The organism is Shimia aestuarii, from assembly GCF_022814865.1.
GTDB lineage: Bacteria > Pseudomonadota > Alphaproteobacteria > Rhodobacterales > Rhodobacteraceae > Shimia > Shimia aestuarii_A.
Window position 1 is genome coordinate 114836 of sequence record NZ_JAKVRD010000002.1, and the last position, 56450, is coordinate 171285.

Below are 56450 nucleotides of genomic sequence, written 5' to 3' on the forward strand. Positions count from 1 at the left end.
CGTGTGCCCTTGATCTCGGTGGTGACAATGCTGCCTTCGGTTTGGGCCGTGTCAAAGTGCACCTCGGTGAATTGTTCGGTGCGGCCCATGTGTGGGTTTTCCATCAGGATATGATGCGTCTTGCCGATCTGCGCGGCGAGATGCTTGGCGACCTGTGCCTCACCCGCGGCGCGCAGGCGGGCGGCGCGCGCCTTGATGGTGTTGCCGTTGATCTGGGACGGGATCTTGGCGGCGGGGGTGCCTTCGCGCTTTGAGTAGGGGAAGACGTGCAGCCAAGTCAGGTCGCAATCCGTCACGAGGCGGAGCGAGTTCTCGAAATGCGCCTCGGTTTCGGTCGGGAAGCCCGCGATGATGTCGGCGCCGAAGGTCATGTCGGGGCGCAGGCGGCGAGCCTCTTCGCAAAAGGCGATGGCGTCGTCGCGCAGGTGGCGCCGGGCCATGCGCTTGAGGATCAGGTCATCGCCATGTTGAAGCGAGAGATGCAGATGCGGCATGAGACGCGGCTCGGTCGCGATGGCCTGCATGAGCGCGTCATCGGCCTCGATCGAGTCGATGGAGGAAATGCGCAGGCGTGGCAGGTCTGGCACCAGCTTGAGGATACGCATGACAAGATCGCCAAGGCGTGGCGTCATCGGCAGGTCGGCGCCCCAGCTCGTCAGGTCAACCCCGGTCAGCACGACCTCGTTGAAGCCCTTGTCGACGAGGCGCTTGATCTGATCCACCACGACGCCAGCTGGCACCGAGCGGGAATTGCCGCGGCCGTAGGGGATGATGCAGAAGGTGCAGCGATGATCGCAGCCGTTCTGAACCTGCACATAGGCGCGGGAGCGGGTGCCGAAGCCGTCAATCAGGTGTCCGGCGGTTTCCGTCACTGACATGATGTCATCAACCATGACCTTCTCGGTCTCGCCGACGAAATCGGCGGCCATGGCTTTCCATGTCTCGGGTTGCATCTTTTCGGTATTGCCGATGACCGTATCGACCTCGTCCATCTTGGCGAAGGTCTCGGGCTCGGTCTGGGCGGCGCAGCCGGTGACGATGATGCGCGCCTCGGGGTTTTCGCGGCGCAGCTTGCGGATTTCCTGCCGCGCCTTGCGGACGGCCTCGGCGGTCACAGCGCAGGTGTTGACGATCACGGCATCGCCCAAGCCCGCCTCTGCAGAAAGCGCTTTCATCGCTTCGGTCTCATAGGCGTTCAGACGACAGCCAAGAGTCGTGAACTTGGGCGGGGTGCTCATTGCGCGTCCTCGAGGAAAGCCTTGGTGAAGGAGCCGGAGAAGACATGCGCTGTCGGACCGGTCATCCAGACGCCATCTTCGGCCCAGCGGACCTGAAGCGTGCCGCCGTCGAGGTCAATGCGGACGTTGCGACCGGTGAGGCCGCGCCGCGCGGCGGCCACGGCGGTGGCGCAGGAGGACGACCCGGAGGCCAGTGTGATACCGACGCCCCGTTCCCAGACGCGCATGCGGATGTGATCGGGGGCGATCAGGCTCGCCACCTGGACATTGGTGCGCTCGGGGTAGAGCGGATGATGTTCATGCGCCGCGCCAAAGGCGGCGAGATCGACAGATTCGGCGTCCTCGACAAAGAAGGTACAATGCGGGTTGCCCATGCCCGTTGCGACCGGCGCGCCCTCGATCGGAAGCTCGAGCGTATCAAGCGGTTCGGCGAGGGGAATCTCTTGCCAGTCGAGCTGGGGCTGACCCATGTTAACCGAGGTCAGCCCATCGCCCGCATCCCGGGCCAGGAGCGTGCCGCGATCCGTGGTCAAACGCAGGCTTGTAAGCCCCGTCTCGTCCATGATTTGCCGCGCAATACAACGGGTTGCATTCCCACAGGCGGCCGAGGTCGACCCGTCGCTATTGTAGAAGGTCAGGTGCGCATCATGGGCGCCCTTGGAGATCACTGCGAGCTGATCAAAGCCAACGCCGCGATGGCGATCAGCAATGGCCCGCACGAGCGAGTCCGTCAGCGCCAGATCGCGCCCACGCGCATCCAGCACGACAAAGTCATTGCCGAGCCCATGCATCTTTTCAAAGGGCATTTGCCCCGGTTTTTCACGCGTAGTCATGGGCGGCATATACGCCCCTTGGAAAAAGGTTTCCAGTCATCTGCATTTTTCTCACAGATTCGGCTTGACCGCCTGCGATAGCCGTCATAGTAAGCGCGCCACAGTGTGGGCCGTTAGCTCAGTTGGTAGAGCAACTGACTTTTAATCAGTGGGTCGTAGGTTCGAATCCTACACGGCTCACCACTGAAATCCTTTTCCTTCAAATCGTTAGAGTCTTGATCGACGCTTTGGCGTGTGACGCCCCGTCATTCGTGGCTTTTTCATTCTCCTACGCTGGATGGCCGTATTAGGCTGTGCATCAGCGCAGCGGGAGGAGACCTTGCGCCTTGGGGAGGAGACAGGATGCAGCGGGTGCATGAGTTGGTCGCGCGGGCGGCGCAGGACAAGCCGGAGGGGCTTGCCTTTATCAACGGGGATGACAGGCGGATAAGCTGGGGCGCATTCCAGAGCGCGGTTGAGGATGCGCGGGACGATCTCGTGCGATTCGGGGTTGGGCCAGGAGATCGGGTTGTCATCGTGCTGGAAAACGCGATCGAGGTCGCGGCGTTCTATTTCGCGGCGAGCCATCTTGATGCGGCGGCGGTCATGGTGAATGCCCGCATGTCGCGGCCCGAGCTTGATCGGATCGTGGCGCATTCGGACCCTAGCGCGGTCATGTTCGCGACGGATGTCTCTGCGTCGGCGGCGGCCCATGCCGAGGCGTTCGGGGCCACACCCTGCACCGGGCGCTATGGCGCGGTCGCTCTTTGGGCGCGAGAGGGCAGTGTGGCCGAGCCGGTCTTTGAGAGCGGCGAGGAGCAGGTCGCGCTCTTGCTTTATACTTCGGGAACGACGGGGCATCCGAAGGCGGCGATGCTCACCCATGCCAATATGATCGCAGCGGGGCGGGCCTCGGCGGATGTGCGGGGGATGCGCGAGGGGGATATGACCTTTCTCGCCCTACCCATGTCGCACATCTTTGGCCTTGTCACGGTGCATGCGATCAGCCTTGCGCAAGGCTCGGCGCGGCTCGAGCCTGTGTTCGACGTGGCGCGGCTCTACACGGCGTTGCAGGAGGATGTGACCCTTCTTCCGGCGGTGCCGCAGATGCATGCGCATCTGTTTCACTATGCGCGTGCGCATGACATGCCGCGCTATGATCGTGGGCTGTTGCGCTATGTCTCTTCGGGCGGGGCGCCGCTTGACCCGGTTTGGAAGCGCGAGGCGGAAGAATTCTACGGGCAGACGCTTCAGAATGGGTATGGCCTGACCGAGAGCGCGGCAGGGATATGTGCGACGCGCAATGCGATGGGCGATCCCGATACCAGCGTCGGCGAAGCCATGCTTGGTGCGACGATCCATATCGACCTTGATGCGCCGGGCGCGACCCCGGCAGAGGGGATCGGCGAAATCCTTGTCGGCGGCCCACAGATCATGAAGGGCTATTTCCGCGACCCAGAACAGACCGCCGCCACGCTGACCGAAGAGGGCCTGTTGCGGACCGGTGATCTTGGTCGGTTCGACGATCAGGGGCGGCTCCACATCGCGGGGCGCACAAAGGAATTGATCATTCGCTCAGGATTCAATGTCTATCCGGTCGAGGTTGAGGCAGTGTTAACGGAGCATCCGGACGTCATTATCGCCGGTGTTGTGGGCCGTCCTGTGGAAGGCAATGAAGAGGTTTTGGCTTTTGTCAAAGCGGTGCCGGGGAGCGGCCTTACGGAGGATGCGCTCAAGGATTTTCTCCGCGCGCGGCTCACACCATACAAACGGCCCGAACGGATCATTGTCGCGGATGATCTTCCAGCGGCGCCAACCGGCAAAATCCTCAAGGCGAAACTAATCGAGACCTTCCAAGATCGGCTCGGGTAGGACGACCTACGTATTTTTGCGTTCTTGCCCCGCCCCTTGTCCGGGCGGCAAGGTGGCGGAGGAGGAGACGCGCCATGCCCGCAGGGGTGGGCCGCAAAAGGACAGGGAAGACACATATGCACAGGGGGAGCGCCGCAAAGCTTGGATTTGATCCCGAACGGCTTGGTCGGATCGGGGATTGGATGGAATCCTATGTGGCAGAGCGGAAATTTCCCGGTAGCAGTATGCTTATCTCGCGCCATGGCGAAGAGGTTTTCTTCCATGCCGCAGGCCTTCGCGATATCGAGAGCGGCGCCGCGTTCGAGCGCGATACGGTGGCGCGTATCTATTCCATGACCAAGCCGGTTACCTCGGTTGCCCTGATGATGCTCTATGAGCGGGGTCTGTTCACACTCGACACGCCGGTGAGCGAATTTATCCCGTCTTTCAAAGACATGAGCGCGCTTATCCCCGGCGCGATGTCGATTGAAGAGACCGAATCTGCGCCCGCGCCGACGCTTCATCAGTTGCTCACCCATACGGCCGGTCTTAGTTATCCGTTCAATCCCGGTGTGCTTGCTGCGGCGATGGAAGAGGGCGATTTGATCTTCCGCGCCAATCAAGGAAACCTGGCCGATATGGTCGATCGGGTGGCGGCTTTGCCGTTGGCGTTTCAGCCGGGGGCTAGGTGGGAGTACTCGGTCGCGATTGACGTGTTGGGGCGGGTCGTCGAGGTGGTGTCGGGACAGACGCTGGAGGCGTTCTTCGAGACGGAAATCCTTGGCCCGCTTGGGATGGGAGAGACGGCGTTTTCTGTGCCGGAACACGCGGTCGATCGCTTCGCTTCGCTTTATACGCCGCTGGCGGGGGATGCGATGGCGCTCAACGCGGCGCGCACGGGGGAGAACCCGCTGCGTCGGGTCGACCACAAGGACGGCTCTCCCTTCCTCAAGGCGGATATGTTCTCGGGTGGTGGCGGGCTGGTCGGGACGATCGACGACTACATGCGCTTTGCCGAGATGCTTCGGCTTGGCGGGGCGCTTGAAGGCGTGCGTTTGCTGTCGCCGCAAACCGTTGATTTCATGATGCAAAACCACCTGCGGGGCGAGATTTCGGAGATGGGGCCGCAGAGCTTTGCCGAGCAGCCGATGGAAGGCATGGGGTTCGGCCTTGGCGGGGCGGTTGTCCTTGATCCGGCGCGCGCAAGGGTGCCCGGATCGGTGGGCGATTTCTCGTGGGGCGGCATGGCGTCAACCTTCTTCTGGGTCGACCGGGAGACGGGCCTCAGCGTGGTGTTTTTCACCCAGCTTTCGCCCTCGAGCAGCTACCCGGCAAGGGCCGAGATGAAGGCGCTCGTGCATGGGGCGATGGTGGGGTAGGGGCGCTGCCCCTCTTGGCCGCCGATTGGCGGCCAATTCACCCCGGAGTATTTGCCACAGAGAAGAAGAGTCTTAACGACAAATCCAACGTCGGTATTCTGTCGGTATCGTGTCTGTATTGCGTCTGTGGGCAGGTCTTAACGCACCGTTCTGGTTAACGCGGGATGAGACGTGCCGAGAGCGTCGAAATCGCGAAGAGGACGGAGGCGGTGCAGACGATGGTCGGCCCCGAGGGCGTGTCCAGAAGGAAGGACATGCGCAGCCCCCCGACAGCGGCCACGGCCCCGATCAGGGCGGCGGAGAGCGCCATATGTTCCGGCGTGCGCGCCAGCGGGCGGGCGGCGGCGGCGGGGATGATGAGAAGGGCGACGATCAGCAGCGCGCCAACGACCTTGATCGCAACGGCGACGACGATGGCGAGGCCGAGGGTCAGGACGAGTTGTTCGCGTTTGGGATCGATGCCAGAGGCATGGGCGAGGTCGGGGTTGAGGGTTGCGGTCAGCAAGGGCGCCCAACGCCATGCGGTCAGGAGCATGACCAGCGCTGCGCCGGTCCAGATCACGGCGAGGTCGGATTTGCTCACCGCGAGGATGTCCCCGAAGAGGTAGGCATCGAGGTCGAGGCGGATGCCTTGCAGGAAAGAGACAGCGACCAGACCGAAGGCGAGCGCGGAATGGGCCAGCACGCCAAGCAGCGTATCCATGGCAAAACCGCGCCCGGAGAGCGTTGTCACCGTGAGCGCCATGGCGAGGGCCACGGCGAGCGCGCCGGCGAAGATCGAGGTCGAGAGCGCGAGAGACAGGGCCACGCCGAGAATCGCGGCATGGGCGGTTGCGTCGCCAAAATAGGCCATGCGGCGCCAGACCACGAAACAGCCAAGGGGCGCGGCGGCGATGGCGACGCCGATCCCGGCGAGCGTGGCGCGGATCAGGAAATCATCAAGCATGGTCGCAGTCCCCGTGTTCGTGGCTATGGGCCGGGTGGCCATGGTGGTGATGGTCATGATCGTGGCGGTACAGCGCCAGCGCGCCTTGGGTGCCAGAGCCGAAGAGGGCGCGGTATTCCGGCGCGTCGGCAACGATTTCGGGGGTGCCGTGGCAGCAGACGTGGCCGTTGAGACAGACCACGCGGTCCGAGGCGCTCATCACGACGTGCAACTCGTGGCTGACCATGAGGACGGCGCTTCCGAGGTCTTGGCGCAGCTGTTCGATCTGGCGGTAGAGCGCGGCGGAGCCGGGTTGGTCGAGGCCGGTTGTGGGTTCGTCGAGGATCAAGAGGTCGGGTTTGTCGAGAATGGCACGGGCGAGGAGGACGCGTTGGAACTGGCCGCCGGAAAGGGCGGTCATCTGACGATCCATGAGGCCATCGGCCCCGGCGTCTTCGAGAGCGGCTTGCAGGGTCGCCTCGGGGTGGCGGCGGGGCAGACAGAGAAAGCGGCGCACGGTCAGCGGCAAGGTATTGTCGATGGCGAGGCGTTGCGGGACGTATCCGATGCGCAGGCCATCGGCGCGTTCAAGGGTGCCGCGCCGGGGTTTGACGGCGCCGATGATCGTCTTGAGCAGGGTCGTCTTGCCCGAGCCGTTGGGGCCGACCACGGTGACGATCTCGCCCTTGTCGATGTGGAAGTCGACATTGGTCAGGGCCGTATGGCCGCCAAGGCGCACGTCGAGGCCAGTCAGAGTTACGAGGCGCATGGATCAGGCGGCCTCGCGGCAGGCGGGGCAGAGACCCTCGATCTCGAGCACAGTGGTTTCGATCAGGAAGCCGGTGCTCTCGGCAGAGCGGCGCAGGTCGGCGAGAGGCATGGAGGATTCCGCCACAGCGCCACAGGCGCGACAGATCATGAACACGGGCGAATGATCCTCGCCGGGATGGGTGCAGGCGAGGTAGGCGTTGAGCTTTTCGATCTTGTGGACGAAGCCGTTGGTCACGAGGAAGTCCAGCGCGCGATAGACCACGGGCGGCTGCGAGCCGATGCCTTCGGATGCGAGGATCGCAAGGATGTCATAGGCCCCCATGGCGCGATGTTCCTCGAGCAGGATTTCGAGGACGCGACGGCGCGTCGGGGTCAGTTGCAGCTTCTCCGCAGCGCAGGTTGTCTCGGCCGAAGCAAGGGCCGAGGCCACGCAGGCGGCGTGGTCATGTTGGGCAAAACCGATATCGTGCAAGGCGGCCTCCTTCGGGTCGGGCCAGAAATTTAGGGTTGATATATTATAACATACCTTCTACGTCGAGGCTAAATAGCTTTGTATCTGTGAAGGAGCGAGACGTGAAGGCTTGGGTTTTGGGCGGCGTGGCCGCAATGGGCGTGACGGCGGGTGCAGCGATGGCGGAGGCGCCGCGCGTGGCGGTTGATATTGCGCCGGTGCATTCCTTGGTCGCGCAGGTGATGCAGGGCGTGGGCGCGCCGGATCTTCTCGTGCCGCAGGGGGTTTCGCCGCATGATTACTCCATGCGTCCGAGCGAGGCGCAGGCCTTGCAGGCGGCGGATGTGGTGTTTTGGGTTGGGCCGATGTTGACCCCCGGCCTTGACGAAACAATCGAGACGCTGGCCGGAGATGCGGTTTCGGTGGAACTTGCCGAGGTCGAAGGGCTTGCGCTTTTGGAGTTCCGCGAGAAGGCCGTTTTCGACGCTCATGAGGGGCATGACCACGAAGAGCATGACGACCATGAGCATGATGACCATGGCCATGCGGAAGAAGGTCATGACGATCATGAGGGTCACGACCACGATGGGCATGACGATCATGATGATCACGCCGCGCATGAGGAGGAGGACGATCACGGCCACCACCATCACGAAGGCGGTATGGATCCGCATGTCTGGCTTGATCCTGAGAACGGGCGCGCGATGCTGAGCGCGATTGCCGAAACGCTGGCCGGAGTGGACCCCGAGAATGCCGAGACCTACCGCGCCAATGCCGAGGCGGCACGTGCGGAGCTGGCGACGCTTATCGCGGATGTGGATGCACAGCTTGCACCGGTGCATGACCATGCCTTTGTCGTGTTCCACGACGCCTATCACTATTTCGAGAACCGGTTTGGCCTGACGGGGGCCGGGGCGCTTCTGCGTGGGGATGCCGAGGCGCCGAGCGCGGCGCGACTGCGTGAGATCGAGCACATCATGGAAGAGCGCGGTGTGGTCTGTGTCTTCTCGGAGCCGCAGTTTAACGCCAAGATCATCCGCACCATCGCAGGCGACGCAAAGGTGGCCGAGCTTGACCCGATCGGCGTTGCACAGGACGTTGGACCGTCGCTCTACACGGACGTGATCGCCACGATGGCAGAGACCTTCGTGGGCTGCCTCAAAGACTAAGGAAGATGAGGTTTTGCGAGACTGATAGGGCTGCCTGCGGGCGGCCCTTTTGTTTTTGATGAGGCATTTCGGTTCTGCTGGAGGCCACGTTTTCTGGACTGGATACCCTTGTTCCGCTAGGGAAATTACTGAACGCTGTTTCGTCCAGCAACGGGCAAAGTCTGAAAAGGGGTTCGTTCAAAGCGATCCATTTGATGGTAGGTGATACGAAAATGAATCCGAAGATGGCAAAGATCGCCCTATTCCTAGTCGTTGTGATCATTTTGGGGCAGATGTTTTTTCCGCTTCTTCAAAAGCGCATGCCTGGAAAGAGCGAGGAAGAAGCAACGGGCGTCGAGACCGCAGAGAGCGTCGTTTTTCGCTTTGTACTCGGGTGTTGGGTTCCGGATGGCGATCTTGCAAGGCGTGCAGATGAAACCTTTGAAATCGACCCCGCCACGCAATCGATTTCCGATGGGATTTTCTCAGCAACCTACCGATTGCCCGGTGGCGCGGGGTCGGTGCAAATCACCCATGATAACAATCTCTCCATGTGTTCCGTGTTCACAGAAATACCTTTTGCCGAATTGGCTACGGCCGCCGAGGCATATTTCATTTCTGACAAGCGTTTGCCGCGCGGCACCTTGTTTGATGTCGAAGATATTGAGGTAGAGACATCTGATGAGCGCTTGAGCTGGACGGCGGACCGGGAGGCTGGGGCGCGGCGCGAAGGGGTCATCGTGCATCGACCGACCACGACCACAGGGAGTCCCGTCACCGCTTTGACATGGGCCTACGCGGATCTGACCCTGCCCGTTTCCGAATAGGGCAGAAGGGCGTCAAGCTGATGGCCTCAAAGACTAAGGAAGATGAGGTTTGCCATGCCCCAGAGCGTCAACTGAAAGTGGGTGTTCTGGGCGCCTTCGTGGCAGAACCAATATGAGAAGTGGTTGCCGACCACGGTAAACATGGCCCAGATCGTCGTGAACATGAGAGCGCCGAGCATCGCGACGGGATGGGCCATGTCGAGCGCGACGAGGTCAAAGAGCGCGGCGGCAAGAAGCCCGACACCGATCCACAGCGTGATGGTTGTCACCAATTCTGCGAAAACCACGAGGTAGAAGGCGGCGCGTTGGGGCGCGCGGTGCTTGATGCTGCGGTGGGAGACGCGGGCGTATTCCTCGGGATAGTCGGCGGCCATGCGTTCCATCGTGAAGACCTGCGCGGTGTAGGTCTCGTTGACGGTTGGATGCAGGATATTGTCGCGCACACCAAGCGTCAGCCATGCCGCGGGCAGGGCGAGGGAAACGGTCTGGGCGAGAAGCGTCATGTCCATGTCGGGCCTCCGGGAAAAGCCAGTTCACCAAGAAAAAGGGCCGCCCGAGAGCGGCCCTTTCCAATTACTGTGTGCGACCGGATCAGGTCCAGTGCATTTCCGCCGGGCGGAATTCGAAGGAGATGTGGTGTGCAGCCCCCTCGAGACCCGCTTTGGTGTGGTTGTAGAGCGACCGCCAGTAGGGCTGGATGGTGACAGCATCGTCCTGGAGGATTTTCTCACCTTGCTCCATCAGCGCGCGGCGTTTCTCGAGATCCGCGGTGGCCAGCGCCTGCTCGAGGATGGCGTCGAACTCGGGGTTCGAGTAGCCGAACTCGTTCCAGGCTTCGCCGGTGCGGTAGGCCAGCGCCCAGATCTGCACGCCGAGCGGACGGTGGTTCCAGTTGGTCGACGAGAACGGATACTTGGTCCAGTCGTTCCAGAAGGTCGAACCGGGCAGGATCGTGCGCTTGACGTTGAAGCCGGCGTCCCGCAGCTGGGCTGCGACGGCGTCGGTCGTGTTCTTGCGCCATGCGTCGTCGATCGAGTGGATTTCCATCTCGAAGTCCGCCATGCCCGCTTCTTTGAGGAGCGCGAGCGCGCCTGCCGGGTCGTGCTTGGGCATGCCGATGTCGGCATATTCCGGGTGTGCCGGGCCAACGTGGTGGTTCGCAGCGGCAATACCGCGACCGTCATAGCCCAGTTCGAGCAGGACGTTGTTGTCGACCGCCATGTTGATCGCCTGACGCACGCGCTTGTCGGCGTAGGGCTTCTTGCCGTCCACCTCTGCGAGCTGGTTCGGGCGGATGACGATGGTCGCCATGGTCACCACTTCGTTCTCGACGAAATCGAGCGACGAGATGATGTCGATGAATTCGCCGTCAACCGAGTAGGTCGCGTCGATTTCTTCGGATTCAGCCGCGGCAACCCATGCGGCCGGGTCGGTGCCGTAGTCGACATATTCGATCCGGTCGAGCCATGCGCCGTTGCCTTCGTTCCACCAGGTGTGGTCCTCGTTGCGCACGAGCACGCCCTTCACGCCGACTTCGAGCGATTCCGGCAGGTAGGGGCCGGTGCCGATCGGGTTGGTCAGCATGTCAGCCGCGTTGTGCGATGCGTGCACGATGGCCGCCGGGTAGTCGGCCATGCCCGGAATGAGCGAGATGTCCGATTTCGGCAGGTTCAGCTGCACAGTGTGGCTATCAACGACGACGATCGAACCGTCGATGGCCTTGCCGGTGTTCTCGTCGATGAGGGTCGCGAAGCGGCCAGCCATCGAGTTGCCTTCGACTTCCTTGTCGCACCAGCCAGCGATGTTGCGCGCAACGTCTTCGGCGGTGAAGTCGTCACCGTTGTTCCATTTCACGCCTTTGCGGACGTTCAGGGTATAGGTTTTGGCGTCTTCCGAGATGTCCCAGCTTTCAAGCAGCGAGGGTTGGAACGTACCGTCGTTCTCATAGGTGATGAGATACTCGAGCCAGCCGCGCGAGAAGTTGGCGATCTGCGACCAGTCATAGGTGCGCGGATCTTTGAGGGCACGCACTTCCATCTGGATGCGGACGGTGCCGCCTTGCTTGGCCATGGTTTCGGCCTTGGCCGGGGTGGCCATGCCGAGCATGGAATACGCGGTTGCGGCGGTGGCACCAAAGGCGCTTGCCAGGGCCAGGAATTCGCGGCGGTTTACAGGGTCGTCACCGACCTTGGACGCCTGATCGACGATGCTTTGGGGGAGGGGCTCTCCATTGCGTTTGAAAAAAGTCATCTTCTTCCTCTCTGCTATTGATTGGTTATTGATTGTTGCTTGGGTCACGGCACGGCAGGGCATGACAGGGACGAAACAGCGAACTCACAAACGCAAACGCGCGGCGGGGAGTCGGGGCCGTTGCTTCCCTGATCAATTCCAGTGTCCTCCCGCCATGCGATGATGGCAAATCCCGGTATCGGGCGTGTCGTTTTCTTACCCCGGTGGCGGGGGGGTAAACCCGATGCAGTAGCGCAAGCTTCCACGTCCGGGCCTTTCGATGCAACCGGAAACCACTTGTTTCCGTTGACGATCCCCGGATTCCCGGAGTGAAAGGCACCTGTCGGCGGACCTTGGCTCAGAGGATTGTAGGTCGAGAGGGTGTTGTTGCAACTTGTTCATTTGCGACACGGAGAGGGAAAGATTCGACACGGGCGATTTATCTGCCTCGCCCGCGCCTGATTCGGACGCCCCTATGGGACGCCTTTTTGCGTCGGTGCCACGCAGGCCGTCACAGGCGTATCTCTGACAAGCCGTCGTCGTCGGAGAGCGAGACACAGAGACTCGTCAGTTTGCGCGGCTCGTCATAGGGCCAGGGTGTCCCGCGATGCAGCACTGCGCGCTGGTCCCAGATCAGCACATCGTTCTCGTGCCAGTCGTGGCTATAGACATATCGGTCTTGCGTGCAGAAGGTCATCAGGTCGTCGAGCAACGCCGCGCCCTCGGCCTCATCATAGCCGTCCACGGCATAGGCGTGCGAGGCGATATAGAGCGATTCCTTGCCGTTGACCGGGTTGGTCAGAACCGCCTTCCAATGCTGAGCGGGCCATTTGTGGAACATGGGCAGCTTGGCGAGGTCTTCGGAGATCTTGGCGCGCGAGACCGCATAGTGATGCGAGATGCCACGGCCGCGGATCTTCTCGCGCAGGGCTTCGGGCATTTCGGCCCACGCCGCGCGGGTGCTTGCCAGTTCGGTGGCACCACCGGAAGAGGGCGCGATACGCGAGATCAGGATATTGGTCAGGGCAGGGACCGGCAGGAAGGTGCTATCGGAGTGCCAAAGCATGTTGGTCTTGAGGTTGAGGGTATGGAGGTCCATCTCGCCCGAGACCGAGCCATCGGCCTGAACGTTCGACACTTCGGGCACCTCGAAGGCCTCACCTTTTTTGCGCTCGTCGGCCTTGCGGTCCTCAATGGTGCCGAAGAGCGTCGCGAGGGCCATGTGCTGTTCGTTGCTCAAGTCCTGGCCGCGCAGGAGAAGGGCGGAATGCTCTTCAAAGAGCGCCCGCAACTCCGGGAACAGATGATCCGCCGTCACGTCGGCGAGTTGCAGGTTGTGGACCTCGACGCCGAATTGCGGGGTCAGGGGGGTGGTTTCAAGTGTCATGTTACGCGTCCTCGGGTGGTGTGAAGGTTTCGATGTCTTCGGGCGAGAGATGCTTGACGCTCTCCCAAGCTCTGGATTTGGCGGAGTTCAGGAGGCCCTTTGGGTCCATCCGTTTCTTCCATGCGAGATGCCGGTAGTCGGCGTTCTTGAGTCCGCCCTTCTCGACCATGCAGGTATGGGCATCGAAGACGGGAAAGCCGTTGGCCTCGTAGGTGGCTTCGATCTCGTGCAGGCGCTCTTCTGTCGTGAACCAGACGATAGGCAGGTCGAAGGTCACGATCTGGCCGCCAAGAAGGGCGAATTCGTGGTGTTGCCAGACATCGTCGCCAAGCTTGGGCCGCAGGGCGTCGATGGCGTCGGGGTCGGGCGGTGTCGGGCAGCCGACCTGTAGATAGGTGGCCGAACGGTCGGCCTTGAGCACCTGAAGCGTGGTGTGGTTGTAGGCGAACTCGAACACATGTGGCAGGCCAGCGGCTTTGAGCTCGTCCTCGGACATGGCGAGATCGACGTGACCGCCCTGCGCCGACATGAGCGCGCGGTAGGCGTCGAGGTCTTCGGCAGGCACGAGCGCGGTCAGGAGGTGTTTCTCGGGGCGCAGATACTCGGCAAGACGGGGAAAATAGGCGCAGATGCGGGCATCGACGGTGGAGGCGAGTATTGGCGCGATACCGTCCGCAGTCGCGAGGGCGTATCCGGCGGCGTAGGCGTCGCGGTAGGTCTCAAACGTCGCCATGCAGCCGATCCAGTTGCGATGTGGTACGGTGCGCAGCGTCACCTCTGTGATGACGCCATTCATGCCCCATGCGTGATGAATCTGGTTGATCGCGTCGCCTTCGAAGAGCCGTTCTTCGGGGGTGTCGGTCACTGTCATGGCCTTGAGCGAAATGACGTTGCCCGGATCGCGCAGCATCCCGTGGGCAAGCGAACCGATACCGGAGGAACCGCCACCGATGAAACCGCCGATCGTGGCGATGTCCTGTGTCGAGGGGAAGATGGCGAGTTCCCAACCTTCGGCGTGGAGTGCGGTGTTGATGTCTTCGATGATGGCCCCGGCCTCGACCCGGACAAAGCCCTCGCCGATCTCGAGGATGCGGTTCATGGCGGTGGTCTCAATGATCAACCCGCCTTCGAGCGGCACGGCCTGACCGTAGTTGCCGGTGCCGCCACCCCGCAGCGTCACGGGGGCGTCATGGGCATAGGCGGTGCGCAGGCAATGGGCGAGGTCGTCGGTATTGGCGGGGCGGGCCACGAGGTCGCCGAAGCTGCGCCGCAGTTGGGCGTTGAGGATCGGCGAATACCAGAAGAAATCCCGGCTGCGTTTCTTGACGAGAACGGGTTCCGTGATGGTCTCGACGGGGGCGAGTTCGGCGGCGAACGCGTCCCAGTCGAGGGTCGTCTTACCGGAGATGGATTGGGTCATGTCGAGGTCTCCATGCGGGTCTATATCAGTCTCTAATAAAGGGATATTGGCGAAAGCGGCGCACCAGAGATAAGGCCGGTGAGGTCGCGTGCATCGGCGATCTGAAGCGTGTCGAGGGGCGCGCCGTTCAGGAGGCCGGGATCGGCCCCGAGCGCGCGGGCGGCATCGGTTGTGATCATGCGGAGCCAGCGGTCGAGCGGCGGGTCGAGATGCGCCGTCAGGATCGCCAGTTCGAGCGAGCGGATGGGATCGTGACGTCCGATGGGACAGAAGGCGTCGCGCACGTTGTCGGCCCCTGTCACGAGGCGCACCCCGGCGGTGGAAAGCTCGCGGGCCAGCGTCACACCACGGGCGATAGGCGTGCCGTCGCGGCGACCCTGAAGGTAGAGGTTCGTCGTCGGCAGGAGGCAGACGAAGATGCCCGCGCGGGCGAGCTTGTCGGCGATGCGGGCGACTTCGGTGGGTGCTCGGGTGGCGAGGCTACAGGCATGGCCGCAGAGGATCGGGCCGTCAAACCCGGTTGCGAGCGCCATGTCTGCGATGGCCTCAAGACCGTTCAAGGCCGGGTCCAGCCCTTCATCGACATGAAAGTCGAGCGGCAACCCGTGGCGCGCGGCGAGGTCGAAGACATGGCGCAGCCCGGTCTCGATCCCGTCATGGCCATAGACGAAACAGCCGAGCGCGTGGCCCTCGGGGATGGCGCGGGCGACGGTTTGGGCGAAGGCGGGATCGACCATCTGAGGGATGCTCGTCAGGGCGGAGAGGTGCAGGGCGGGGCCAGAGGGGTCGCTCGCAAGCTCGAGGAAGAGGGACCAGGCGCGGGGCGGCTCTGGCGTGTCGCCCCAGTCGACATGGCTTCGCACAAGGCGCGTTCCGGCGGCGGCATACTCGGAAAGGCCACGCAGGGCGCGGGTGCGCAGGTCGGCATCGGTCCAGTTCGCCTTGTCCGCGCGCTGGGCCTCGATCGCGGCGCGCAGGTCACCGCCAGTGTGGCCCATGCGGGCGATGGTGTGGCATTTGTCGAGGTGACAATGCGGCTCGGTGAACTTTGGCAAGAGGATCGCGCCGCCTGCATCGGTTGCAGGGGCGGGGATCATGCCCGTCACGCGCCCGTTCTCGACGGTCACGTCACCGCGCAGGAACACGGCGTCCTCGGCCCCGTCGAAGCGGGCGAGATCGCCGATCAGGGCCTTGGGCAGGCGCAGGTCTTGGAGGGTCTGGCGGGTCATGGTCAGTGTGCCGGATCGAAACGCGAGAACTCTTCGAGGAAGGCGGCGAAGTTCTTTGCCGCGCTCTCGATCATGGCCGCGCCCTTGTCGGCGCTGGCCACGGAGGCATCGCCGCAAGCCCCCGAGGGGGACAGATCGTCGATGACCCATCCGGGGCGGGCGGCGTGGCCGGTCAGACCGGTCCAGCGGTTGTTGGCCTGCCAATCGTGGGTCTTGGGCGGGAAATCGTCGGCCTTGTCCATGTCGACGAGATTCGGCGCGGCGGCGAGCATGGCGGAGGTCTCGATATCGCCGGCGTGGAGGTCATGGGCGGCGGCCTCGGGCGCGATATGCGGCGAGGTCTCGGCAAAGGCGAACCATGAGGCATGGGCCGTGACAAGGCGATGCGCGATGCGCAGCTCGCGGCAGGCGATCTCGAGTACGGCGGTATTGCCGCCATGACCGTTGAGCATCACGAGGCGGCGGATACCGGCGCGGGCGACCGATGCGCCGATGTCTTCGATGACGGAAAGCAGCGTGCGCGCGGAAAGGGCGAGGCTCCCGGCGTGCTCGGCGTGTTCGTTGCTTTTGGTGATGGTGAGGGTTGGCAGGATGAGCGCGTTGGTCGCCGCGCTCCAGTGCGGCAGGCTCGCCGAGAGCACGGCGTCGGTCAGGGTCGTATCGACGGACAGCGGCAGGTGCGGCCCGTGTTGTTCGGTCGCGCCGAAGGGTAGGATGGCGACGGTATCGTCGGGCAGGGTCTCGAAATCGGGGGCCTTGAGGGCAGCCCAATAGGCATGGATCGGCATGGCGCTCTCCCAATCTGGGAACGGACATGCGGCATCGGCACGCACAGCCCGTTCCGGTGAAACGGTTGCGTGGCCCTCAGTGTGATCTGTGCCAGAGATAGGTCAAAGGTAGGCGAGGCGTGCGGATTCGGCAAGTGTGCCCTTGGAGACTCACCTTGTGACGAGGCGTCGATTGGCGCTGCATCCGTGGGGATCGGCGTGGTAACAAGGGGCGAAGCAGCACCTGTTCGAGGCCCGCATTTGAGAGTTCTGTCCGTCACATCCATGCGCAACGAGGGGCCGTATCTCCTTGAATGGCTGGCCCATCACAGGGCGGCGGGCGTCACGGATTTCCTCGTCTTTTCAAACGATTGCGAAGATGGCACGGCGGAGATGCTTGACCTGCTCGATGCGGCGGGGGTTCTTAGCCATGTGCCGCAGGAGCGGCAGGGCAAGAAATCGGTTCAGTGGCAGGCGCTTCGTGCAGCATGGAAACACCCGCTTCGCAAGGCGGCGGATTGGGTGCTCGTGTCGGATGTGGATGAGTTTCTCAACATTCGGGGCGGGGATCATACGCTGGACGGGCTGATCGACGGGCTTGCGCCTGAGGTCGATGGGGTGGTGATTCCGTGGCGGCTCTACGGCAATAACAGCGTGGTGGAGGTCTTGGACGCGCCCGTCACAGAACAGTTCACCCGCGCGATTGAACCGGGGGTGCGCTATCCGGCGGCGGCGGGGTTTTTCAAGACCCTGTTTCGCACCAAGGGGCCGTTTAACCAGCTTGGCGTGCATCGCCCGCAGCAGAAGGCGCCGGAGCGGGCGGGTTTGCCCGTTTTCGTCGATGGCAGCGGGATGCGTTTGCCGGACTCGCTTGCGGCGACCCCTTCGCGGCTTTCGCTTTTTGGGTTCGATGCAGGGCAGAGCCTTGTCGAGATGAATCATTATTCGATCCGCTCGGCGGCGGGGTTTCTTGTCAAACGCGCGCGGGGGCTGCCGAACCGGAGCCACAAGCCCGTGGACCTTGCCTATTGGGTGGAGCGGAATTTCAACACGGTGGAGGATCGTTCGATCGCGGCGATGCGGCCTGCTACAGAGGCGGCGCTGGCAGAGTTGCGGGAAATCGACGGGATCGCAGCGGCGCATGAGCGGGCGGTTGCGTGGCATCAGGCGCGGTTTGCCGAATTGGTGCGACAGCCAGAGGAGCAGGCGCTTCTTGTCGATATACTCACGGCGGGGTCGTCGCAAACCTTGCCGCGGGAATTGCAGCTACGCCTTGTTCAGTGGTATCAAGACGCCAATAATTAATAGGATTTCGAGGGCGCCCGCAGGGGTGCAGCAGGTTTGGAGCGATGGCAGGGCCGGAACTCATTCAGCGCGTGATTGCGCATCAGGATATTGGTCGCGGCGTTTTGCTCGACGCGGTGCGGATCGCGAATGGCGAGATACGCGCATTTTTCGCGGTCGGGACCAAGGCCGAGGAAATCACGGCCGGAGACGTCACGGAGATCACAGGTATTCGCAGCGTCGGGGACGGGATGATCGTCACGGCCAAGGCCGAGGGCGCGCCGGTGCTTGCCGTCGATGGCGCGGCGGCGGAGGTGCGCCTCGGCGAGATGGAGCAGGAGCTCTTTGACGGGCTTGATGTGATCTTTGCCACGCGCAATGGCGAGAGCGCGCAGGTGACGCTCGACTGGCTCGCCTTTCATGTCGAGAAGCAGGGGCTTCAGGCGGCGCTGATCCTTGATCGGAGCCAGCCGGGACAGGGCAAGCAATATATCAAGGGGCTGAAGAAGGGTCTGAAGAAGATCAAGGGCCTTGAGCGGGTGGTGCATGTCGTGATGGACGTGCCGCTTGGCGATCCGGGCCTGCCGGAAGAGGCGCATCCGTTCAACGCGCCGGGCGCGCCTGGCAAGGATCGGATGGAGGTGCCGCCGCCGTCGCCGTGGGATTCACCACAGCGGGAACTCCAGCTTTTTGAATGGGCACGGCACCGGTTTCTCGACCGGGCAAGCGGCGTCGCGCTTGTCGATCTGTGCGACCTGATTTTGCCGAATCCGGGCGAGTTAGAGACTGTTTTCGAGACTGCAAGGCAGTCCAAGACCGGAGCCATCGTGCTCGGCGGACGGAATTGTTATCCGTGGCGCGTGCGCAAAGGTGAGGACGCGGGGTTTGGCGATCATATCTGTGTGCAGTTTGACGCAAAGAAATTGCGCCGCCGCTGGTGTGTTGCGCCCGAGAAAGCGGGAGAGAACACGGTCTGGCGGCTTGTGCGGATCGTCGGAACCAATCCCGAGCCGCAGGAATGGCGACCCTTCTACCGTTTCATGGCATTGCGGCATCCTGCGGATACGGTTTCAAAGATCGTGCCGAAGACCTCGCTTGTCGAAGATGATAGGCTTCTTGCACTGGCCGAAGATCGTTTCGAGCACAAGCCGGTGCGCATGCCAGAGATCAAGAAGCCGAAGGTTGATGAAGAGCGCAATCGCACCTGCATCATCACCTGTATGAAGAACGAGGGGCCGTTCATCCTTGAGTGGGTCGCGTATCATCGGGCCATCGGGGTGCAGGATTTCATTGTCTACACGAACGACTGTACCGATGGGACAGATGATTTCCTCGACCTGTTGCAGGCGAAGGGCATTCTTCAGCACCGGGATAACCCATTCAAAGGCACTGGCCTCAAACCGCAGCACGCTGCGCTTCAGGCGGGCGAGAAGGAAGAGATCATCAAGGCCGCCGATTGGGTCATCTCGATGGATGTGGACGAGTTCATCAATGTGAAGGTGGGCAAGGGGACGCTCAAAGACCTCTACGCGGCGACGGGGGAGGCGAACATGATCTCCTGCACCTGGCGGCTTTTCGGGAACTCGGACATCCATGACTACGTGGATGAACCTCTCATCGCGCAATATACGCGTTGCGCCCACGAGATGACGCGCAAGCCGCATCAGGCATGGGGGTTCAAGACCCTGTTCCGCAATATCGGGTTGTTCAAGAAGCTTGGAGTGCATCGGCCCAAGGGTCTTAATCCGCAACTCTGGGACGAGATCAACTGGGTCAACGGGTCGGGGCAGGCGCTTCCGCGGGACATGTATCGCAATGCGTGGCGCTCGACGACGGATACGATCGGCTATGACATGGTGCAGCTCAATCACTATGCGGTGCGGTCGGCCGAGAGCTTTCTCGTGAAGCGCGACAGGGGGCGGGTCAACCACGTGGATCGGGATCAGGGTCTCGCCTATTGGTTCCGCATGAACAATAACGCGACCGAGGACCGGTCGATCCAGCGCATGATCCCGGCACTTGAGGAAGAGATGGCGCGGCTTCTGAAAGACCCGGAGATCGCAGAGGCGCATGCCTATTGCGTGGATCAACACCGGGCCAAGATCGACGCGCTCAAGGCGACGGAAAACTATGCGAAGTTCTTTGCCGACCTAACGAGTGAGCGGATGGAGACACTTGCGCGAATTCACCATGTTTTCGGCGCCAATGTGTTCCTAGCCGGGCCGGATGTGATCCCGGATGAGGTTGTGCAGCGCGATCCTCCGGAGGGGTTTTTCTTTACCGTCGATAAACAGGAAACAGCGCATTAATGCGGGGGCGGTCGCGGCTGAATTGCAAAGACAATGGGTGCATTTGTGGTAAACTGTGGAAAATACACGAACAAAGAGCAGTGTAACGATGGCTAAACTTCCCGAAATTGCGAGTCTGTGGATCGGCGGTCAACTGACGTGGCTTGAACAGCTTTGTCTCAAGTCCTTTGCGGACGCGGGGCATCACACGACGCTCTATAGCTATGAGCCGATCCCGAATATCCCTGAGGGGGTTCATGCGGGGGACGCGGAAGAGATTTTCCCGTCTGATCCAATGTATCGCCATGCCCGCACCGGAAGCCCTGCGATCCACGCGGACCTATGGCGGCTCAACCTGTTGAAGAAGACCGACAAGATCTGGGTCGATGCGGATATGTATTGCTATCGCCCGTTCAATTTCACCCGCAAGACGGTGTTCGGATGGGAGAAGGAGGGCCTTGTCTGTAACGCGGTGCTTGGCCTGCCGAAGACGTCGAAGTCGCTCGATATGATGCTCGCGTTTTTTGAGGACGAGTATGCCATCGGGCCGTGGCTCAAGCCGTGGCAGCAGAAGGAATTGCAGGCCGAGAAAGACGCGGGCCGTCCGGTGCACATGACCGAGCAGAACTGGGGCTTTACCGGGCCGGCGGCGGTAACGTATTTCCTCCAGCAAAGCGGCGAGATCAAATATGCCGAGCCGGTCGAGGCGTTCTATCCGATCTCCTTCAAGCACCGGAATCACATGATCATGAGCAAGTTCAATATCGAAGAACAGCTCAACGAGACGACCAAGGGGGTGCATTTCTGGGCCCGGCGGATGAAGCCGCGGCTTGAGGAAAAGGAAAACAATCGACCGCGGCGCGGATCGTTCATGGACGGGCTTATTGCGAAGCATGGGATCGATGTGGACGCGGCCCTCATCCCGCCGAAGATCAACAAACCCAAAGCGCCTGTTGAAGATCCGGAGTTTATGGCCAAGCTCGCGATTGAGGCGCTCAAGGGCGAGGCCTCGGTCGAGAAGCTTTCGCGCGACCATCTTGTCGAGCCGCGTTTCATCAAGGAGTGCCGTCGACAGCTTGTCGAGGCGGCACCGGGGATTTTCAAGGCGGGGTAAGGCATGGCGGATCGTGAGGGAATCCTCTCCAACTATATCCACGACCGGCATTTCCTCCAGACGGTGAACATGCCGCGCATGGGCAAGCCGTTCATCTATATGAAGAACCACAAGGCGGCCTGCACCACGGTTCTGGCGACGCTGATGGCGCATCTCCTCGATCTTCAGGGGGAGGGCACGGACGGCATCGACATGGAGACGGTTCACACACCGCCCAAGACCCTCCTGCGAACGGGCACGCGTGGCCTTACGGTGCGCCGCGCGATGCGCGCGCTCGACAACCCGGACGTGTTCCGGTTTACCATCGTGCGGGAGCCGGTGGCGCGGACGGTCTCGGCCTATGCCGACAAGATCTACAAGGCAGAGAAGCCCAAACGCATGTTGATGCGCTATCTTGGGCGGCCCGTGGATGGCGAGATGAGCCTGTCCGAGTTCCTCGACATTCTTGCCCAAGACGAGGGCGCGCGCGAGGTTGACCGTCATTGGTGGTCCCAGCGCAAAGAGACGAGTTATGACTATATCGATTTCGATTTCATCGGTGATACGCGGGATCTCAAGGCGGCGCTCGATCACGCCATGCGGCAGATCTTTGATGTGGAGGCGTCGAAATTTCAGGACACGCGCAAAACGCTTGGCCACAAGAGCCATAGCCGCGAGTTGATGGAAAGCCTGACGACGCAGGACCGGGCCAATATTGAAACGGTCTTTGGGCCGGATCTCGAAATGTATGAAGAGGTGCGCAAGGCCCTCGAGGAGGTGGCGTGATGGCAGAGGTGATGGACGCCGAGGTTGAGGTCACGCAGGATGACTGGCGCGAAAACCTTCATGCGATCGGCAAAAAGGAAGGCTTTTGCGAAGAGCTTGGGGCGCAGCATACGGCGCTCTTCGTGGAGCGCGGCAAGACGCTCATCATCACGTTTGAGAACCTCGACCACGTTTACGACCGGGCGGCGGACCGAATGCCTTGGGGCTATGGGTTCGTGGAGTCGCGCGGTTGGTCGATGCTTGGCATGATGGCGCATGACTGGACGTGGTATCGCGACGAGGCGGTCTGGGATTTCTTCGACAGGCTGCGCGATGAGGGGTTCTTTGAGAAGTTCGACAAAGTGGTGTTCTACGGCGCCTCGATGGGGGCCTACGCGGCGAGTGTTTTTTCGGCGGCGGCACCGGGCGCGACTGTCATCCTGATCTCGCCTCAGGCGACGCTCGACCGCGAGGTTGCGCCGTGGGAAACGCGCTATCGCAAGGCCTGGCGGCGTGATTTCCACACGCGTTATGGCTATGGGCCAGAGATGGTTGCGGCGGCGGGGGATGTGCATCTTTTCTACGATCCGCGCAACACGATGGATTCCATGCATGCGGCGCTTTTCCGAAGCGGGAACGTGACGAAATACCGGTGCCGGTTCATGGGGCATCGGATCGCGTCTCTGTGGATTCAGCTTGGTCTTCTGAAGCCGATCGTGGAGGCCTGCGTGGACGGGTCGCTCACGCCCGGAAAATTCTATCACTGGATGCGCGCGCGGCGGGAGAACAAGCGCTATCAGAAGGAATTCATGCAGACACTCGAACGGGAAGATCGGCCGAAGCTCCTCATTCGCTATTGCGAGGCGGTGCTTGCCCGGCGTGGCGCACCGCATTTCCGCAACGCCATGCGCGCGGCGCAAAAGCGCCTCAAGGGGAAGAAATAGCGGGCCCTAGCGGCGTTTGAGCGTATCGCCGAATGAGATTTTCGGGGTCAACTCGGTGATCATGTCGGCGTCTTCGCCCTTGACGCGGGCGGCGATGATTTCGGCCGCCTTGGCGCCGATCTCGCGACGGCAGGCGTCCATGGTGGCGAGCTGTCGCGGGAGGCCTTGCAGAAGCTCAACACCGTTGAACCCGGCGAGGCCGATGTCGCCGGGAATGTCATAGCCCTTCTCGAGCAGGTAGAGCAGGCCGCCTGCACCAATCATGTCATTGGAATAATATAGGAAATCGAGCTCTGGATTGCGGGCCAGAACCGTCTCGGTCATCTCGCGCCCCTTGGCGAGCGCCGAGCCGCCGGAATAAAATTCCTTCTCGGCAATCTCAACGCCTTTCTTGGCCAGCGCGGTGGTGAAGCCTTCGAAGCGTTTGCGGGCGCGGTGATCGAGGGGCATTTTCGTGCCAAGGAACCCGATATTGCGATACCCTGCCTTGAGGATCGCCTCGGCCATCTCACGGCCTGCGCGGCGATGCGAGATACCGACCATGGAGTCGACCGCCTTGCCATCCACATCCATGATCTCGACCACGGGAATGCCCGATGCGTTCAGCATGGCGCGCGCGGCCTCGGTATGTTCAAGCCCGGCAAGAATGACGCCAGAGGGGCGCCAGGAAAGCATCTCGTAGAGAACCTTTTCCTCCTTCTCGGGGAGGTAATCCGTCACGCCGACCACTGGCTGAAGGTCGGTTTCCTCAAGCACCTGGCTTATGCCACCGAGGACTTCGGGAAAGACCATGTTGGAAAGCGAGGGGATAATGACACCGACAAGATTGACCCGCTGGCTTGCCAATGCCCCGGCGATCTTGTTGGGCACATAGCCCAGATCCTTGGCGGCGCGCAGCACACGCTCGCGCGTGGCGTTGGAGACATCACCCCGATTGCGCAGCACCCGGCTCACGGTCATTTCGGAAACCCCCGACGCTTCGGAAACATCGCGCAGGGTCAGAGAGCGTTTGGAGTCATTGGTCACGGGGGAATTCCTGTCTTCGGTGGGAAAATGTTACCGCGAACACCCCGCCTTGTTCAAGCGCCCTGATCGAGGGCAGTTCACGGATGACAGCACCGGGAAGCCGGGGTAGAACCGGACCCACGCGGCCCCGTGGCTCAACTGGATAGAGCAGCCCCCTCCTAAGGGGCAGGTTGCAGGTTCGAATCCTGCCGGGGTCGCCAAAACTGCCTGAAAAATATGGCTTATTTGTAAGGCGTTGCGCAGAAGCGTGTAGAAACGCCCGTTTTGTTTTCCGCCGAATTCTCCGAAAACGACCGAAATCTCGTACAAAACCTGTACAAAATTCGCACGTCCGTGCGGCTTTTGGGGTGTTCTCATGAGCTGGCGGGTGGCGAATGCGTGTGCGGAGCGGAAGTTCGGGAGTGCGACGCGCAAGCAGATCATCATGTTTCTGGCAGACAAGGCTTCTGACGATGGGTCTGGGATCTGGTGTTCGAAGGGGACCATCCAGCGGCACACCGAGCTCGGTGAGACAACCGTCAAACGCACGATCCGAGATTTCCTGAAGGAAGGCATCCTGGAGGAGACCGGTGCGCGGGGCTGCAAGAACGGGTTCACGGTTGTTTACCGCATCAATCTCGCCCGGATCGAGGCGCTGGAACTGACCGCTGAACCCGAGATGGAGACGGGGGCCACAGTGGACCCCGTCCAGACTGGACCCGGAACGGGGGCCACAGTGGCCGGGGTACCGGGGCCACCACGGCCCCCAAACCATCCTAAAACCATCCATAAACCTCCTACGCGCGAGCGCGTGGCGGCGGAGGATGAAGAAGCTGAGAAGGTGTTGGCCCGCTACCCGCCCGACCGCATGCGCGGGAAGGCTGAATGTCTCGGGCGGATCAGGGACATCTTGGACGCCGGGACAGAGGTCGAGGTCCTGTTGCAGGCCGTGAAGGCATACGCCACGGAAAGCGCGGGCTTCACCCGGTCAAAGGTCTGTTTCTCTGACAACTGGTTCAAGTCGGGGCGGTGGCGGGCCTACGTCGACGGCATTGCCCAGGGCCGGGAAGAGGCGAAGGTAAAGGAGGCCGAGGTGCTGGCAGGCTTGGCGAACTGGGTCACAGACAAGCATCCGCTTTGCCGCCACATCACGCCCGGCCAGATCGACGCACTCTTGGCCGCAGAGCTGGTGACAAAGGCGCAAATGCAGGCGGCAGGCCTCAGATTATGAGCATCACCGACCCCACCGAAGCGCAAACAGCAAGGCGACCCATGTCATACGGCTGCGCCGATGACACGGGACCTTGCGAGGGGCGGCACGCCTCCCCTTCGAACCCCACCGGCGCGGGAAAAGCCCGCACCAAAGAGCCGCTAACCGAGACTTTTGTCTTCCGGTGCACAGCGGCAGAGAAGGCCCAGTTGCGCGCCAAGGCCGAGGCCGCTGGTCTGCCTGCCTCGACGCTTCTGCGCGAGGCGCTTGGCCTGACCGAAGCGCGCCGCCGCAAGCCAATTCCTCGCGTCGATCCAGCACTTGTGCTGGCGGTCGGGCGCATCGGCGGCAACCTCAACCAGATTGCACGTTGGCTGAACCACGCCATGAAGGTCGGGCGCACCGACCTCGATACCCTGACCGTCGCGCGCCGCCTTGTGGTGATCGAACGTCAGCTCGCCGCGCTCCTCGATGAGGCGCGGCGGTGCTGATCAAGTTCTTCCCCAACGGCAAAGGCGCGGGCGCGGGGCCGGTCGGCTACCTCGTGGCCGAGCGCGTGCTGGCCTATGACGGCAACCGCGACCTGATCCGCGATACCGACGGCCAGCCCCTGACTGTCAGCCGCGATCCGCTACCCGAGGTCCTGCGCGGCAACCCCAAGCGTACCGAGGCCCTGATCGATGCCAGCCGCCACCAGTGGACCTACCGCGCGGGCGTGATCAGCTTTGCCGACAGCGACGATCCGACCGGAGATCAGCAAGCCGAGGTCATGGACGGGTTCGAGCGTCTGGCCTTCGCGGGGCTGGACCCTGAGCAATATGAGGTGCTCTGGGTCCGCCATCGACACGAAGGCCGGGTCGAGCTGCATTTCTGCACGCCGCGCCTGGAACTGACGACAGGCAAGAGCCTCAACATTGCGCCACCGGGCTATCAGCACGCCTATGACAGCCTGCGCGACGTGATGAACCAGCGCCACGGCTGGGCCGATCCGATGGATGTGGAGCGCGCTCAAGAGGTGCGTGACACCGTCGAGGCCCCAACCCGCGCCCAAGGCCGTGACGAGCTGCACGCCTGGATACAGGACCAGATCGATATGGGACTGATCACTGACCGCGCATCCATGATCGAAGCCCTCACCGATGCGGGCTACGACCTCCCGCGAGCTGGCAAAGCCTACATCACCGCCCGCGATCCCGACACCGGCGAACGCTGGCGGCTGAAAGGAGAGATTTTCCATGAAGACTGGCAAGCCGACCCGGCTGAGCGAGAAACTGAACGCGGAACTCAACACGATCCGGGCCGAACACGTCGCCTCGATCTCCTCCCAGCTCAGGAGCTTCAGGATCGATTTGAAGAACATTGTGGGCGCCGCGCAGCATACCATCGCGAGCGATACGCGCCGCTTTCAGACCGAGGCGGCGAACATGTTCGAGACGCGGCTGAGGTCGATCCGCCTCTGGCTGACGATCTCGCCCTGGCTGATCGCGGCGATGGTGCTGACGGGGATCGCCTTGATGATGGCCGCGAGCTTCTTCTGGACGGTGCATCTGACGCGCTCGGAGTTGACAGAGCTTGGCCTGATACGGATCGAGCGACCCGAGGGGACATGGCTGATCCTGGACCCATCGAAGACCCGGCTACGCACCTGCACGATGGGCGAGCGGCACGTGACCTGCATTCGGATCGAGGAGGACTAGATGACCCGACTGACAGCCTTGGAACGCGACTTGCTCGCCTGCGTCGAGCGGTTGGTGACGGCCTCAGAGGCCTCCGCGAAGGACTTGACCGCCTTGGAGACACGCTCGACCGGCAGGATCGAGAAGGAGATGGCTGGCTTGAAAGCCTGCGTGACCTTGCTCATTCGTTCACAGGCCGCATCCATGAAGGCCTTAAGCGGATTGCTGAACGACGAGGCGAGCTACAAGACGCTGGACGAGAACTTGCAGCAGAGCTTGACCTTAGCGAAGGCCGCCGCCGAGAGATTGAGGGACAGCTAGACAGCCAGGAAGCGCATACGGAGCGGGGGTTGAGTCACTAAGAGAAGCCAAGCACAATTATATGAAAAGCACGGACCTCAGGCGTTGATCAATTCTGCTGTTGTGGCAATTGGATAGACGCAACGTGTTCAAGGAGCAATTTTGTGATTTGGAAAGCCGATCTTTACTACGCGGCTCGCGGAGAGCAGAGTTAGTCTAGCGACATGGTTTGCCAATTGAACAAAAGGATAACGACGTGGGAGAGTTGGTATTTGCCTCGAGCAACCAGCACAAGTTTGATGAGGCGCGGGAAATTCTGACATCACTTGGGGTAGGATTGCGATTTCGGCGCTGCAGTATCGACGAGCTCCAGACGACAGATGTGGCGCGGCTGATACACAAAAAATGCTTGGATGCGTATGGCCAAATCGCGAGACCACTGATTGTTGAACACACTACACTCCACAGTACTAACTACGGAGGGTTCCCCGCAGGACTCACTAGCGTCTTTTTAAAGACCGTGGGGCTTGCGGGAGCCACCGACATGTTGGGCCGACCGGGGAAAAACCAGGCTACAGCGACAACAACCGTGGCTTATACAGATGGGAAGAAAATAACAACTTTTGAAGGTTCGATGAATGGGGAAATCCTCGACGCTCCGACAGTAACCGACACAGACTGGAAGAAATTCGGGTGGAACGCGATCTTCAAACCGGATGGTTTCAGTAAATCCCTAGCTGAGATTGGGCCAGCTCATAAGAACTCGTTTTCAATGCGCAGGATCGCACTTGAAAAACTTGTTGCAGGAGGAATTCTCTAGCTATGACCGTGAACGGCGAAGTTAAGGTGGCAATTGCTCAAAAAAAGCTAGTCCTATTCGCCGGGGCTGGCGTTTCTATGAACCTTGGGCTGCCTTCGTGGAGCGGGCTAATTGACAAAATGGCGGGTGATGTCGGGTTTGACCCTGCATTGTTTCAAGCAATGGGTGAATTTGATGCTCTCGCTGAGTTCTATGAGATCGAGAAGGGAGGTCGCTTAGAAATAGTGGACTGGATGAGAAGAGAATGGCAGAGTTCTACGATTTCAACCCTGACATCTGAAATTCATGACCTCATCGTCAGATGTAATTTTCCAGTAATTTACACAACGAATTATGACCACTGGTTGGAACAAAGCTATATTCAACGCGGCAGCTCATGTTCCACAATAATAGATGTGCGTGATCTGCCGAAGCTTACAGAACCGGACCCATGCGTAGTCAAATTTCATGGAGATTTAGGCGCGCCCGAGACTATGGTCCTTACCGAGTCAGACTATGCAAAACGTATGTCCTTGGAATCGGCTTTGGATATACAACTCCGGTCAGATACCTTGCAGCGGGGCATCCTGTTCTTGGGCTATTCTCTTAGGGACAAGAACCTGAGGTATATTCTCCACAAATTGAAGCAACTCAGGGATGGGTTCGCAGCGCCATCGGCATATCCACCTTCATACTTGTTCACGAACAGAGTGAACCACGTCGAGGAAAAACTACTGAGCCAGTGGGGTGTAAAGGTAATCGTACCAGACGAACTTGAGCCATCGACTGCATTGCAAGAGTTCTTGCGGTCAGTTGTTTAAAATCTCAATGGCACGGTCCGCTTGACTGCTCATGCTAACAACTGCACGCCGGTCGAAGTTAAGCTCGTCGATAGTTGCGGTGACATGCTCAAGGTATGCGCTTCGCATCGGCTTTGTTAGTACAGTTCCGATATCAGACATCCAGATGGCCAAGCCCCAGAGCTTCACAAGATCAACTGTTGTCATGTTCGCGTCCAAGGGGAACTTTTCTTCTGCCAAAGACCTCAACCTTTGTGCCGTTGCCTTATCGTCTTTGCGCTCTTCGGCAAAGGCATCAAGAAGATCAATTTGAGCCTGTTCTGACTTGGACTTGATAGTCAGAAACTCCAATGGTGAGAGCCTACTCATGTTTCAAATGATTCCAGTGCGTTACGCCATGCTTCAGCATTGTTTTCAAACGATAGCATAGCGCCAGAACTCTTCTCTCGCAATGTCGCTTCGAGCTGTGGCATTGTGATAAGCAGCTTGCTGCTTGAAACGGGCGCGGAACCGGGCTGGTCGTTCCAAATGGTCGGCACAACGGTCTTTGTTCTCGACAATCGGGATAGCCAACTAGCGAGCTTTTCAGATGGGTGGTCATCCACCGTGGTGGCGTACGGATCGCCTCTTTGCTGCAGTCGCTGTGCGCGCGTCGTCAGGTCACACTGCACAAGGAAGATACAAAAACGTTGTTTCAAAAGAAATTGTAACTCGTTTGGAAATCGCAAGTCGTCTAGAATCAAAGGAGTCTTCGAAGAGCTTTGGGCGATGCGACGATCCAAGGCATCTACCCATATGTTCGGGTACCCGTGAGGGTGAAGCCAAACCTTGGCAAGTTTCGCTTCCAGAGCAGGGTCAACGCTTTCGCCGTTCCTACCCCAGTGAGTTCCAACATCCGTGAGCATTTGCCTATCTTCAGGGCGCTTCTTGTCTATAGTGCGCCCCATTGCTTGTTCAGCAACTTTGTAGACCTCGCGACCAAACGAAATCACTTCGGCTTCGAGCACACGCGCCAACCGCTCGGCAACAAATGATTTTCCCGTTCCCAGTTGGCCGATCAGACCGATTCTTACGGTTGTATCCAAGTGTGAAGTGTCCTTAAGTGCGTTCGACGGTGCTACAGGTTTTTCTATGAGGGTATGGTGAAAGTGTACATAGCAGGACCGATGTTTATCGAGTCCCAGATTGACTACAATTTGATGCTGGCGAACCGCATCCGGGAATTGGGGATTGAGGTGTATTGTCCGAACGAGAATGCCGAGATCAACGACAAATCAAGGCGGGACATCACAGGCGAGAAGATCTACAAGCACGACATTGATGAGCTACGCGCTAGCAACGTGCTCTTATGTCAAGTTGCAGACTGCCCCGGAACAAATTGGGAGGCAGGGTATTTTGACTGCCTCTCTAAGGAGGTAAACTCCGATATGTATGTTGGGGTAATTGGTCTCAGCTCCGATATACGCCTGAAAACCCCCCCGGACCCCCAGAAACCAGGATTTGACAATCAAACCATGTATCTCAATCAATTTATGGTTGGCGGGCTAAAATGCTCGCTCGGCCTGTTTTACGATAAGGAAGACCTTTTCAAAAAACTGGTTGCATTACGGACAAAGTTCGATGGCGAGTAACGTAGCAATCTGTGGCGGAATTGCAGTTGGGAAAACTACGCTTGGAAAGGCACTTGTAAGCCTACGCCAAGATTGGGATTTTCTGGAAGAAAGACCGCAAGAAGTCGCGTTTATCAAAGACTTCTACGCTGAGAAACGCAGATGGGCGTTTCATAGTCGCATCGGTATGCTTGAGTATTTTTTTCGACGTACCGCGTACCTAGATGCTTCTAGTAAATTCGTGATCCAAGATAGGACACTACACGAATTGGTTATCTTCGCCGAGGTGCAAGCAGAAATCGGGACCATGTCTTCGAGCGAATTTGATCTTTATCACCGGGTTTTCGTCATGCTGAGCGAAAGGCACCCGCAGCCCGATGTAATTATTCGGTGTAAGTGCCCGTCAAACGTCGCGTTGAAGCGAGTGAGGGAACGTGCGCGGGATTTCGAGGCGAGCATGACTGAGGAATACATTAAGTTAATTGAGGACCGTTACGACCAATGGCAAGATCGCCAATCGGCGACTACGAGAATTGTAGAGGTACACACAGATCAAGAGATTGACTACTCAAGAATCTCTGAGCAGTTGGAATAGACTAGAGGTGGATTTTGGGATTTAGGGCCCAACTAACGGCTTAATGTCCGACACATCTATCTTTTTGGCCACCCGTGCCATGTCATAGTTCGTCTGTAAGTTCATCCAGTAGGCCGGTGTTGTGTTGTAAGCGATGCGTTGGCCCCACGGAATGAGCATGTTTCGGGTCGCTTGGGGCTTCTTTTGCGGTGATCTTCTCCAAAAATGTGGAGACTATGTTGATGCCGTACTTTTCCGGAATGTCACAAGAGGATGCCGACTCCTTTCGTCAAGGAGGCCCTGATGCCTATGGCAAATCACCCGAACGCATGAGAAGCGACGGGACCGCTCCTTGTCGGTGTTGTTTGAAGCTCATCGAAGCTGGTTCCGACATGCTGGTGTTAGCATATCGCCCTTTCGGGGAACTCCAGCCTTACGCTGAGACTGGACCGGTTTTTCTTTGCGCAAATGATTGCGAAGCCGTTGTTGCATCGCCTGATGTGCCTGAAGTCGTTGTTTCACCGGAGTATCTTCTGAAGGGCTATTCGTCAGATGAGCGCATTGTTTATGGAACGGGTCAGATCACGCCCAAGGCAGACGTTGCCGCCTATGCAAATGCACTTCTTGAACGGGATGATATTGCATTCGTGGACCTGCGGTCTGCTAAGAACAACTGTTGGCAGGTCAGAATGACGCGGCGTTGATGCCGGTTGAACAGTTCCAGGGTAGCAACGCTTTGATGTCCATTTGTTTGTGCCCGCCAGCAATGGCGGTCAAGACGCCGGATAGATAGGCGTGAGGCTCAATCCCGTTGAGTTTGCATGTTTCGATCAGGGACGCGATGACGGCCCAGTTTTGCGCTCCTGCATCATGACCGGCGAAGAGCGCGTTTTTGCGGTTCAATGCGATGGGGCGGATCGTTCGCTCGACCGGGTTGTTGTCGAGTTCGATGCGGCCGTCCTGCAGGAACAGGACCAGCCCGTCCCAGTATTTGGCGATGTATTTCAGGGCTTCTCCGGTTGGCGATTTTGCTGAGACACGGGCGCGGTTTTGGGCGAGCCAAAGTTCGAAGGCGTCGATGATGGGTTTTGAGCGCTCTTGCCGTGCGGCGAGCCGTTCGTCGGCGGACAGGCCGCGCAGATCTTTTTCGATGCGGTAGAGCGCTTGGATTTGAGCTAATCCTTCCTGCGCGATTGGGGCTGCGCCGGACTGGGTGACATCATGCAGTTTGCGGCGCGCATGGGCCCAGCAATAGACCAATGTCACGTCCTGGGCAGGCCGTTTCAGCAAGCGGTTATAGCCAGCATAGCCATCGACCTGCAGGATGCCGCTGAAGCCCTTCAAAATGATGTCTGCGTGCTGACCAGATCGCCCTGGCGCGTAGGTGAACGCCACGCCAGGTGGATCCTCACCGCCCCACGGGCGATCATCGCGGGCCAGCGACCAAAAGTATCCTGTTTTGGTCTTTTTCCGCCCCGGGGCCAGAACCGGTGCGGGCGTCTCGTCCATAAAGAGCTTGGTGGAACGCTTCAAATCCGCCATCAGGGCATCATAGACAGGGGTCAATTCGAACGCCGACTTGCCGACCCACGCAGCCAAGGTGGAGCGATCCAGATCAATCCCTTGGCGGCTGTAGATTTGCGCTTGTCGATAGAGCGGCAGGTGGTCCGCATATTTTGAGACGAGCACGTGGGCGAGCGTTGCTTCGGTTGGCATGCCGCCCGTGATGATGTGGGCGGGTGCCGGGGCTTGAGTGATCCCGCTTTCACAGGATCGGCAGGCATATTTTGGGCGACGCGTGACAATCACCCGGAACTGGGCCGGGATGATGTCCAGCCGTTCACTCACATCTTCTCCGATTACATGACGCTGTGCCCCACACCCGCAGGACAGATCGGGTTCGATGACCACCTCGACCCGTTCCAGATGCTGGGGCAGTGACCCACGATTGGTCTGGCGCGGCTTTGCTGGCCGCACGGATGCGGTGCGCGCGTCAGTGTCAATCTCGGCTTCCACTTGCGCGATGGCGGTCTCGATGTCTTCGAGTTCCAACTCATACTGGGCTGGATCAATCTTCTCGGATTTGCTCCCGAAGAGGGCTTTCTTGAAGGAAGCGACCAGAGCCTCGAGCCGTGCATTCTGATCCTGTTGCGCGCGGATGATCGCCTTCAATTCGGCAATGTCATTTGGCAATTCATCGGGCACAATCATCTCCGAGGCCATAACAAAACAAGGGCAGAATGACCCGCGCAAACGTGCCTGTGAGTCACTCCGCCGCAGCTGGGGCTGCCACCTCCAGAGGCCGCACGCGCCGCCAGTCCAAACCCGCAAACAGCGCCTCAAACTGGGCCGGTTCCAGACGCATCACCCCGTTCTTTATCGCGGGCCATTTGAAGCTGTTATCCTCAAGCCGCTTATAGGCCATCACGAGCCCGCTGCCGTCCCAATAGATCAGCTTCAGCCGATCCGCGCGTTTGGCGCGGAACACATAAACCGACCCATCGAAGGGCTTCTGACGCAGCTGGCTCTGCACCAGAGCTGCCAGCCCATCATGGCCCTTGCGGAAGTCAACCGGATCGCTGGCGACAAAGATCCGCACATTGTGTGATGGGGCAATCACGTGGCCATGGCCCGGGCGATCTCGGCGATCCGCGCCGCTGGTGTGGCAGCGTCAAGACGAACAGTGACGTCGTCTCTGATCACATCAATTGTGTTCGAGGATATGGCGGGCAAAGCCTCGGCTACAGGTCCGGCTGCCTCGATCTCAACAGGCACAAAATCCATGCCATCCAGGTTTGGCAAAACCAACTTGCCCTGACGCGCCATCCGCCGCCAATCCGACACCGTGCTGGGGATCAGCTCGTATCGCTTCGCCACCGCCTTGACCGTCTCGCCCTCAATCAACGTCTCCGCCACGATCCGCGCCTTCAACTCCGACGGCCAGTTCCGCTTACCATCGGCCCGACGCGGCACACTTGCCAGAAACTCGCTTATAGCTCCCATCGAGAAACTCCCCACATATCAAAGAAGCCTCTGAATCGCAGATCAAGCGCTATGCCGTAAGTGTGGGGGTGGCGCACCGCTTACGTTGTGTTGAAAACACGGGCAAGACGCATCGCAGTGTCTGGCGTGATTCCAGTCGTTCCCTTGATCAGCCGCTCGATCCGCGTCCTAGGCACGCCCAGATGCCGCGCAAACGCGATGGCCCCCATCTCAAGCGGAACGAGGTAAAGCTCTTTCAGGACTTCACCGGGGTGCATCGGGTGTTCAAGGAAGCTCATCAACTTGTCGCTTCAATACGGTAGACATGGCTCTAGGCAAGGGGCTCTCGACGCGACTTCTTCGACAGTCAAAGACTCCGCAACTTCCAAGTCAATTCTAAATCGGACTTGGTCCACATGCTTTGGCGCAGACCGGATCGCCGGAATATCTTCAACGTCATACCAGCTTAATTTTGTGAGCGCATGGGCCTCATCAAAAGTCGGTTCGCCTGGACGAGGAAGCCCCATTACTGAAAAAAGTGTGCGCTGGACTTTCATTACAAGCTCTGCGTCAGCTTTCACTAACCCTTGAACTCGCTCCGCCAGTTCTCGAACGCTTGTTCCGTTAGAGGTTTCATGGACGAGTGTGGAAGCGACAAAGGCCTTCGTACCTGGGTCTGGAGCACATTGCTCCATCGAAAAACGATGGCGGCGTTCTCTTGTTCCAGAAGCTTTGACTTCTATGCGCGCCGTACCCAGCGCCAAGTCAAACCTGTCGGACGCACCAACCCTCCACGCCTTTACAGCTACCATTGGGTCATTCGCCAACGATAGTACCAGGAGTTCGGCAAACAATCCGATTGCTCCCTCACGACTTGGTTCACCAGGTCTCTCGAGAAGTTCAATGAGCTCTTCCAAAATCGCAACAACGTCTGCTTGTGCAGCAGACCGGAGACGCTGCAGCACGATTTCGCCTACTGAAATGAATGCCTCTTGAAGGGTGACATCATCGGACTCGCAGGCGACCAGCGAAACGTTGAGTTGTTCTTCTTTCCCGTTCAAGTCCACATGGCAGGAAGCTCGATGCTGCAAGCGGAGCCCTCGCCGGACTACTTCTCGTGATCTTGCGTCGTTCGCCTCAACCAATAGCGCAGGCCGACCAAGATGATCCAAAGCGGCGTACACGACGGGATTCTGGCTCAACTTGGTAATGCTAAATGTTGCTGATTTTGGAGGTTTCAGCGTTTTCAAGCTTCTCAGGAGCATAGCCATCAAACGACTCAAGCAGTTGGTTGAACAAGGGTTCCAACTTTGTACTTCTGGGGAACCCAGAGAGCAAAAGCTGGTATTTGAAGCAACGTGCCGTCCTTTGACTGCAACATGTGTATTTGCAGTGTTGGTTCGTCGCGCATCATGATTTCGCGATCGCCTGGGTAAATGGGCACTCCTGACCGAGGGTTTCGCCCTTGATACAATTGAGCGATTTTTCCGCTGGCTATCGTGCGGACGCGAGGACTGCCTTTCCCCATCAAGACCACTCGACCTGTCCGTCCCGGATCACCGCTGAAAGCGTCGAGTTGCAGCATTGCGCCGTAAAGCAAGTCGCGTTGATCGAGGTCAGCAACTCTTGCATCTGTCAAGATACTGAGAAGTTCAGGAATGGGTATAGGGGAAGAAATCAAGTGGCGTTGCTCAGGCGTGCGCTCGCTGTGGCCATGATCTTCATCCATTTCCAAGGAAGACTGCAGATGTTCAACCAACCTGCGGTTCTCTTCCAGGTCGGGGCCATTCAACGCGGGCCGGTCCAAAGTCAACCAATCGTCGGAGAGTTGCCTCTGCTTAACGCCACGGGCAAGTACATTTCTGCGAGTAGCCTTCAAGCTTGGGTCAAGAAGAAACTCTCTCCGCCAATCTCTTAGGGGCCGTCCAGCCTCCGCAATTGGCTTAAGTCGAGAACGTAGGTCCTGTTCATGTTTGGCGTATTCTTTGAACACAGCGCGCGTATCATCATCGATCCAAATCCTTACTCTGCCGAGGTACCCTCTCTTGTAGCCGAAGAAACGTGCGCGCTGTTGAATGGAGTCCGCCAACTTTTGGCCAAGGCTTCTAGCAAGATGGGTCGTGGTCAAACCTTCAACAGTGAAGCCACGTTCGATTGCCTGACCTCCAATCAGTATGAACGAGAAATGGCGACTCCACGGAACAGGCGGCGCACCTTTGTTGAGCTCCAGGATTTCTGTTCTTACAAGTGCACGGCGCAAGAATGGAACGAGTTCTGAGAGTGCTGGTAGGGAAGCGTCTGTTCTTACCAGGTCCTTGTGTGCTTTGCCCAGCAGGTCAAACAGAGCGTTTCGTTCCTCCGGTGCAGATAACTCGGCGTCTTCATGCAACAGATCGGACCAGTCTGACTTCATGCGTTCCATCCATTCACGCAACCTGGAGTGGTCTCCGGTAAGTCTGGAAGGATGGACCAGCATCGATCGATTTGCTTTGGGTTTTTTAGAAAACCCAGAAGAGTAGTCGGCCGCGATGCCAACCAAGAACGAAGCGAGCGCATCCCGCAAACTGTTCGGCGGCCCTTCTTGCATTTCTAGAGCCCTATCGACTTCGCCAGCAGGAATCCTCCTTATGTGGGCGTCCTCTTTTTCTAGAAATAGTTCCCTCCCGCCAACATAAGCGTCACCTGGCTCGAGAACCTGCACAAAGCTGGGCGAAAGAGCATCGCTTATCTCAATCAGGAGGTTCGCTTGGGGCGTGGCGGTGTACTGCAAGAACGTATGATTTGCTCCACCTAGTTTCACTGCATCTCGAAGTTCCGAAATCGCAGCGTAGGTCTTTGTAACTGTAGGTTTCTTTGGCGAACCCGCATTGCCATCCAGGCTTGCTTGATCGGCCTCATCATCAATTATGAGCACCGGTGCGGAAGGAATTCTCAGACGCTCGATCATTTTCGCGAGCGTGCTGAGGTTCCCCGCGTGCTTCATTACGGTGATGATCACGGTTCGACATTCATCGGTGTCGAAGTCATCATCTTCCCATTCGTCAAGCGCAGATTGAATTGTTTGAACATCTGCGTTGCGTTGAGCCTCACTAATGCCCGAGCGGGGACCGCGCACATGTAACCATGTCCGCTTTTCCTCCAAAGCAAGATCGTTCGTTAGCCGCCCTTCTGTTTGCCCAAGCAGATATAGTGAGGTGCCACCAATCAGGATAACCATCGCGTAGCCGTTGTCCTTGGCAAGCGCAGCCACAGTTGTGAAAGACAACGTTTTGCCGCTTTGGACATATCCGACAGCAAGGCCGGCCTCACTTGTGCTTCCGGTGCTAGAAACCGGTTCGGCGCAACGTGCTAGGATCGCTCGTGATGCCTCAGCAAGACTTCTTCGAGCAACGGGATCAGTGGGAAATGTCCTTTCAAGCAAGTCGCCTACTTCCGGACCCTCTACAGGACTCCATGAGCCCCCTCTCGGAGGGTGGTTTTTAATCGTTGCTACCCCAGATACCGCCGTCATTCACTCATACCTTTCAAAGCCTTGTTTACGCCCCTGACAGTGGCGGATGCGCCCAGTGCAGCTTCCTTGCTGCCGAGCTTTGCCAGCAGTTGGCCAATCGCGATGGACGCTGCAGTCCGGAGCATCACCTGCCACGCACGTTCATCATCGTCGATGAACCTCACGCTAAAGGGATGATGAGCTGAAACACGGATCAGAATTTTCCGAGTTCCATCCTCGAGTTGTGAATCTACGACCCTTAGCCAATCTCGTTCAGCGTCATCAACTGTTGGTTGGACGTGGACTTCCCACTTTTGGCCGTCAATGGTCGCCTCGAAGTGTTCGTCTGCTAACTCTCGTGCATTGTCTTCTGGTTCTTTTTCAAGAACCACACGTGACACATCACGATCAATCGACGCGGAAACAAGTCCTTTTTCCGCGTCATGCGCTGTTTCAGCGGCTGCTTTTTGCGCGACAACAGCAAGTTCATTTTTTGCTTTTCGCGCACGGAAATCATCTGCTTGTTTCAAGAGCGGGACGGGTTCCTCTGCAAGTCTCTCCTTGAGGAGTTCCAGGAACGCTTCTTGTTCGCTCTCGTCCCACTGGAAACCGTCTTTTGTATGTGAGACTTCAAAACCTTCGAGTTCCAATTCACCAAACAAGCGCTGACGTCTAAAGCTGTTCGCGCTTCCAAAAATGGCTTGCGGCTTAAAACCCTCATCCGCACTACCTTGAATGAGCCTTCCTCGCCGAAACAATGCAAAGCCAGCCCGTCTAGTGCTCGCGGTTGCGAACAGTGCAGCGAACCCCTTGGCGCTTTTGCCTTGACCAAAATCGAAGTCGATTTCTTTATGCCATTCAATAGGTCCGGCCTCCTTGTCCCATTCTGGAGGCTGATGGAGAATTGGAGGCTCATCATATTTCAAAGCCTCTCCTTTTATTTCGAGTTGCAGCCAACCTTCTCGGATAAACTGTCGATAAATGTCGCTGAGGTGTTCGCGGATCTTCCCTAGCGTCTTAGTGCGTGGAAGGCGGACAACATCGCGTAGTTCAACTACAGTGTAATGAGATTGCTCTAACGCAGGTCGCTCGTCCGCATCCAACTCTTCAATAGACTGGTCGACGATTGAGGAAATATCGAATTCTACCGTGCGTTCTACAGCTTCGCCGAGAGCTTTAGTGCGGACCGACCAACGAGGTGCAAACCAGCAGGCAGCAGACTTCATGCCCATGCCAAACTCTGACAAGCCACTGGCGTCCTCCGGAGCCTGCGCAGGACGAAAGGCACGCGGGAACTCCGAAAGTGGTATACCCGCTGCGTTGTCTTCGATCCGAATGATGCCATCATCAGAGATCAAGATTTGAACACGCAAATATCTCGATCCGGCTGCAGCTAGGGCATTTCTGTTGGCTCGAAAACTCTGCACTGAGTTGTCAACGAATTCGGCGATGGCAAACCATTCTTTGTAGTTCAGGTGCTTTAGAACGCCCAGAACACTAACGCCGGGATTGATCGGAACTTTTCGGAGCGTCATTGAAAGAGCCTTAATGTAAAGTGGATGAACAATTATCTTGGCCCAACAGACGAGCGGCAACGGATTGGACTACATCGACGTTCACCGCATTGCCTAACGCTTTGTAAGCGGCTTGCCTGGTTTCCGGCATGTATTCGAAGCCGCCCATACTCTGAAGCCGGGCACACTCTCGGACAGTCATATACCTTTGCTCCCATCCGATGACGGGCACTTGGCTCGTGGTTAGCGCCACAAGAGAAGGGGCTACTGTCGGTCGTTTCACCCGAATTCCGGACGCGCGAAACTGGATAATACCGCTTCGGATATCGCGCGGTCCGCCCTTCCAGTTCCACTCAAGTTTTTGAAAGCTTGGAGCAAACTGCCTAATCGACGGCAACCATGCATCAAAGGCTTCTGGAGCAAAGCCATAGAGCTCTCGGTTTTGAGAAATGAAGCGCTCTTTCCACGAAGCAAAGCGAGGTTTGGTTTCGCGCGCGTAAGGCGGTAGCGAAGCAAAGTCAGATGCACGGTCGCCAGACAATAAGTCGCCGAATGCGCCTCTGAGTCCTGTTAAAGCCTGCTCGATTAAAGAGTGAGGAGTGTGCCCAACATATGGATAGGTAGCTCCAAACTCCATCGCCCATATCGGAAACGATGGAAGAGGAACATCTTCGGGGTAGATGTCCAAGAACCGTTGCCACGCATCCAGGTATGAGATGAAGCTCTTTGGGAGGTACTTCGCATCATTCGGGCGATCATCTAAAACATCCCTGATATCCAGCTCGTCTTTAGCCCTTTTCCGCCCGGGCCAAGTGAAGTCCTTTAGCGAATTCTTGCCCTGCTTTGCAACGATGATGGCGCGGTCTCGGACTTGGGGAACGCCGAACATATGGGGCGAGAGAAGAGTGGATTTGACGTCGTATCCTATGTTCTCCAGTTGAGCTTCCATACCAGCCCAAGTTTGGCCGCTGTTATGGCGCAATAGATTGGGAACGTTCTCCAGAATTACGTGACCGGGTCGGCGTTTTCGTAGGATGCGCAACACATCGTCGAAGAGAGTTCCTGACCCAGGGTACTCCCTTCCGAGTTGAGCACCCGCCTTTGAGAACGGCTGACAGGGAAACCCGGCGCATAAAATGTCGTGAGCAGGTACCTTTTCAGCCGAGACCTTTGTAATGTCACCAGAAGGGCGAATGCCGTGATTTTTTTCGTAAAGGTCTGCTAGCTGATCATCGAGTTCCGAGGCGAATACACAGTGGTGCCCAAGATTATGGAGAGCCCTGTGAAACCCGCCTAGACCTGCAAAAAGGTCAATAAACTTCATCGTCATATCGTCATATCGTCATCGCCCTGACGAAAGCCTTGCAAGTCACGCCCATCGTCAATCCAAATTTTCTGAAATGTTTCCAGGCCACGAACGAGACTCCAAAAAATGCTGCCATGTACAGTTTTCCAAAAGCGCCTTGCTTGCTCGAAGCGGCTTGCAAACGTGTGCTTCTGTGATTGCCATCACACCCAAGATCATCACACCTATTGCGGTGCTCATAATCGCATATATCGTGATTTCAGACCGATTGAATACAAAATACAGCAAAGGAGCAACGATAAATGGCATGGAGACAAGGCTCATTAGCCGAACTGCTCTTAGTCTTTGTTCTGTAGTCTCGGCAATATCTTCACTAGCTCTTTTGAGGCCGTCTTTCCATTCCAGAAATTCATCCTCGAGCTGACCGAGCAGGTAATGCCCGCAACGACAATACTCCCTCGTGAGATACTCCATCTGCCCGCAACAGGCGCACCTAATTGCGTTGATCCCTGGCGCTTTGGGACGTGTTGGATCGCGCCGGACTAGTGTTTCATCTGGAGCTAGAGCGTTCTTCTCAAGAAATAGGTCAAGCCGATCTGAGAGCGACATGGTTCGCGGCTTGAGCACGTGGACGTTTGATGGCAGCTGACCCTCAGACATCACGCGACCAGCCCCAGGATGCGGTCTACTCGTTGTGTGTCGGGCGCATTCTCGGTCGTATTCAATGGGTCCTGATTGAGGAACTCAGCAAAGAGGAAATCAATCGCGTCCCACTTCTTTTCATCCGGCACTGAGAGGCCCCGTTCATTGATCCGGTGCTCAACGGCCATTCCGACCTTGCGGTAGGCCTGCGCCAGTTCTCGTTCACGCCGGGTCAGTCCTGGTTCAACGTCGCCTTCCAGCACCCACAGCGGGTCAGCCTCGAACTCCTGAAACACCTTCAATAAGAGCGATCCGGGCAGATCGCGTTCTCCCCTTTCATAGTACTGATAGGCGCTCCGGCTGACGTGAAGACGCTCAGCCATTTCTTCTTGAGACAGTTTTTCTTGGCGTCTTATTGCCGACAAGCGGTGTCCTAGGCCCTCTACAGTCATGTGCAACCTTGAAATTAGTTGCATTGACCACGAATATGGTCACATATTTACAGTGTGACTATGCTACGTGGCTATGCGCTCGTTTCTCTCATACCGAGCGTACTTTTGTTTCATTCTGAAGGCAAAAGAGAATCTTCTGCTTCGTTTCGTGGTCTGGACAGCCAGAGGTGACGCATGACGAAATTTCTTGAAACACCGAAAGAACTTGCCGAGCGCGTTGGTATTCCTGTGACCAACGTTCGCTACTTGATCCGCGAGGACATGCTGGATCACATCTTCACCGCGCCAGGGAAACGAAACCCGAAAATCCCCAAAGGTGCGTGGGAAAAGTATGTCGCCCAGTTCACGGTGAAAGCCGAGCCTAAAGCCGCAAACGCGGGCAGAGGGAGCTGAGCAATGTCAAATGAAGAGTATGCTGACAGCTCTCAAATATTGGCTCTAGGCAAGAAACCCGAGGAATGGGTTGAGCTCATGGGTGACATGGGCATCGAGATTTCCGAGCGAACACTTCGGGAGAGGGCAAATGAGACCGGGGCATTCTACCGGCTTGGACGGACCATGCTCATCACACCCGCGCAGATCGACAAGATTTTTGAAGGAGGCCAGGCATGCCGCTCCAAATCTACAAGAGGGGTCGCTTCTACTGGGCTAAGGGCTGGGTCGAGTACAACGGCAGGCCAATCGCAGGCCCATACCGGCGAAGCACTAAGGCATCTACAGAAGCAGGCGCTCGGGACTGGATAAACCGCGAGACCGAGCTCCAGATACGTCGCCATGTTGTTGGAGATGAGCCGAGCAAGACCTTCTCCGATGCAATCATGCTCTATAACGCCTCTCCCAAGACCGCAAAGCAGTTGATCCCGATTGTCGAAGAGATTGGCGACTTGCCACTGGGTGCCATCTCTGGCGCGCTTCTCAAGGGCCTTGGTCCGAAACTCAAACCGAAGGCGTCGACCGACACTTGGTGGCGCGAGATCGTGACGCCAGCGAGTGCGGTGATCAACAACGCGCATGAGCTGGAAGGAACGCCTCTGATCCGGGTGAAGCCCTATGACAAATTCGAGCGGATCGCCCAGGACAAGCGACGCGGAAAGCTGAGCCGCGTGGAACGCAAGCCCGCCGACAAGGAATGGATCGAAGCCTTCTGCCGAGCGGCTGATCCTTACAACGCCGCTTTGGTCCGTTTCATGTTCGAGACGGCGGCGCGGATCGATCAGGCCGTCTCGATTGAGCCTGACGATCTGCGACCGGCCGAGAACAAGGTCAGGGTGAAGGCGCAGAAGGGTCATCCGGAAAGCTGGATCACCGTATCGCCTCAGATGATGGATGAGTTGCTGGCCTTGCCGCCGAAGCGGCCAAAGAACCGCAAGACTGGCAAGTTCATGAAGCCACGCGTCTTCGGCTATGGCAGCTCGACAGGCTACAACACCCGCTGGAAGACCATCTGCAAACGCGCAGGCATCCCATACATATCCGCACATCCTGCAGGGCGACACGGGTTCTTCACTGAATTGGTCGTGCGCCAGGGCGTCGATCCGGTCACGGCGGCCAAGGCTGGCCGCTGGTCAGACCCCAATTTGCCGATGCGTATCTACGCCCACGCGGAGACGGATGAGGCCGATGTCAGGGCCCGTTTTCGTACAAACCACGTACAGGCGGACACTGTACAAACACCCAAGAGCAAGAAATCACAGAAGGAATAGCGCTATGAACGGTTCCCTCCTAAGGGGCAGGTTGCAGGTTCGAATCCTGCCGGGGTCGCCAAAACTGCCTGAAAAATATGGCTTATTTGTAAGGCGTTGCGCAGAAGCGTGTAGAAACGCCCGTTTTGTTTTCCGCCGAATTCTCCGAAAACGACCGAAATCTCGTACAAAACCTGTACAAAATTCGCACGTCCGTGCGGCTTTTGGGGTGTTCTCATGAGCTGGCGGGTGGCGAATGCGTGTGCGGAGCGGAAGTTCGGGAGTGCGACGCGCAAGCAGATCATCATGTTTCTGGCAGACAAGGCTTCTGACGATGGGTCTGGGATCTGGTGTTCGAAGGGGACCATCCAGCGGCACACCGAGCTCGGTGAGACAACCGTCAAACGCACGATCCGAGATTTCCTGAAGGAAGGCATCCTGGAGGAGACCGGTGCGCGGGGCTGCAAGAACGGGTTCACGGTTGTTTACCGCATCAATCTCGCCCGGATCGAGGCGCTGGAACTGACCGCTGAACCCGAGATGGAGACGGGGGCCACAGTGGACCCCGTCCAGACTGGACCCGGAACGGGGGCCACAGTGGCCGGGGTACCGGGGCCACCACGGCCCCCAAACCATCCTAAAACCATCCATAAACCTCCTACGCGCGAGCGCGTGGCGGCGGAGGATGAAGAAGCTGAGAAGGTGTTGGCCCGCTACCCGCCCGACCGCATGCGCGGGAAGGCTGAATGTCTCGGGCGGATCAGGGACATCTTGGACGCCGGGACAGAGGTCGAGGTCCTGTTGCAGGCCGTGAAGGCATACGCCACGGAAAGCGCGGGCTTCACCCGGTCAAAGGTCTGTTTCTCTGACAACTGGTTCAAGTCGGGGCGGTGGCGGGCCTACGTCGACGGCATTGCCCAGGGCCGGGAAGAGGCGAAGGTAAAGGAGGCCGAGGTGCTGGCAGGCTTGGCGAACTGGGTCACAGACAAGCATCCGCTTTGCCGCCACATCACGCCCGGCCAGATCGACGCACTCTTGGCCGCAGAGCTGGTGACAAAGGCGCAAATGCAGGCGGCAGGCCTCAGATTATGAGCATCACCGACCCCACCGAAGCGCAAACAGCAAGGCGACCCATGTCATACGGCTGCGCCGATGACACGGGACCTTGCGAGGGGCGGCACGCCTCCCCTTCGAACCCCACCGGCGCGGGAAAAGCCCGCACCAAAGAGCCGCTAACCGAGACTTTTGTCTTCCGGTGCACAGCGGCAGAGAAGGCCCAGTTGCGCGCCAAGGCCGAGGCCGCTGGTCTGCCTGCCTCGACGCTTCTGCGCGAGGCGCTTGGCCTGACCGAAGCGCGCCGCCGCAAGCCAATTCCTCGCGTCGATCCAGCACTTGTGCTGGCGGTCGGGCGCATCGGCGGCAACCTCAACCAGATTGCACGTTGGCTGAACCACGCCATGAAGGTCGGGCGCACCGACCTCGATACCCTGACCGTCGCGCGCCGCCTTGTGGTGATCGAACGTCAGCTCGCCGCGCTCCTCGATGAGGCGCGGCGGTGCTGATCAAGTTCTTCCCCAACGGCAAAGGCGCGGGCGCGGGGCCGGTCGGCTACCTCGTGGCCGAGCGCGTGCTGGCCTATGACGGCAACCGCGACCTGATCCGCGATACCGACGGCCAGCCCCTGACTGTCAGCCGCGATCCGCTACCCGAGGTCCTGCGCGGCAACCCCAAGCGTACCGAGGCCCTGATCGATGCCAGCCGCCACCAGTGGACCTACCGCGCGGGCGTGATCAGCTTTGCCGACAGCGACGATCCGACCGGAGATCAGCAAGCCGAGGTCATGGACGGGTTCGAGCGTCTGGCCTTCGCGGGGCTGGACCCTGAGCAATATGAGGTGCTCTGGGTCCGCCATCGACACGAAGGCCGGGTCGAGCTGCATTTCTGCACGCCGCGCCTGGAACTGACGACAGGCAAGAGCCTCAACATTGCGCCACCGGGCTATCAGCACGCCTATGACAGCCTGCGCGACGTGATGAACCAGCGCCACGGCTGGGCCGATCCGATGGATGTGGAGCGCGCTCAAGAGGTGCGTGACACCGTCGAGGCCCCAACCCGCGCCCAAGGCCGTGACGAGCTGCACGCCTGGATACAGGACCAGATCGATATGGGACTGATCACTGACCGCGCATCCATGATCGAAGCCCTCACCGATGCGGGCTACGACCTCCCGCGAGCTGGCAAAGCCTACATCACCGCCCGCGATCCCGACACCGGCGAACGCTGGCGGCTGAAAGGAGAGATTTTCCATGAAGACTGGCAAGCCGACCCGGCTGAGCGAGAAACTGAACGCGGAACTCAACACGATCCGGGCCGAACACGTCGCCTCGATCTCCTCCCAGCTCAGGAGCTTCAGGATCGATTTGAAGAACATTGTGGGCGCCGCGCAGCATACCATCGCGAGCGATACGCGCCGCTTTCAGACCGAGGCGGCGAACATGTTCGAGACGCGGCTGAGGTCGATCCGCCTCTGGCTGACGATCTCGCCCTGGCTGATCGCGGCGATGGTGCTGACGGGGATCGCCTTGATGATGGCCGCGAGCTTCTTCTGGACGGTGCATCTGACGCGCTCGGAGTTGACAGAGCTTGGCCTGATACGGATCGAGCGACCCGAGGGGACATGGCTGATCCTGGACCCATCGAAGACCCGGCTACGCACCTGCACGATGGGCGAGCGGCACGTGACCTGCATTCGGATCGAGGAGGACTAGATGACCCGACTGACAGCCTTGGAACGCGACTTGCTCGCCTGCGTCGAGCGGTTGGTGACGGCCTCAGAGGCCTCCGCGAAGGACTTGACCGCCTTGGAGACACGCTCGACCGGCAGGATCGAGAAGGAGATGGCTGGCTTGAAAGCCTGCGTGACCTTGCTCATTCGTTCACAGGCCGCATCCATGAAGGCCTTAAGCGGATTGCTGAACGACGAGGCGAGCTACAAGACGCTGGACGAGAACTTGCAGCAGAGCTTGACCTTAGCGAAGGCCGCCGCCGAGAGATTGAGGGACAGCTAGACAGCCAGGAAGCGCATACGGAGCGGGGGTTGAGTCACTAAGAGAAGCCAAGCACAATTATATGAAAAGCACGGACCTCAGGCGTTGATCAATTCTGCTGTTGTGGCAATTGGATAGACGCAACGTGTTCAAGGAGCAATTTTGTGATTTGGAAAGCCGATCTTTACTACGCGGCTCGCGGAGAGCAGAGTTAGTCTAGCGACATGGTTTGCCAATTGAACAAAAGGATAACGACGTGGGAGAGTTGGTATTTGCCTCGAGCAACCAGCACAAGTTTGATGAGGCGCGGGAAATTCTGACATCACTTGGGGTAGGATTGCGATTTCGGCGCTGCAGTATCGACGAGCTCCAGACGACAGATGTGGCGCGGCTGATACACAAAAAATGCTTGGATGCGTATGGCCAAATCGCGAGACCACTGATTGTTGAACACACTACACTCCACAGTACTAACTACGGAGGGTTCCCCGCAGGACTCACTAGCGTCTTTTTAAAGACCGTGGGGCTTGCGGGAGCCACCGACATGTTGGGCCGACCGGGGAAAAACCAGGCTACAGCGACAACAACCGTGGCTTATACAGATGGGAAGAAAATAACAACTTTTGAAGGTTCGATGAATGGGGAAATCCTCGACGCTCCGACAGTAACCGACACAGACTGGAAGAAATTCGGGTGGAACGCGATCTTCAAACCGGATGGTTTCAGTAAATCCCTAGCTGAGATTGGGCCAGCTCATAAGAACTCGTTTTCAATGCGCAGGATCGCACTTGAAAAACTTGTTGCAGGAGGAATTCTCTAGCTATGACCGTGAACGGCGAAGTTAAGGTGGCAATTGCTCAAAAAAAGCTAGTCCTATTCGCCGGGGCTGGCGTTTCTATGAACCTTGGGCTGCCTTCGTGGAGCGGGCTAATTGACAAAATGGCGGGTGATGTCGGGTTTGACCCTGCATTGTTTCAAGCAATGGGTGAATTTGATGCTCTCGCTGAGTTCTATGAGATCGAGAAGGGAGGTCGCTTAGAAATAGTGGACTGGATGAGAAGAGAATGGCAGAGTTCTACGATTTCAACCCTGACATCTGAAATTCATGACCTCATCGTCAGATGTAATTTTCCAGTAATTTACACAACGAATTATGACCACTGGTTGGAACAAAGCTATATTCAACGCGGCAGCTCATGTTCCACAATAATAGATGTGCGTGATCTGCCGAAGCTTACAGAACCGGACCCATGCGTAGTCAAATTTCATGGAGATTTAGGCGCGCCCGAGACTATGGTCCTTACCGAGTCAGACTATGCAAAACGTATGTCCTTGGAATCGGCTTTGGATATACAACTCCGGTCAGATACCTTGCAGCGGGGCATCCTGTTCTTGGGCTATTCTCTTAGGGACAAGAACCTGAGGTATATTCTCCACAAATTGAAGCAACTCAGGGATGGGTTCGCAGCGCCATCGGCATATCCACCTTCATACTTGTTCACGAACAGAGTGAACCACGTCGAGGAAAAACTACTGAGCCAGTGGGGTGTAAAGGTAATCGTACCAGACGAACTTGAGCCATCGACTGCATTGCAAGAGTTCTTGCGGTCAGTTGTTTAAAATCTCAATGGCACGGTCCGCTTGACTGCTCATGCTAACAACTGCACGCCGGTCGAAGTTAAGCTCGTCGATAGTTGCGGTGACATGCTCAAGGTATGCGCTTCGCATCGGCTTTGTTAGTACAGTTCCGATATCAGACATCCAGATGGCCAAGCCCCAGAGCTTCACAAGATCAACTGTTGTCATGTTCGCGTCCAAGGGGAACTTTTCTTCTGCCAAAGACCTCAACCTTTGTGCCGTTGCCTTATCGTCTTTGCGCTCTTCGGCAAAGGCATCAAGAAGATCAATTTGAGCCTGTTCTGACTTGGACTTGATAGTCAGAAACTCCAATGGTGAGAGCCTACTCATGTTTCAAATGATTCCAGTGCGTTACGCCATGCTTCAGCATTGTTTTCAAACGATAGCATAGCGCCAGAACTCTTCTCTCGCAATGTCGCTTCGAGCTGTGGCATTGTGATAAGCAGCTTGCTGCTTGAAACGGGCGCGGAACCGGGCTGGTCGTTCCAAATGGTCGGCACAACGGTCTTTGTTCTCGACAATCGGGATAGCCAACTAGCGAGCTTTTCAGATGGGTGGTCATCCACCGTGGTGGCGTACGGATCGCCTCTTTGCTGCAGTCGCTGTGCGCGCGTCGTCAGGTCACACTGCACAAGGAAGATACAAAAACGTTGTTTCAAAAGAAATTGTAACTCGTTTGGAAATCGCAAGTCGTCTAGAATCAAAGGAGTCTTCGAAGAGCTTTGGGCGATGCGACGATCCAAGGCATCTACCCATATGTTCGGGTACCCGTGAGGGTGAAGCCAAACCTTGGCAAGTTTCGCTTCCAGAGCAGGGTCAACGCTTTCGCCGTTCCTACCCCAGTGAGTTCCAACATCCGTGAGCATTTGCCTATCTTCAGGGCGCTTCTTGTCTATAGTGCGCCCCATTGCTTGTTCAGCAACTTTGTAGACCTCGCGACCAAACGAAATCACTTCGGCTTCGAGCACACGCGCCAACCGCTCGGCAACAAATGATTTTCCCGTTCCCAGTTGGCCGATCAGACCGATTCTTACGGTTGTATCCAAGTGTGAAGTGTCCTTAAGTGCGTTCGACGGTGCTACAGGTTTTTCTATGAGGGTATGGTGAAAGTGTACATAGCAGGACCGATGTTTATCGAGTCCCAGATTGACTACAATTTGATGCTGGCGAACCGCATCCGGGAATTGGGGATTGAGGTGTATTGTCCGAACGAGAATGCCGAGATCAACGACAAATCAAGGCGGGACATCACAGGCGAGAAGATCTACAAGCACGACATTGATGAGCTACGCGCTAGCAACGTGCTCTTATGTCAAGTTGCAGACTGCCCCGGAACAAATTGGGAGGCAGGGTATTTTGACTGCCTCTCTAAGGAGGTAAACTCCGATATGTATGTTGGGGTAATTGGTCTCAGCTCCGATATACGCCTGAAAACCCCCCCGGACCCCCAGAAACCAGGATTTGACAATCAAACCATGTATCTCAATCAATTTATGGTTGGCGGGCTAAAATGCTCGCTCGGCCTGTTTTACGATAAGGAAGACCTTTTCAAAAAACTGGTTGCATTACGGACAAAGTTCGATGGCGAGTAACGTAGCAATCTGTGGCGGAATTGCAGTTGGGAAAACTACGCTTGGAAAGGCACTTGTAAGCCTACGCCAAGATTGGGATTTTCTGGAAGAAAGACCGCAAGAAGTCGCGTTTATCAAAGACTTCTACGCTGAGAAACGCAGATGGGCGTTTCATAGTCGCATCGGTATGCTTGAGTATTTTTTTCGACGTACCGCGTACCTAGATGCTTCTAGTAAATTCGTGATCCAAGATAGGACACTACACGAATTGGTTATCTTCGCCGAGGTGCAAGCAGAAATCGGGACCATGTCTTCGAGCGAATTTGATCTTTATCACCGGGTTTTCGTCATGCTGAGCGAAAGGCACCCGCAGCCCGATGTAATTATTCGGTGTAAGTGCCCGTCAAACGTCGCGTTGAAGCGAGTGAGGGAACGTGCGCGGGATTTCGAGGCGAGCATGACTGAGGAATACATTAAGTTAATTGAGGACCGTTACGACCAATGGCAAGATCGCCAATCGGCGACTACGAGAATTGTAGAGGTACACACAGATCAAGAGATTGACTACTCAAGAATCTCTGAGCAGTTGGAATAGACTAGAGGTGGATTTTGGGATTTAGGGCCCAACTAACGGCTTAATGTCCGACACATCTATCTTTTTGGCCACCCGTGCCATGTCATAGTTCGTCTGTAAGTTCATCCAGTAGGCCGGTGTTGTGTTGTAAGCGATGCGTTGGCCCCACGGAATGAGCATGTTTCGGGTCGCTTGGGGCTTCTTTTGCGGTGATCTTCTCCAAAAATGTGGAGACTATGTTGATGCCGTACTTTTCCGGAATGTCACAAGAGGATGCCGACTCCTTTCGTCAAGGAGGCCCTGATGCCTATGGCAAATCACCCGAACGCATGAGAAGCGACGGGACCGCTCCTTGTCGGTGTTGTTTGAAGCTCATCGAAGCTGGTTCCGACATGCTGGTGTTAGCATATCGCCCTTTCGGGGAACTCCAGCCTTACGCTGAGACTGGACCGGTTTTTCTTTGCGCAAATGATTGCGAAGCCGTTGTTGCATCGCCTGATGTGCCTGAAGTCGTTGTTTCACCGGAGTATCTTCTGAAGGGCTATTCGTCAGATGAGCGCATTGTTTATGGAACGGGTCAGATCACGCCCAAGGCAGACGTTGCCGCCTATGCAAATGCACTTCTTGAACGGGATGATATTGCATTCGTGGACCTGCGGTCTGCTAAGAACAACTGTTGGCAGGTCAGAATGACGCGGCGTTGATGCCGGTTGAACAGTTCCAGGGTAGCAACGCTTTGATGTCCATTTGTTTGTGCCCGCCAGCAATGGCGGTCAAGACGCCGGATAGATAGGCGTGAGGCTCAATCCCGTTGAGTTTGCATGTTTCGATCAGGGACGCGATGACGGCCCAGTTTTGCGCTCCTGCATCATGACCGGCGAAGAGCGCGTTTTTGCGGTTCAATGCGATGGGGCGGATCGTTCGCTCGACCGGGTTGTTGTCGAGTTCGATGCGGCCGTCCTGCAGGAACAGGACCAGCCCGTCCCAGTATTTGGCGATGTATTTCAGGGCTTCTCCGGTTGGCGATTTTGCTGAGACACGGGCGCGGTTTTGGGCGAGCCAAAGTTCGAAGGCGTCGATGATGGGTTTTGAGCGCTCTTGCCGTGCGGCGAGCCGTTCGTCGGCGGACAGGCCGCGCAGATCTTTTTCGATGCGGTAGAGCGCTTGGATTTGAGCTAATCCTTCCTGCGCGATTGGGGCTGCGCCGGACTGGGTGACATCATGCAGTTTGCGGCGCGCATGGGCCCAGCAATAGACCAATGTCACGTCCTGGGCAGGCCGTTTCAGCAAGCGGTTATAGCCAGCATAGCCATCGACCTGCAGGATGCCGCTGAAGCCCTTCAAAATGATGTCTGCGTGCTGACCAGATCGCCCTGGCGCGTAGGTGAACGCCACGCCAGGTGGATCCTCACCGCCCCACGGGCGATCATCGCGGGCCAGCGACCAAAAGTATCCTGTTTTGGTCTTTTTCCGCCCCGGGGCCAGAACCGGTGCGGGCGTCTCGTCCATAAAGAGCTTGGTGGAACGCTTCAAATCCGCCATCAGGGCATCATAGACAGGGGTCAATTCGAACGCCGACTTGCCGACCCACGCAGCCAAGGTGGAGCGATCCAGATCAATCCCTTGGCGGCTGTAGATTTGCGCTTGTCGATAGAGCGGCAGGTGGTCCGCATATTTTGAGACGAGCACGTGGGCGAGCGTTGCTTCGGTTGGCATGCCGCCCGTGATGATGTGGGCGGGTGCCGGGGCTTGAGTGATCCCGCTTTCACAGGATCGGCAGGCATATTTTGGGCGACGCGTGACAATCACCCGGAACTGGGCCGGGATGATGTCCAGCCGTTCACTCACATCTTCTCCGATTACATGACGCTGTGCCCCACACCCGCAGGACAGATCGGGTTCGATGACCACCTCGACCCGTTCCAGATGCTGGGGCAGTGACCCACGATTGGTCTGGCGCGGCTTTGCTGGCCGCACGGATGCGGTGCGCGCGTCAGTGTCAATCTCGGCTTCCACTTGCGCGATGGCGGTCTCGATGTCTTCGAGTTCCAACTCATACTGGGCTGGATCAATCTTCTCGGATTTGCTCCCGAAGAGGGCTTTCTTGAAGGAAGCGACCAGAGCCTCGAGCCGTGCATTCTGATCCTGTTGCGCGCGGATGATCGCCTTCAATTCGGCAATGTCATTTGGCAATTCATCGGGCACAATCATCTCCGAGGCCATAACAAAACAAGGGCAGAATGACCCGCGCAAACGTGCCTGTGAGTCACTCCGCCGCAGCTGGGGCTGCCACCTCCAGAGGCCGCACGCGCCGCCAGTCCAAACCCGCAAACAGCGCCTCAAACTGGGCCGGTTCCAGACGCATCACCCCGTTCTTTATCGCGGGCCATTTGAAGCTGTTATCCTCAAGCCGCTTATAGGCCATCACGAGCCCGCTGCCGTCCCAATAGATCAGCTTCAGCCGATCCGCGCGTTTGGCGCGGAACACATAAACCGACCCATCGAAGGGCTTCTGACGCAGCTGGCTCTGCACCAGAGCTGCCAGCCCATCATGGCCCTTGCGGAAGTCAACCGGATCGCTGGCGACAAAGATCCGCACATTGTGTGATGGGGCAATCACGTGGCCATGGCCCGGGCGATCTCGGCGATCCGCGCCGCTGGTGTGGCAGCGTCAAGACGAACAGTGACGTCGTCTCTGATCACATCAATTGTGTTCGAGGATATGGCGGGCAAAGCCTCGGCTACAGGTCCGGCTGCCTCGATCTCAACAGGCACAAAATCCATGCCATCCAGGTTTGGCAAAACCAACTTGCCCTGACGCGCCATCCGCCGCCAATCCGACACCGTGCTGGGGATCAGCTCGTATCGCTTCGCCACCGCCTTGACCGTCTCGCCCTCAATCAACGTCTCCGCCACGATCCGCGCCTTCAACTCCGACGGCCAGTTCCGCTTACCATCGGCCCGACGCGGCACACTTGCCAGAAACTCGCTTATAGCTCCCATCGAGAAACTCCCCACATATCAAAGAAGCCTCTGAATCGCAGATCAAGCGCTATGCCGTAAGTGTGGGGGTGGCGCACCGCTTACGTTGTGTTGAAAACACGGGCAAGACGCATCGCAGTGTCTGGCGTGATTCCAGTCGTTCCCTTGATCAGCCGCTCGATCCGCGTCCTAGGCACGCCCAGATGCCGCGCAAACGCGATGGCCCCCATCTCAAGCGGAACGAGGTAAAGCTCTTTCAGGACTTCACCGGGGTGCATCGGGTGTTCAAGGAAGCTCATCAACTTGTCGCTTCAATACGGTAGACATGGCTCTAGGCAAGGGGCTCTCGACGCGACTTCTTCGACAGTCAAAGACTCCGCAACTTCCAAGTCAATTCTAAATCGGACTTGGTCCACATGCTTTGGCGCAGACCGGATCGCCGGAATATCTTCAACGTCATACCAGCTTAATTTTGTGAGCGCATGGGCCTCATCAAAAGTCGGTTCGCCTGGACGAGGAAGCCCCATTACTGAAAAAAGTGTGCGCTGGACTTTCATTACAAGCTCTGCGTCAGCTTTCACTAACCCTTGAACTCGCTCCGCCAGTTCTCGAACGCTTGTTCCGTTAGAGGTTTCATGGACGAGTGTGGAAGCGACAAAGGCCTTCGTACCTGGGTCTGGAGCACATTGCTCCATCGAAAAACGATGGCGGCGTTCTCTTGTTCCAGAAGCTTTGACTTCTATGCGCGCCGTACCCAGCGCCAAGTCAAACCTGTCGGACGCACCAACCCTCCACGCCTTTACAGCTACCATTGGGTCATTCGCCAACGATAGTACCAGGAGTTCGGCAAACAATCCGATTGCTCCCTCACGACTTGGTTCACCAGGTCTCTCGAGAAGTTCAATGAGCTCTTCCAAAATCGCAACAACGTCTGCTTGTGCAGCAGACCGGAGACGCTGCAGCACGATTTCGCCTACTGAAATGAATGCCTCTTGAAGGGTGACATCATCGGACTCGCAGGCGACCAGCGAAACGTTGAGTTGTTCTTCTTTCCCGTTCAAGTCCACATGGCAGGAAGCTCGATGCTGCAAGCGGAGCCCTCGCCGGACTACTTCTCGTGATCTTGCGTCGTTCGCCTCAACCAATAGCGCAGGCCGACCAAGATGATCCAAAGCGGCGTACACGACGGGATTCTGGCTCAACTTGGTAATGCTAAATGTTGCTGATTTTGGAGGTTTCAGCGTTTTCAAGCTTCTCAGGAGCATAGCCATCAAACGACTCAAGCAGTTGGTTGAACAAGGGTTCCAACTTTGTACTTCTGGGGAACCCAGAGAGCAAAAGCTGGTATTTGAAGCAACGTGCCGTCCTTTGACTGCAACATGTGTATTTGCAGTGTTGGTTCGTCGCGCATCATGATTTCGCGATCGCCTGGGTAAATGGGCACTCCTGACCGAGGGTTTCGCCCTTGATACAATTGAGCGATTTTTCCGCTGGCTATCGTGCGGACGCGAGGACTGCCTTTCCCCATCAAGACCACTCGACCTGTCCGTCCCGGATCACCGCTGAAAGCGTCGAGTTGCAGCATTGCGCCGTAAAGCAAGTCGCGTTGATCGAGGTCAGCAACTCTTGCATCTGTCAAGATACTGAGAAGTTCAGGAATGGGTATAGGGGAAGAAATCAAGTGGCGTTGCTCAGGCGTGCGCTCGCTGTGGCCATGATCTTCATCCATTTCCAAGGAAGACTGCAGATGTTCAACCAACCTGCGGTTCTCTTCCAGGTCGGGGCCATTCAACGCGGGCCGGTCCAAAGTCAACCAATCGTCGGAGAGTTGCCTCTGCTTAACGCCACGGGCAAGTACATTTCTGCGAGTAGCCTTCAAGCTTGGGTCAAGAAGAAACTCTCTCCGCCAATCTCTTAGGGGCCGTCCAGCCTCCGCAATTGGCTTAAGTCGAGAACGTAGGTCCTGTTCATGTTTGGCGTATTCTTTGAACACAGCGCGCGTATCATCATCGATCCAAATCCTTACTCTGCCGAGGTACCCTCTCTTGTAGCCGAAGAAACGTGCGCGCTGTTGAATGGAGTCCGCCAACTTTTGGCCAAGGCTTCTAGCAAGATGGGTCGTGGTCAAACCTTCAACAGTGAAGCCACGTTCGATTGCCTGACCTCCAATCAGTATGAACGAGAAATGGCGACTCCACGGAACAGGCGGCGCACCTTTGTTGAGCTCCAGGATTTCTGTTCTTACAAGTGCACGGCGCAAGAATGGAACGAGTTCTGAGAGTGCTGGTAGGGAAGCGTCTGTTCTTACCAGGTCCTTGTGTGCTTTGCCCAGCAGGTCAAACAGAGCGTTTCGTTCCTCCGGTGCAGATAACTCGGCGTCTTCATGCAACAGATCGGACCAGTCTGACTTCATGCGTTCCATCCATTCACGCAACCTGGAGTGGTCTCCGGTAAGTCTGGAAGGATGGACCAGCATCGATCGATTTGCTTTGGGTTTTTTAGAAAACCCAGAAGAGTAGTCGGCCGCGATGCCAACCAAGAACGAAGCGAGCGCATCCCGCAAACTGTTCGGCGGCCCTTCTTGCATTTCTAGAGCCCTATCGACTTCGCCAGCAGGAATCCTCCTTATGTGGGCGTCCTCTTTTTCTAGAAATAGTTCCCTCCCGCCAACATAAGCGTCACCTGGCTCGAGAACCTGCACAAAGCTGGGCGAAAGAGCATCGCTTATCTCAATCAGGAGGTTCGCTTGGGGCGTGGCGGTGTACTGCAAGAACGTATGATTTGCTCCACCTAGTTTCACTGCATCTCGAAGTTCCGAAATCGCAGCGTAGGTCTTTGTAACTGTAGGTTTCTTTGGCGAACCCGCATTGCCATCCAGGCTTGCTTGATCGGCCTCATCATCAATTATGAGCACCGGTGCGGAAGGAATTCTCAGACGCTCGATCATTTTCGCGAGCGTGCTGAGGTTCCCCGCGTGCTTCATTACGGTGATGATCACGGTTCGACATTCATCGGTGTCGAAGTCATCATCTTCCCATTCGTCAAGCGCAGATTGAATTGTTTGAACATCTGCGTTGCGTTGAGCCTCACTAATGCCCGAGCGGGGACCGCGCACATGTAACCATGTCCGCTTTTCCTCCAAAGCAAGATCGTTCGTTAGCCGCCCTTCTGTTTGCCCAAGCAGATATAGTGAGGTGCCACCAATCAGGATAACCATCGCGTAGCCGTTGTCCTTGGCAAGCGCAGCCACAGTTGTGAAAGACAACGTTTTGCCGCTTTGGACATATCCGACAGCAAGGCCGGCCTCACTTGTGCTTCCGGTGCTAGAAACCGGTTCGGCGCAACGTGCTAGGATCGCTCGTGATGCCTCAGCAAGACTTCTTCGAGCAACGGGATCAGTGGGAAATGTCCTTTCAAGCAAGTCGCCTACTTCCGGACCCTCTACAGGACTCCATGAGCCCCCTCTCGGAGGGTGGTTTTTAATCGTTGCTACCCCAGATACCGCCGTCATTCACTCATACCTTTCAAAGCCTTGTTTACGCCCCTGACAGTGGCGGATGCGCCCAGTGCAGCTTCCTTGCTGCCGAGCTTTGCCAGCAGTTGGCCAATCGCGATGGACGCTGCAGTCCGGAGCATCACCTGCCACGCACGTTCATCATCGTCGATGAACCTCACGCTAAAGGGATGATGAGCTGAAACACGGATCAGAATTTTCCGAGTTCCATCCTCGAGTTGTGAATCTACGACCCTTAGCCAATCTCGTTCAGCGTCATCAACTGTTGGTTGGA

At 57.9% G+C, this 56450-nt stretch carries 60 protein-coding genes and 2 tRNA genes (2 of these 62 running past the window's edge); 29 read left to right on the plus strand and 33 right to left on the minus strand.

The window, feature by feature from the left end; genetic code table 11:
- Both mtaB and dapF read right to left on the minus strand, forming a co-directional pair.
- Positions 1–1238 carry the 5' portion of a tRNA (N(6)-L-threonylcarbamoyladenosine(37)-C(2))-methylthiotransferase MtaB gene (mtaB, locus tag MK745_RS02635; protein WP_243611729.1) on the minus strand. The gene continues 22 nt to the left of window position 1, outside the view, so the window shows 1238 of its 1260 coding nt (coding positions 1–1238); the start codon lies at positions 1236–1238; the stop codon falls past the left edge of the window.
- Entirely contained in the window at positions 1235–2080 is an 846-nt protein-coding gene (gene dapF, locus MK745_RS02640; RefSeq protein WP_243611730.1) for a diaminopimelate epimerase, read from the minus strand. Before dapF ends, mtaB begins: the two co-directional genes overlap by 4 nt.
- 98 nt (positions 2081–2178) lie before the next feature.
- On the opposite strand from dapF, the gene MK745_RS02645 reads away from it, so the two are divergent.
- The 3 genes from MK745_RS02645 to MK745_RS02655 all read left to right on the plus strand — a co-directional run bounded on the left by MK745_RS02645 (position 2179) and on the right by MK745_RS02655 (position 5280).
- Positions 2179–2254: transfer RNA gene (locus MK745_RS02645), tRNA-Lys, on the plus strand.
- Positions 2255–2413: 159 nt separating this feature from the next.
- Positions 2414–3922: a class I adenylate-forming enzyme family protein gene (locus tag MK745_RS02650; RefSeq protein WP_243611731.1), complete on the plus strand. Its 1509-nt coding sequence runs from the start codon at positions 2414–2416 to the stop codon at positions 3920–3922.
- A gap of 116 nt (positions 3923–4038) precedes the next feature.
- The gene (locus tag MK745_RS02655; RefSeq protein ID WP_243611732.1) at positions 4039–5280 is read left to right on the plus strand and encodes a serine hydrolase domain-containing protein; all 1242 of its coding nucleotides are present in this window, start codon (positions 4039–4041) and stop codon (positions 5278–5280) included.
- Between the two features lie 154 nt (positions 5281–5434).
- Here the strand turns inward: MK745_RS02655 and MK745_RS02660 are convergent, their stop codons facing one another.
- Genes MK745_RS02660 through MK745_RS02670 form a run of 3 tightly spaced genes read right to left on the minus strand, consistent with a single transcriptional unit; the run spans position 5435 to position 7448 of the window.
- Positions 5435–6226 carry an iron chelate uptake ABC transporter family permease subunit gene (locus MK745_RS02660; RefSeq protein WP_243611733.1) on the minus strand — a complete coding sequence of 264 codons (792 nt, stop codon included), beginning with the start codon at positions 6224–6226 and terminating at the stop codon, positions 5435–5437.
- Positions 6219–6974, minus strand: a complete 756-nt coding sequence (locus MK745_RS02665; RefSeq protein WP_243611734.1) for a metal ABC transporter ATP-binding protein — start codon at positions 6972–6974, stop codon at positions 6219–6221. The genes MK745_RS02660 and MK745_RS02665 overlap by 8 nt, the downstream gene beginning before the upstream one ends.
- 3 nt (positions 6975–6977) lie before the next feature.
- Positions 6978–7448, minus strand: coding sequence for a transcriptional repressor (locus MK745_RS02670; RefSeq protein ID WP_243611735.1), 471 nt, complete (start codon positions 7446–7448; stop codon positions 6978–6980).
- A 101-nt stretch (positions 7449–7549) separates the two neighbouring features.
- Between MK745_RS02670 and MK745_RS02675 the strand changes: the two genes are divergently transcribed.
- Together MK745_RS02675 and MK745_RS02680 are read left to right on the plus strand one after the other, a co-directional pair.
- Positions 7550–8596, plus strand: coding sequence for a zinc ABC transporter substrate-binding protein (locus MK745_RS02675; RefSeq protein WP_243611736.1), 1047 nt, complete (start codon positions 7550–7552; stop codon positions 8594–8596).
- A 212-nt stretch (positions 8597–8808) separates the two neighbouring features.
- On the plus strand, positions 8809–9402 hold the full coding sequence (locus tag MK745_RS02680; RefSeq protein ID WP_243611737.1) for a hypothetical protein: 594 nt from the start codon (positions 8809–8811) through the stop codon (positions 9400–9402).
- 26 nt (positions 9403–9428) lie between these two features.
- Here MK745_RS02680 and MK745_RS02685 read toward each other — a convergent pair whose 3' ends face one another.
- The 6 genes from MK745_RS02685 to MK745_RS02710 form a co-directional block, all read right to left on the minus strand.
- Positions 9429–9911 carry a DUF2165 family protein gene (locus tag MK745_RS02685; protein ID WP_243611738.1) on the minus strand — a complete coding sequence of 161 codons (483 nt, stop codon included), beginning with the start codon at positions 9909–9911 and terminating at the stop codon, positions 9429–9431.
- Positions 9912–9993: 82 nt separating this feature from the next.
- Positions 9994–11652 (minus strand): ABC transporter substrate-binding protein, encoded by a 1659-nt coding sequence (locus MK745_RS02690; RefSeq protein ID WP_243611739.1) that lies wholly within the window; start codon positions 11650–11652, stop codon positions 9994–9996.
- Positions 11653–12142: 490 nt separating this feature from the next.
- The gene (locus tag MK745_RS02695; protein ID WP_243611740.1) at positions 12143–13018 is read right to left on the minus strand and encodes a TauD/TfdA dioxygenase family protein; all 876 of its coding nucleotides are present in this window, start codon (positions 13016–13018) and stop codon (positions 12143–12145) included.
- A 1-nt stretch (position 13019) separates the two neighbouring features.
- Positions 13020–14438: an FAD-binding oxidoreductase gene (locus tag MK745_RS02700; protein WP_243611741.1), complete on the minus strand. Its 1419-nt coding sequence runs from the start codon at positions 14436–14438 to the stop codon at positions 13020–13022.
- Positions 14439–14470: 32 nt separating this feature from the next.
- Complete coding sequence (locus MK745_RS02705; RefSeq protein WP_243611742.1) at positions 14471–15667, minus strand: amidohydrolase family protein; 1197 nt, start codon at positions 15665–15667, stop codon at positions 14471–14473.
- A gap of 2 nt (positions 15668–15669) precedes the next feature.
- Positions 15670–16455, minus strand: a complete 786-nt coding sequence (locus MK745_RS02710; protein WP_243611743.1) for a creatininase family protein — start codon at positions 16453–16455, stop codon at positions 15670–15672.
- Between the two features lie 240 nt (positions 16456–16695).
- Here MK745_RS02710 and MK745_RS02715 point away from each other — a divergent pair, with 240 nt between their 5' ends.
- From MK745_RS02715 to MK745_RS02735, 5 genes are all read left to right on the plus strand, one after another.
- Entirely contained in the window at positions 16696–17739 is a 1044-nt protein-coding gene (locus MK745_RS02715; protein WP_243611744.1) for a glycosyltransferase family 2 protein, read from the plus strand.
- 44 nt (positions 17740–17783) lie between these two features.
- Complete coding sequence (locus MK745_RS02720; RefSeq protein ID WP_243611745.1) at positions 17784–20027, plus strand: glycosyltransferase family 2 protein; 2244 nt, start codon at positions 17784–17786, stop codon at positions 20025–20027.
- Positions 20028–20115: 88 nt separating this feature from the next.
- A complete protein-coding gene (locus tag MK745_RS02725) occupies positions 20116–21120 on the plus strand; it encodes a hypothetical protein (RefSeq protein ID WP_243611746.1) in 1005 nt (334 codons plus the stop codon).
- Between the two features lie 3 nt (positions 21121–21123).
- The gene (locus tag MK745_RS02730; RefSeq protein ID WP_243611747.1) at positions 21124–21885 is read left to right on the plus strand and encodes a sulfotransferase family 2 domain-containing protein; all 762 of its coding nucleotides are present in this window, start codon (positions 21124–21126) and stop codon (positions 21883–21885) included.
- Complete coding sequence (locus tag MK745_RS02735; RefSeq protein WP_243611748.1) at positions 21885–22808, plus strand: phosphoadenosine phosphosulfate reductase; 924 nt, start codon at positions 21885–21887, stop codon at positions 22806–22808. Before MK745_RS02730 ends, MK745_RS02735 begins: the two co-directional genes overlap by 1 nt.
- A gap of 6 nt (positions 22809–22814) precedes the next feature.
- On the opposite strand, the gene MK745_RS02740 is transcribed toward MK745_RS02735, so the two are convergent.
- On the minus strand, positions 22815–23834 hold the full coding sequence (locus MK745_RS02740) for a LacI family DNA-binding transcriptional regulator (protein ID WP_243611749.1): 1020 nt from the start codon (positions 23832–23834) through the stop codon (positions 22815–22817).
- Between the two features lie 123 nt (positions 23835–23957).
- On the opposite strand from MK745_RS02740, the gene MK745_RS02745 reads away from it, so the two are divergent.
- The 6 genes from MK745_RS02745 to MK745_RS02770 all read left to right on the plus strand — a co-directional run bounded on the left by MK745_RS02745 (position 23958) and on the right by MK745_RS02770 (position 28619).
- Positions 23958–24034, plus strand: a tRNA-Arg gene (locus tag MK745_RS02745).
- A gap of 155 nt (positions 24035–24189) precedes the next feature.
- Entirely contained in the window at positions 24190–25044 is an 855-nt protein-coding gene (locus tag MK745_RS02750; RefSeq protein WP_243611750.1) for a hypothetical protein, read from the plus strand.
- Between the two features lie 41 nt (positions 25045–25085).
- The gene (locus MK745_RS02755; RefSeq protein WP_243611751.1) at positions 25086–25514 is read left to right on the plus strand and encodes a plasmid mobilization protein; all 429 of its coding nucleotides are present in this window, start codon (positions 25086–25088) and stop codon (positions 25512–25514) included.
- The gene (locus tag MK745_RS02760; RefSeq protein ID WP_243611752.1) at positions 25508–27061 is read left to right on the plus strand and encodes a relaxase/mobilization nuclease domain-containing protein; all 1554 of its coding nucleotides are present in this window, start codon (positions 25508–25510) and stop codon (positions 27059–27061) included. Before MK745_RS02755 ends, MK745_RS02760 begins: the two co-directional genes overlap by 7 nt.
- A 194-nt stretch (positions 27062–27255) precedes the next feature.
- On the plus strand, positions 27256–27819 hold the full coding sequence (locus MK745_RS02765) for a non-canonical purine NTP pyrophosphatase (RefSeq protein ID WP_243611753.1): 564 nt from the start codon (positions 27256–27258) through the stop codon (positions 27817–27819).
- Positions 27820–27821: 2 nt separating this feature from the next.
- The gene (locus MK745_RS02770; RefSeq protein ID WP_243611754.1) at positions 27822–28619 is read left to right on the plus strand and encodes an SIR2 family protein; all 798 of its coding nucleotides are present in this window, start codon (positions 27822–27824) and stop codon (positions 28617–28619) included.
- Here the strand turns inward: MK745_RS02770 and MK745_RS02775 are convergent.
- Together MK745_RS02775 and MK745_RS02780 are read right to left on the minus strand one after the other, a co-directional pair.
- The gene (locus MK745_RS02775) at positions 28608–28949 is read right to left on the minus strand and encodes a hypothetical protein (RefSeq protein WP_243611755.1); all 342 of its coding nucleotides are present in this window, start codon (positions 28947–28949) and stop codon (positions 28608–28610) included. The two genes, MK745_RS02770 and MK745_RS02775, sit on opposite strands and share 12 nt — an antisense overlap.
- A gap of 14 nt (positions 28950–28963) precedes the next feature.
- Positions 28964–29683, minus strand: a complete 720-nt coding sequence (locus MK745_RS02780; protein ID WP_243611756.1) for an AAA family ATPase — start codon at positions 29681–29683, stop codon at positions 28964–28966.
- A gap of 54 nt (positions 29684–29737) precedes the next feature.
- Between MK745_RS02780 and MK745_RS02785 the strand changes: the two genes are divergently transcribed.
- The 3 genes from MK745_RS02785 (at position 29738) to MK745_RS02795 (ending at position 31486) form a co-directional block, all read left to right on the plus strand.
- The gene (locus tag MK745_RS02785) at positions 29738–30229 is read left to right on the plus strand and encodes a nucleoside 2-deoxyribosyltransferase (RefSeq protein ID WP_279391714.1); all 492 of its coding nucleotides are present in this window, start codon (positions 29738–29740) and stop codon (positions 30227–30229) included.
- Positions 30219–30803, plus strand: coding sequence for a deoxynucleoside kinase (locus MK745_RS02790; protein ID WP_243611758.1), 585 nt, complete (start codon positions 30219–30221; stop codon positions 30801–30803). The genes MK745_RS02785 and MK745_RS02790 overlap by 11 nt, the downstream gene beginning before the upstream one ends.
- 221 nt (positions 30804–31024) lie before the next feature.
- Positions 31025–31486: a DUF1203 domain-containing protein gene (locus MK745_RS02795; RefSeq protein WP_243611759.1), complete on the plus strand. Its 462-nt coding sequence runs from the start codon at positions 31025–31027 to the stop codon at positions 31484–31486.
- Here the strand turns inward: MK745_RS02795 and tnpC (MK745_RS02800) are convergent.
- The 10 genes from tnpC (MK745_RS02800) to MK745_RS02845 form a co-directional block, all read right to left on the minus strand.
- A complete protein-coding gene (tnpC, locus tag MK745_RS02800; protein WP_243611760.1) occupies positions 31467–32993 on the minus strand; it encodes an IS66 family transposase in 1527 nt (508 codons plus the stop codon). The two genes, MK745_RS02795 and tnpC (MK745_RS02800), sit on opposite strands and share 20 nt — an antisense overlap.
- A gap of 55 nt (positions 32994–33048) precedes the next feature.
- A complete protein-coding gene (gene tnpB / locus MK745_RS02805) occupies positions 33049–33402 on the minus strand; it encodes an IS66 family insertion sequence element accessory protein TnpB (RefSeq protein WP_243611761.1) in 354 nt (117 codons plus the stop codon).
- Positions 33399–33785, minus strand: a complete 387-nt coding sequence (locus MK745_RS02810) for a transposase (protein ID WP_243611762.1) — start codon at positions 33783–33785, stop codon at positions 33399–33401. Before MK745_RS02810 ends, tnpB (MK745_RS02805) begins: the two co-directional genes overlap by 4 nt.
- 80 nt (positions 33786–33865) lie before the next feature.
- Positions 33866–34063, minus strand: coding sequence for a HigA family addiction module antitoxin (locus MK745_RS02815; RefSeq protein ID WP_243611763.1), 198 nt, complete (start codon positions 34061–34063; stop codon positions 33866–33868).
- Positions 34064–34075: 12 nt separating this feature from the next.
- Positions 34076–35035: a PD-(D/E)XK motif protein gene (locus MK745_RS02820; RefSeq protein ID WP_243611764.1), complete on the minus strand. Its 960-nt coding sequence runs from the start codon at positions 35033–35035 to the stop codon at positions 34076–34078.
- A gap of 8 nt (positions 35036–35043) precedes the next feature.
- A complete protein-coding gene (locus tag MK745_RS02825) occupies positions 35044–36981 on the minus strand; it encodes a Z1 domain-containing protein (RefSeq protein WP_243611765.1) in 1938 nt (645 codons plus the stop codon).
- Positions 36982–37271: 290 nt separating this feature from the next.
- The gene (locus MK745_RS02830) at positions 37272–38789 is read right to left on the minus strand and encodes an ATP-binding protein (protein ID WP_243611766.1); all 1518 of its coding nucleotides are present in this window, start codon (positions 38787–38789) and stop codon (positions 37272–37274) included.
- Between the two features lie 10 nt (positions 38790–38799).
- A complete protein-coding gene (gene dcm, locus MK745_RS02835; RefSeq protein WP_243611767.1) occupies positions 38800–40098 on the minus strand; it encodes a DNA (cytosine-5-)-methyltransferase in 1299 nt (432 codons plus the stop codon).
- A 51-nt stretch (positions 40099–40149) separates the two neighbouring features.
- A complete protein-coding gene (locus tag MK745_RS02840; RefSeq protein ID WP_243611768.1) occupies positions 40150–40548 on the minus strand; it encodes a hypothetical protein in 399 nt (132 codons plus the stop codon).
- A gap of 185 nt (positions 40549–40733) precedes the next feature.
- Entirely contained in the window at positions 40734–41192 is a 459-nt protein-coding gene (locus tag MK745_RS02845; protein WP_347813640.1) for a helix-turn-helix domain-containing protein, read from the minus strand.
- A gap of 150 nt (positions 41193–41342) precedes the next feature.
- Here MK745_RS02845 and MK745_RS02850 point away from each other — a divergent pair, with 150 nt between their 5' ends.
- From MK745_RS02850 to MK745_RS02880, 7 genes are all read left to right on the plus strand, one after another.
- Positions 41343–41561 (plus strand): hypothetical protein, encoded by a 219-nt coding sequence (locus tag MK745_RS02850; RefSeq protein ID WP_243611770.1) that lies wholly within the window; start codon positions 41343–41345, stop codon positions 41559–41561.
- 215 nt (positions 41562–41776) lie between these two features.
- Positions 41777–42871, plus strand: coding sequence for a tyrosine-type recombinase/integrase (locus tag MK745_RS02855; RefSeq protein WP_243611771.1), 1095 nt, complete (start codon positions 41777–41779; stop codon positions 42869–42871).
- Positions 42872–43087: 216 nt separating this feature from the next.
- A complete protein-coding gene (locus MK745_RS02860; protein ID WP_243611750.1) occupies positions 43088–43942 on the plus strand; it encodes a hypothetical protein in 855 nt (284 codons plus the stop codon).
- A gap of 41 nt (positions 43943–43983) precedes the next feature.
- Positions 43984–44412, plus strand: coding sequence for a plasmid mobilization protein (locus MK745_RS02865; RefSeq protein ID WP_243611751.1), 429 nt, complete (start codon positions 43984–43986; stop codon positions 44410–44412).
- Positions 44406–45959, plus strand: a complete 1554-nt coding sequence (locus tag MK745_RS02870; protein WP_243611752.1) for a relaxase/mobilization nuclease domain-containing protein — start codon at positions 44406–44408, stop codon at positions 45957–45959. The genes MK745_RS02865 and MK745_RS02870 overlap by 7 nt, the downstream gene beginning before the upstream one ends.
- A 194-nt stretch (positions 45960–46153) precedes the next feature.
- Positions 46154–46717: a non-canonical purine NTP pyrophosphatase gene (locus MK745_RS02875; protein WP_243611753.1), complete on the plus strand. Its 564-nt coding sequence runs from the start codon at positions 46154–46156 to the stop codon at positions 46715–46717.
- Between the two features lie 2 nt (positions 46718–46719).
- Complete coding sequence (locus MK745_RS02880) at positions 46720–47517, plus strand: SIR2 family protein (protein WP_243611754.1); 798 nt, start codon at positions 46720–46722, stop codon at positions 47515–47517.
- Here the strand turns inward: MK745_RS02880 and MK745_RS02885 are convergent.
- Entirely contained in the window at positions 47506–47847 is a 342-nt protein-coding gene (locus tag MK745_RS02885) for a hypothetical protein (RefSeq protein ID WP_243611755.1), read from the minus strand. The two genes, MK745_RS02880 and MK745_RS02885, sit on opposite strands and share 12 nt — an antisense overlap.
- A 14-nt stretch (positions 47848–47861) precedes the next feature.
- A complete protein-coding gene (locus tag MK745_RS02890; RefSeq protein WP_243611756.1) occupies positions 47862–48581 on the minus strand; it encodes an AAA family ATPase in 720 nt (239 codons plus the stop codon).
- A 54-nt stretch (positions 48582–48635) separates the two neighbouring features.
- Here MK745_RS02890 and MK745_RS02895 point away from each other — a divergent pair, with 54 nt between their 5' ends.
- The 3 genes from MK745_RS02895 (at position 48636) to MK745_RS02905 (ending at position 50384) form a co-directional block, all read left to right on the plus strand.
- Positions 48636–49127, plus strand: a complete 492-nt coding sequence (locus MK745_RS02895) for a nucleoside 2-deoxyribosyltransferase (protein ID WP_279391714.1) — start codon at positions 48636–48638, stop codon at positions 49125–49127.
- Complete coding sequence (locus tag MK745_RS02900; protein ID WP_243611758.1) at positions 49117–49701, plus strand: deoxynucleoside kinase; 585 nt, start codon at positions 49117–49119, stop codon at positions 49699–49701. The genes MK745_RS02895 and MK745_RS02900 overlap by 11 nt, the downstream gene beginning before the upstream one ends.
- A 221-nt stretch (positions 49702–49922) precedes the next feature.
- Positions 49923–50384 (plus strand): DUF1203 domain-containing protein, encoded by a 462-nt coding sequence (locus MK745_RS02905; protein WP_243611759.1) that lies wholly within the window; start codon positions 49923–49925, stop codon positions 50382–50384.
- On the opposite strand, the gene tnpC (MK745_RS02910) is transcribed toward MK745_RS02905, so the two are convergent.
- The 7 genes from tnpC (MK745_RS02910) to MK745_RS02940 all read right to left on the minus strand — a co-directional run.
- Positions 50365–51891, minus strand: coding sequence for an IS66 family transposase (tnpC, locus tag MK745_RS02910; RefSeq protein WP_243611760.1), 1527 nt, complete (start codon positions 51889–51891; stop codon positions 50365–50367). The genes MK745_RS02905 and tnpC (MK745_RS02910) overlap by 20 nt on opposite strands.
- Positions 51892–51946: 55 nt before the next feature.
- Complete coding sequence (tnpB, locus tag MK745_RS02915; protein ID WP_243611761.1) at positions 51947–52300, minus strand: IS66 family insertion sequence element accessory protein TnpB; 354 nt, start codon at positions 52298–52300, stop codon at positions 51947–51949.
- Positions 52297–52683, minus strand: coding sequence for a transposase (locus MK745_RS02920; protein WP_243611762.1), 387 nt, complete (start codon positions 52681–52683; stop codon positions 52297–52299). Before MK745_RS02920 ends, tnpB (MK745_RS02915) begins: the two co-directional genes overlap by 4 nt.
- A gap of 80 nt (positions 52684–52763) precedes the next feature.
- Positions 52764–52961, minus strand: a complete 198-nt coding sequence (locus MK745_RS02925) for a HigA family addiction module antitoxin (protein ID WP_243611763.1) — start codon at positions 52959–52961, stop codon at positions 52764–52766.
- A gap of 12 nt (positions 52962–52973) precedes the next feature.
- Complete coding sequence (locus MK745_RS02930) at positions 52974–53933, minus strand: PD-(D/E)XK motif protein (RefSeq protein WP_243611764.1); 960 nt, start codon at positions 53931–53933, stop codon at positions 52974–52976.
- A gap of 8 nt (positions 53934–53941) precedes the next feature.
- Positions 53942–55879, minus strand: coding sequence for a Z1 domain-containing protein (locus MK745_RS02935; RefSeq protein ID WP_243611765.1), 1938 nt, complete (start codon positions 55877–55879; stop codon positions 53942–53944).
- Between the two features lie 290 nt (positions 55880–56169).
- On the minus strand, positions 56170–56450 hold the end of the coding sequence (locus tag MK745_RS02940) for an ATP-binding protein (protein WP_243611766.1). 1237 nt of this gene lie beyond the right edge of the window; 281 of the gene's 1518 nt are visible here — the last part of the coding sequence; its start codon lies beyond the right edge, outside the window; its stop codon occupies positions 56170–56172.

Coding starts and splice junctions, on each gene's coding strand:
- dapF (WP_243611730.1), bottom strand. CDS start 2,080: ATGCCGCCCATGACTACGCGTGAAAAACCGGGGCAAATGCCCTTTGAA.
- MK745_RS02650 (WP_243611731.1), top strand. CDS start 2,414: ATGCAGCGGGTGCATGAGTTGGTCGCGCGGGCGGCGCAGGACAAGCCG.
- MK745_RS02655 (WP_243611732.1), top strand. CDS start 4,039: ATGCACAGGGGGAGCGCCGCAAAGCTTGGATTTGATCCCGAACGGCTT.
- MK745_RS02660 (WP_243611733.1), bottom strand. CDS start 6,226: ATGCTTGATGATTTCCTGATCCGCGCCACGCTCGCCGGGATCGGCGTC.
- MK745_RS02665 (WP_243611734.1), bottom strand. CDS start 6,974: ATGCGCCTCGTAACTCTGACTGGCCTCGACGTGCGCCTTGGCGGCCAT.
- MK745_RS02680 (WP_243611737.1), top strand. CDS start 8,809: ATGAATCCGAAGATGGCAAAGATCGCCCTATTCCTAGTCGTTGTGATC.
- MK745_RS02685 (WP_243611738.1), bottom strand. CDS start 9,911: ATGGACATGACGCTTCTCGCCCAGACCGTTTCCCTCGCCCTGCCCGCG.
- MK745_RS02690 (WP_243611739.1), bottom strand. CDS start 11,652: ATGACTTTTTTCAAACGCAATGGAGAGCCCCTCCCCCAAAGCATCGTC.
- MK745_RS02695 (WP_243611740.1), bottom strand. CDS start 13,018: ATGACACTTGAAACCACCCCCCTGACCCCGCAATTCGGCGTCGAGGTC.
- MK745_RS02700 (WP_243611741.1), bottom strand. CDS start 14,438: ATGACCCAATCCATCTCCGGTAAGACGACCCTCGACTGGGACGCGTTC.
- MK745_RS02705 (WP_243611742.1), bottom strand. CDS start 15,667: ATGACCCGCCAGACCCTCCAAGACCTGCGCCTGCCCAAGGCCCTGATC.
- MK745_RS02710 (WP_243611743.1), bottom strand. CDS start 16,455: ATGCCGATCCATGCCTATTGGGCTGCCCTCAAGGCCCCCGATTTCGAG.
- MK745_RS02720 (WP_243611745.1), top strand. CDS start 17,784: ATGGCAGGGCCGGAACTCATTCAGCGCGTGATTGCGCATCAGGATATT.
- MK745_RS02725 (WP_243611746.1), top strand. CDS start 20,116: ATGGCTAAACTTCCCGAAATTGCGAGTCTGTGGATCGGCGGTCAACTG.
- MK745_RS02730 (WP_243611747.1), top strand. CDS start 21,124: ATGGCGGATCGTGAGGGAATCCTCTCCAACTATATCCACGACCGGCAT.
- MK745_RS02735 (WP_243611748.1), top strand. CDS start 21,885: ATGGCAGAGGTGATGGACGCCGAGGTTGAGGTCACGCAGGATGACTGG.
- MK745_RS02750 (WP_243611750.1), top strand. CDS start 24,190: ATGAGCTGGCGGGTGGCGAATGCGTGTGCGGAGCGGAAGTTCGGGAGT.
- MK745_RS02755 (WP_243611751.1), top strand. CDS start 25,086: ATGTCATACGGCTGCGCCGATGACACGGGACCTTGCGAGGGGCGGCAC.
- MK745_RS02770 (WP_243611754.1), top strand. CDS start 27,822: ATGACCGTGAACGGCGAAGTTAAGGTGGCAATTGCTCAAAAAAAGCTA.
- MK745_RS02785 (WP_279391714.1), top strand. CDS start 29,738: ATGGTGAAAGTGTACATAGCAGGACCGATGTTTATCGAGTCCCAGATT.
- MK745_RS02790 (WP_243611758.1), top strand. CDS start 30,219: ATGGCGAGTAACGTAGCAATCTGTGGCGGAATTGCAGTTGGGAAAACT.
- MK745_RS02795 (WP_243611759.1), top strand. CDS start 31,025: ATGCCGTACTTTTCCGGAATGTCACAAGAGGATGCCGACTCCTTTCGT.
- tnpC (WP_243611760.1), bottom strand. CDS start 32,993: ATGATTGTGCCCGATGAATTGCCAAATGACATTGCCGAATTGAAGGCG.
- MK745_RS02810 (WP_243611762.1), bottom strand. CDS start 33,785: ATGGGAGCTATAAGCGAGTTTCTGGCAAGTGTGCCGCGTCGGGCCGAT.
- MK745_RS02815 (WP_243611763.1), bottom strand. CDS start 34,063: ATGAGCTTCCTTGAACACCCGATGCACCCCGGTGAAGTCCTGAAAGAG.
- MK745_RS02820 (WP_243611764.1), bottom strand. CDS start 35,035: ATGGCTATGCTCCTGAGAAGCTTGAAAACGCTGAAACCTCCAAAATCA.
- MK745_RS02825 (WP_243611765.1), bottom strand. CDS start 36,981: ATGGTTATCCTGATTGGTGGCACCTCACTATATCTGCTTGGGCAAACA.
- MK745_RS02830 (WP_243611766.1), bottom strand. CDS start 38,789: ATGACGCTCCGAAAAGTTCCGATCAATCCCGGCGTTAGTGTTCTGGGC.
- dcm (WP_243611767.1), bottom strand. CDS start 40,098: ATGACGATGAAGTTTATTGACCTTTTTGCAGGTCTAGGCGGGTTTCAC.
- MK745_RS02840 (WP_243611768.1), bottom strand. CDS start 40,548: ATGGAGTATCTCACGAGGGAGTATTGTCGTTGCGGGCATTACCTGCTC.
- MK745_RS02845 (WP_347813640.1), bottom strand. CDS start 41,192: ATGCAACTAATTTCAAGGTTGCACATGACTGTAGAGGGCCTAGGACAC.
- MK745_RS02850 (WP_243611770.1), top strand. CDS start 41,343: ATGACGAAATTTCTTGAAACACCGAAAGAACTTGCCGAGCGCGTTGGT.
- MK745_RS02855 (WP_243611771.1), top strand. CDS start 41,777: ATGCCGCTCCAAATCTACAAGAGGGGTCGCTTCTACTGGGCTAAGGGC.
- MK745_RS02860 (WP_243611750.1), top strand. CDS start 43,088: ATGAGCTGGCGGGTGGCGAATGCGTGTGCGGAGCGGAAGTTCGGGAGT.
- MK745_RS02865 (WP_243611751.1), top strand. CDS start 43,984: ATGTCATACGGCTGCGCCGATGACACGGGACCTTGCGAGGGGCGGCAC.
- MK745_RS02880 (WP_243611754.1), top strand. CDS start 46,720: ATGACCGTGAACGGCGAAGTTAAGGTGGCAATTGCTCAAAAAAAGCTA.
- MK745_RS02895 (WP_279391714.1), top strand. CDS start 48,636: ATGGTGAAAGTGTACATAGCAGGACCGATGTTTATCGAGTCCCAGATT.
- MK745_RS02900 (WP_243611758.1), top strand. CDS start 49,117: ATGGCGAGTAACGTAGCAATCTGTGGCGGAATTGCAGTTGGGAAAACT.
- MK745_RS02905 (WP_243611759.1), top strand. CDS start 49,923: ATGCCGTACTTTTCCGGAATGTCACAAGAGGATGCCGACTCCTTTCGT.
- tnpC (WP_243611760.1), bottom strand. CDS start 51,891: ATGATTGTGCCCGATGAATTGCCAAATGACATTGCCGAATTGAAGGCG.
- MK745_RS02920 (WP_243611762.1), bottom strand. CDS start 52,683: ATGGGAGCTATAAGCGAGTTTCTGGCAAGTGTGCCGCGTCGGGCCGAT.
- MK745_RS02925 (WP_243611763.1), bottom strand. CDS start 52,961: ATGAGCTTCCTTGAACACCCGATGCACCCCGGTGAAGTCCTGAAAGAG.
- MK745_RS02930 (WP_243611764.1), bottom strand. CDS start 53,933: ATGGCTATGCTCCTGAGAAGCTTGAAAACGCTGAAACCTCCAAAATCA.
- MK745_RS02935 (WP_243611765.1), bottom strand. CDS start 55,879: ATGGTTATCCTGATTGGTGGCACCTCACTATATCTGCTTGGGCAAACA.